Below are 57,671 nucleotides of genomic sequence, written 5' to 3' on the forward strand. Positions count from 1 at the left end.
CATCTGAAGATCAAATTGCGATTGCACCGGGGTATTTACAGAAAGAATGGACCGATAACGGCCGTCGTTACTTCCATTATAAAATGGATTCACCAATGGTGGCTTTCTATTCATTCCTTTCTGCCCGTCATGACGTAAAACGAGATGAACATAAAGGTGTGAATATTGAGGTTTATCATGACCCAAAACATGCTTGGAATGTCGATTTGATGGTTCAGAGCGTTAAAGATTCACTGGATTACTTTGAATCTCAGTTTGGTCCGTATCAGCACAAACAAATGCGCATCATCGAGTTCCCAGGATATCGCTCTTTTGCTCAAAGTTTCGCGAATACTGTTCCGTATTCTGAGGTCATTGGCTTTACTGCTGATTTGCGTGACCCTGAAGATATTGACTATGTTTATTATGTTACCGCTCATGAAGTAGCACACCAATGGTGGGGACACCAACTTGGCGCCGCAGACGTTCAGGGAAGTGCTATTTTGTCTGAGAGCCTGTCTCAGTACAGTGCCATTATGGTACTGAAGAAGCGCTATGGTGAAACACAAATTCGCAAGTTTCTTAAATATGAATTAGATCGTTATCTACGTGGTCGTAGCGGTGAATTGCTAGAAGAAATGCCCTTTATGCGCAGTGAAAATCAGCAATACATACATTATCGCAAAGGCTCTGTGGTCATGATGTCAATTCTAGACCGTCTGGGTGAGGAGCGGGTGAATACAGCACTTAAACAGCTCATGTCAGAATTCCGATTTAAGTCTGACCCTTATCCTACAACATTGGATTTACAGCGAGTACTCAATGCGCAAGCGAGCCCTGATGAGCAAGCTTTCATTGCCGATATCTTTGAGCAGATTACGTTGTATGACTTAAAAATGGACGCCGTTGAAGTTACCCCATCAGAGGATGGTTATGAGGTGACACTGACTATTAGTGGCGCGAAGTATGCCGCAGATGGACAGGGGCTGGAAACTGAGCAGGCACTTGACGAATGGGTAGATGTGGCTTTATTCACGAGCGATCCAGCTAAATTGACCGATGCCGAACAAGTGCTGTACAACGCAAAGCACAAAGTAAAAAGCGGTGAGACAGTGATTACGATCACGGTCGATGAGATGCCGCTTTATGCGGGTGTCGATCCGTTTGTGAAACTTATTGACCGTGACAGCGGAGATAATATTAAACGCTTGTAAATGTTAGGTGCACTGGCTTTGTTAGGCAAAGCCAGTGCAAATAAGTGAGTAAGTCCGCAGTTTCAGCCAGAAGTATGTCTATGTTTTCTTTTTTTCGCGTGTATCAAATATATCGTCTGCGCTCGGCGGCTATCCCAAGAGCAATAAAGGCAGCGATATAAGCAACACCGCGATATTCGTAAGCGACGAAATTAAATATGTGATGCAGCAATGGGGCACCGTATATGGTTAGCGCGCCATAGCCAAAAGCGCAAAGCAGTACAAACAGGGCACTGCGTATAATGAAATGTAGGTTACTTAAACTGCGTTTAAACTGGCGATTAATGATATCGCCGTATACCACTAAAAGCGTGGCCATCAGCATTAAACTCATTTCAATGTAATAATCAGCCAGGAATTGGCTAATGGGAATAGTCACCGACGACAACATTCTACTTCTCTTCTTCTTACAGCGATAAAACCTGCCGCAAGCTTAGCATTGTCAAAAAACGTTAGCTAACCAAAGCAATAAAAAGCGAGATAAGGCATCAAACGTTCAAAATCAGGCCCGCCGAAGTGCATACCGCTCAGCGAGCTCGTTTTTTATTACTTTCGTTGGGGGCTTTTGGTCGCAATATCTACTATGCGAGTAGCAATGCTCGAGATGGTGGTATTTTCATTCATGGCCTGCTTTTGGAGTCTACGATACGCGTTATTTTCGCTTAACCCGAATTGCTCCATTATGACCAGCTTTGCTCGTCCAATCAGTTTTTGTTCCTGTATTGCGCGTTTAGCCTCGTCGAGCTCTCGCCCCATGTCCTCTATGTGTTGCGCCTGTGAGCGAAGTAAATCATAAAAAGAACGATGGGCAGATAAGGTTTTAGTTTGCTCGTTAAGTGTCAGCGCACTTGTATTGTCCTCTTTCGTGTCCTCTGCTAGGCCCGGCATGCTGGGGTCGAACAACAGCGTGAGGGGAGAGCCATCGGTGGCGTGTTCATCATTAAAGCGCTTGAGTAACTGTTGGTGATTGGCCATTTCATTTTTTGCATTTTCTACCTTCGTGTTGGCCTGTTGCGCTAAGGCTTCAGTAAGTGCTACCTCGATAGTTTGCATTGCATCAATGCGACGTGTTGCAACATCAAACCATACTTCTGATATTTCACCAGAGATAGGGCTACCGTCACCTAGTTGTGCAATCATATTTCTAAGTTGGGCTATATCTATTGCGGCTGGGCTTTTATTGAGTGCGTCCAATGCGTCTTTATGCGCTTTGCAACTGAATTCACAAAAAATACTGAAGTGATGTTCCTGCGCATGTTGGAGGGCAGCAAGCTTTTCACACAGGCGCACATCAAAATGGGTTTCTGCGAAACCAATGGCGCCCCACGCTCGCTCTTGGCCGGCATATTCCTTGGCCTGCATGAAATTAAACAAAGCCACCAACAAACGGGTAATGGTAGGGTCGCTCGCAATATCTGCTGCTTCAAAAATAACGGTAAGCAGACTTGCGACAAGGCGGCTGTAAGCGCGTGTGGATTCTAATGGGGTTAACTGATGGTTGTTTACCTGCTCTCGCAGCCGCGGTAGATAGTCGGTAGCTTGCATGGCAAGGGTAATACTGCTTAACAAACGAGGATTACCTGTGGCGATTTCGTCAGCAAGATATAGAGATTTTAAATGACTTTTTAGCGTTGACTCTGCGCGCTCGCTTGCACTGACATACTGGTCGCGCTCAGCAAAGTAGCGCTCACCCTTTGAAGCAAGAAATATATTACTGGCTCCACGTTCTTTTTGTAATTCATGAATAAGTTCTCGAACGGCGATAACAATACGACAGTTGCTTGAGAGCTGCTCTAGCACCGTAATTTCTGCATGCTTGGCGGCCAGCAAAAAGCGTTTAGTTGCATCACTACAAAGTGCAATGGTCTGTTCTGGTTCTTGAAGCATTAGAGGCCCTGCTTATTTTGATATAAGCACTTCGCTTTTCTTTTATGTGTTTTGATTGCGAAGCTTTGCTTTACATGTAGAGGGTTAAGCAACACTTATGCCTTGTTTATAGAAACGTAACGATGGAAATTGATATAACAGTGAAATTCACTAAGTAGTTGGTATTATTTGTTTTTTATCCATTGCACTAGGGCTGTAGGGTGAAAAAGCCGATTGAACGTCTGACTAAATGAGGGAGGGCTAGCAGGGTTGCATTATTATGGTGCAACCCTGCTGTTGTGCTTGTAGCAGGCGTCGTTCAGTTAGCTTCGCACTACGCGAAGAAACCAACCTACAAACAGTGAAATTAAGAAGCCGAAGAAGGTAATCATTGTAGTTATGGTAAGCATTTGCCCAGAAAAGTCAGCATTCTCGCCAGTGTGCTCGCTAACTAGCATTCCTGAAGCCTTAAAAATAAACAGTGCAGCGACAGAAAAGAGCAAAATAACCGCCGTAGACATAATCGTGGCTTTCCAATAAGCCTTTGGCGACACCCAATGAATGGCGCCTGCTACAAGTACGCACAAAATAGTAAGAATATAAGGTACCAATTTAACTCCTCGTTGATAAAGGCTTAAGCCTTACATCGATGCCACGTCATCAAGCACGCTTACCTTAAAGTAACGTTTGATATTCAAAAGAGAAGCGCACAGACGGGCATGTTCAATAAAATACTGTAATACGATGCCATGTAAGCAGTACTTTGTCAGCACAGACTGACAAATAAACCAGATACCGCGTTTGTAAAGCGAGCACATCACTGCAGTTGCTAAAACACAAAGTCACCATTTACAAAGCTTGACTGCATAGTGCAACGCACAGAGGTGTTTTTATTCTGGTAACAATCTATTAAAAGATTTTAAGCTACAATGGTGATAGAATCGCCGAAAATTTCTCCTACCTACTTGGTGTTCTGCTTCAACGCGGTGTACGCCACGGTGGGTTGTTGTGTTTAACATCTTAGCTTCTGAGAGAACATGTTCGATTTAATTACCAGTAAAGACAGCAACGTTAAAAACGACGTGCTATCAGGTATCACCGTGGCGCTTGCCTTGGTCCCTGAAGCCGTAGCATTTGCATTTGTAGCCGGCGTAGAACCCATGATAGGCCTTTATGCGGCTTTCATGATGGGCTTGATCACTTCTGCTATTGGTGGCCGTCCAGGAATGATTTCTGGTGCTACCGGCGCCATGGCCGTTGTAATGGTGGCTTTGGTTGCCCAACACGGGGTTCAGTATCTATTTGCTGCGGTTATTCTGGCGGGTTTGCTGCAAATAATGTGCGGTATCTTCAAGCTAGGGAAATTTATCCGGCTGGTGCCATACCCGGTGATGCTGGGCTTTGTAAATGGTTTGGCAATCGTAATTTTCTTGGCGCAATTAGGCCAGTTCAAAGTCACTAATGCAGCGGGTGAATTACAATGGATGGAAGGTACACTGCTGTATTGGATGCTAGGGCTTGTGGCATTAACCATGGCCATTATCTACTTGTTACCCAAGCTAACTAAGGCCGTGCCGGCGTCGCTGGTGGCAATTATTACGGTAACCCTGCTAGTGCACGGACTTGACCTGGAAGCACGCACGGTAATCGACTTCGTTCGCGACTTGCTACCTGCTGACCAGCGCGATAGTGCAACGCTAGCGGGCGAACTTCCTAGCTTTGCTATTCCTATGGTGCCGTTCACCTGGGAGACTTTCATGATCATCTTACCTACCTCAGTGATTCTTTGTTTAGTTGGCCTAATTGAATCCCTTCTTACTCTTTCGCTAATTGATGAAATGACAGATACCCGCGGGCGCGGTAATAAAGAGTGTGTTGGCCAAGGTGTTGCAAATACCGTAAACGGTTTCTTCGGTGGTATGGGCGGTTGTGCCATGATTGGTCAAAGTATGATTAACATTAACTCTGGTGGCCGTGGCCGCTTGTCAGGTATTACCGCGGCGGTTGTTTTATTAGGCTTTATTTTATTTGCAGCTCCACTAATTGAAATGATCCCTCTTGCTGCCCTTGTCGGCGTTATGTTTGTGGTGGTTATCGCTACTTTTGAGTGGGCGTCATTCAGAATTATTCGCGGCGTAAACAAAGAAGATGCCTTTGTACTATTCCTGGTAACAGGCGTTACCGTTATCGCCGACCTGGCTATTGCCGTTGTTGTTGGTGTTATCGTTTCAGCCCTTGTGTTTGCATGGAAACATGCTCGTCATATCGAAGCGAAGTCGCACGTTGATAACGACGGTTGGAAAGTCTATGAATTAGACGGTCCACTATTCTTCGGCTCGGTATCGCATTTCAAAGATTTATTTGATATTGCCAATGACCCACAAGATGTGGTGATCGACTTTAAAGAGTCACGTATTTGGGATTCATCAGGTATCGATGCACTAGATACTCTTGCTGACAAATACGAAGAGCAGGGTAAAAAGCTACACATTCGTCATATCAGCGATGAATGTCGTTCATTGCTTCGCAAGGCAGATAAGTTTGTTGAAATTAACGTAGTTGAAGACCCTCGCTACCGTGTAGCGACAGATAAACTGGCCTAAGGTATTTGGTAACCTCAATGCACCAAGTAAACACAGTTTTGCGTTTGTTTGGTGCAGTACAGAAGTCTGAATATTACTCGTTTTTCTGTAAATTAAATAAAAACAATTGCTTACGGTTTTGGCACTGAACTTGGATAGCTATTAACGTAAAGTGTGTTTTGGTGATTTGTGTCAATCGCTGAAAATTGTGTGATTTATAACACTCCGTAAAATGTGTTAGCCGACCTAAACCGTCGGCAAAATAGGCAACGAAGCCCGCATCAACGAAAGTTGAAGCGGGCTTTTTTTTGTCCCGAAAAAAGGGGAATACCATGACTTCATTGGACTCAAAAACGCAAATTGTCGTCGTAGGCAACGGCATGGTGGGGCATCATTTTGTTGAGCAGCTTCACCAAAGCGATGCCAATGTAGAAATAACCGTTTTATGCGGCGAGTCTCGCCTCGCGTACGACCGCGTTTATCTGTCATCTTTTTTTAGTGGCGCGAGTGCTGATGACTTAGCGCTTACTACACCCGCTCAGTACGCCGAATGGGGCGTAAACGTAGTCACCAATGCCTTGGTAACCGATATAGACCGTGACAATAATAAAGTGACGACGTCGGAAGGGCAGGTGTTTAGCTACGACAAGCTGGTGCTAGCCACGGGCTCGTACCCATTTGTGCCACCCATCCCTGGCAACGACCAAGAGCATTGTTTGGTTTATCGCACCATAGACGATCTACTTGCCATTGAAGCGTCAGCAGCGGTGAGCAAAGTAGGTGTAGTTGTTGGTGGTGGGCTTTTAGGCTTAGAAGCCGCTAACGCACTAAAACAAGCCGGTCTAGACACCCACGTGGTAGAGTTTGCCCCGCAGCTTATGGCGGTGCAGCTAGACCAAGCTGGTGGTAACGTTCTTAAAGATAAAATCGAAGCATTGGGCGTAACGGTTCACACCCAAAAGGCCACCCAAACTATTGAGGCCGGTGATACCTGCCGCTATAAAATGGTGTTTGCTGACGGCACTGCACTAGAAACCGACATGATTCTTTTCTCTGCTGGTATTCGACCTTCCGATCAGCTTGGCAGAAAGTCGGCACTAACACTGGGTGAGCGCGGCGGTATTGTCATTGATAACCATTGCGTAACGTCTGATCCAAACATTTACGCTGTGGGTGAATGTGCGCTGTGGGATAACAAAATCTTTGGCCTTGTTGCACCTGGTTATACCATGGCGCGCACGGCCGTAAGTCATATAACCGGCGGCGATGCCGAGTTCGCTGGCGCAGATATGAGTACCAAACTCAAGCTAATGGGTGTGGAAGTGGGCTCAATTGGCGATGCGCATGAACGCACAGACGGAGCGCTTAGCTACACCTACTTAAATCAGCCCGAGGGCGTGTATAAAAAGCTGGTGGTAGATAGCGAGCAAAAGCATGTACTTGGTGCGGTCCTTGTAGGTGATACTGGTGACTACGACACGCTCCTACAGTATGCGCTTAATAATATCGAATTACCTGAACACCCAGAAAGCCTGATCCTACCATCATCTGATGCGGCACCAGCGTTAGGTGCCGATGCACTACCAGACACCGCGTCTATTTGTTCATGCCTAAATGTGACAAAGGGCGATATTGTTTCAGCCATTGAAGGCGGCTGTTGTAGCGTTGGCGATGTAAAAGGCGAAACCAAAGCCAGCACAGGGTGTGGAGGTTGTGCTGCCTTACTTAAAAATGTTGTGGATAGCGAACTTGAAAAGCGCGGTGTGGAAGTATCAAAAGCCATTTGTGAGCACTTCAACCATACCCGACAAGAACTCTTTCACATTGTTAAGGTAAACGGCATTCGCACCTTTGACGAGCTACTAGAACAGCATGGTGAAGGTCTAGGGTGTGAAATTTGTAAGCCCGCTGTCGGCTCAATTTTAGCCTCGGTGTATAACGACTACATTCTTAAGTCTTCACATCTTCCACTACAAGACACCAACGATATCTACCTTGGCAACATGCAAAAAGATGGCACGTATTCCGTTGTACCGCGTGTACCGGGCGGGGAAATTACGCCAGAAAAATTGATTCTGCTCGGCGAAGTAGCAAAAGAATACAACCTGTACACCAAGATCACAGGTGGCCAGCGCATTGATTTATTTGGAGCGCGCGTAGAGCACTTACCTGATATCTGGGAAAAACTGGTCGCTGGTGGTTTTGAAACCGGCCACGCCTACGCGAAGGCACTGCGTACTGTTAAATCCTGTGTGGGCAGCACCTGGTGCCGCTACGGTGTTCAGGATTCTGTTGGCACTGCCATTGATTTAGAGAATCGTTACAAAGGCTTACGTGCACCGCACAAAATTAAATTTGCGGTTTCGGGGTGTACCCGTGAGTGCGCAGAAGCCCAAAGCAAAGACATTGGCGTTATTGCTACCGAGCAAGGTTGGAACCTGTATGTTTGCGGGAATGGCGGCATGAAGCCGCGACATGCAGACCTGTTTGCCACCGACCTAGATACCGAAACCCTTATAAAGTACATCGACCGCGTGCTGATGTTTTACGTCAAAACGGCTGATCGCCTACAGCGCACATCGGTGTGGATGGACAACTTAGAAGGTGGGTTAGCTTACTTGCAAGACGTTGTAATAAACGATGCTCTTGGCATTAATGATGAGCTTGAAGCACAGATGGATACGGTGGTTGATGCTTATCAGTGCGAATGGAAAACCACCATTGAAAACCCTGAGTCGCGCAAGCGTTTCCGTCAATTTGTAAACAGCGATGCTAGCGACACCAATATTCAGTTCGTTTCAGAGCGAGGCCAGGTTCGCCCAGCTACGGAAGCTGAAAAAGTAGCAGGTAAAGATCAGTTCATTCCTGTCTCTATGGTGTAGCCATTGGCTTATCAACCTTGTTAGGAGAATCAAATTATGTCAGCAGCGCAAAATGTAATGGCGTCAGAACCACAACAAGTGCAATGGCACTATGTTTGTGAGACGAACGACTTAGTGACAAACAGTGGGGTTTGCGCCCTTGTCGACTCACAGCAAGTGGCAATTTTCAGTTTGAAGATAAACGGCGAAACCCAGGTTTTCGCCATTAGTAACTACGACCCTATTGGTAAAGCAAACGTACTCTATCGCGGGCTTCTAGGGTCGATAGGCGGTGCGCCTGTTGTCGCTTCGCCTTTATACAAAGAGCATTACTTTCTAAAAACCGGGCTGTGTAAAGAACACGACGATGTTTCCGTCACGGCTTACGCTGTGAAGGTAGAGGGCGAAAAGGTTTTTGTCGGCGTTTAAGAAAACTGCCTTTACTTGAACGCCCACATGAAAAAGCCTTCTAGCCAAATGCATTCAAAAGCTGTGAAATCGAAAAAGGTAATGAAATGAATATGCCTACACGACAACCCGACATGATGTCTGAACAATTAAGACAAACAACATGCCCATACTGCGGCGTAGGGTGTGGTGTAGATATCAGTTGCAACGTAAGCAAGCGTGCCACAACCCTGGACACTGTTAAAGGCACGCCAGAGCATCCCGCCAATTTTGGAAGATTGTGTGTTAAAGGAACAAACCTGCTTGAAACAAACGACTTAAACGGACGTTTGCTTCACCCAACCATGGCAGGTCAATCGGTGGATTGGGACACGGCCACCGATGTAATTGCGGATAAGATCACCTCTACCATTGCGCAGTATGGCGCGGATGCCGTTGCTTTTTATGTATCAGGGCAGCTTCTTACCGAAGACTATTACATTGCCAACAAGTTTATGAAAGGTTATATCGGCAGTGCCAATATTGATACGAATTCACGCCTATGTATGTCATCAGCCGTTGCCGCCTACAAGCGCGCGTTCGGGGAAGACGTGGTGCCATGCGATTATTCCGATCTGGAATGTACAGATTTATTGGTAATTACGGGAAGTAATACGGCCTGGGCGCACCCAGTGCTTTTTCAACGCATTCAGCGAGCAAAGCTGAAAAACCCTGATATGAAGGTCATTGTTGTTGACCCGCGCAAAACCGAAACCTGTACCATTGCCGATTTACACCTTCCATTAAAGCCAGGTAGCGACGTGGCGCTATTTAACGGCTTACTCAGCTATGCAAACGCACAAGGTCGAATAGACAAATCCGCCGTTGAGGCCTATGCCGAGGGGCTTGATGAAACGCTCAGTAGTGCAAATGCTTTAACGTTAGACGACGTTGCTAAAGTATGCGACCTGGACATTAACAGCATTAAGGCCTTCTTTGATGCCTTCTGCAAAGCCTCTAGCGCAATTACTTTTTATTCTATGGGCGTAAACCAGTCTTCTGCTGGTGTGGATAAAGCCCAAGCTATTATCAACTGTCACTTAGCTATGGATTTAATTGCTAAAGACGGTTGTGGCCCGTTTTCAATTACTGGCCAGCCCAATGCCATGGGAGGGCGTGAAGTCGGTGGGTTAGCCAATATGCTAGCTGCACATATGGACCTTGAAAACCCTGAGCATATCAGCGCTGTTAAAACCTATTGGAATGCCCCTGTTATGCCTAAAGGGCAGGGGCTTAAAGCTGTCGATTTGTTTAATGCAATTGAGAGTGGAAAGGTAAAATTCGTTTGGATAATGGGGACGAACCCTGTTGTCAGTATGCCAAATCGAGGTCAAGTTGAGCGCGCACTTTCAAAATGTGACATGGTTGTAGTGTCTGATATTGTTGAGTCCAACGATACACTTAACTACGCGCACATAGCCCTCCCTGCCACCGGTTGGTCGGAAAAAGACGGCACAGTGACTAACTCAGAGCGCCGTATTTCACGTCAGCGCGGTATATTGCCTCCACCAGGTAGTGCAAAACACGACTGGCAAATCATGTGCGAAGTGGCGGGTAAAATGGGCTTTGGCGAGGCATTTAATTTTACCCATCCGTCACAAATATTCGTTGAATACGCTGGGCTAACCGGCTATCAAAATAACGGTAAGCGTCAGTTAGACCTGTCACCTTTACAAGCGTTAAGTGAAGCTCAGTACAATGGGCTATCGCCTTTGCAGTGGCCTTTTCAAACAGTTACAAAAGCTGAGAATACGGCCAATGCTAATTTTAAAACTAACCCTAGCCTTACCAGTAAACGTCCTTTTGAAGACAAACGATTTTCAACCCCTAGCGGCAAAGCTAAACTTATTCCCGTAGCTTACAAAGCGCCATTGCAGGTGACATCAGACGCTTATCCTTTTATTGTGAACAGCGGGCGAGCGCGAGATCAGTGGCATACCATGACGCGCACGGGTAAAGCGGCAAAGTTACTTGCTCATATGCCAAGTGCTAACGTGCATATTAACCCTAAAGACGCTGCTGCAATGGGCGTTGAAAACGGAGATCTTGTTTCTCTTTCAAGTGCAGTATCTAAAGACGCCCCTGTTATCTATCCGGTAAGAATAGATGCGGACATGCGAAAAAAAGAAGTATTCATTCCCATTCACTGGTCGGCGCAATGGGGGTCGCACAGTAAACTAGGCGCACTTTACGCCAGCGCGGTAGACCCTATTTCAGGGCAACCTGAGTTAAAACACGCGGCGGTTGCTATTGCGCCAGTTACTTTTACTACCTACGGTAAGCTCTTTGTTTCATCAGTAAACCCATCAGTACATAATTCAGAACTTAGTTCTTCATATGAAGACGCGCTAAAGCATGTATGTGACTACTGGAATACAACACCGCTTGAAAGCACAGAGGTGTCTTCACCTGTAAATAACTCGGATGCAGCATTATCAGTATTGAATGTTGCTTCGAACAAAGGCCGTCGAGAGTTTGTACAATCATTAATACCTCTTCTACCGCAAAACGCGGTGCTATTGCAGTTTCATCATCATACATACTCAGTATGCCTTGCGCTTGTCGATGACACTCTCTGTTTCGCTGCGTTTTTAGGCGATAAGCCGGAAAATACGACAAAAGCTTTGGCAGCACCACACCCAGAAAGTACGTGGTCAGTACCTAACGCATGGCTTGCCAGCCTCTTAAATACACCTATTTCGGTAGAGACTCAGCGCAACTTATTGCGAGGCCAAGTCGACGACGTATTTTTAAATGGTGACGTGGTTTGTAGCTGCTTTGAAGTACGAGAAAAGACCATAACAGATGCCATCAACGGCGGTTGTTCTACAGTAGCTAGCCTAGGAGAGCAGTTAAAGTGCGGTACCAACTGCGGCTCGTGCAAGCCCGCCTTGTCTCAGCTTATAGACAAGCATTTAGTCATTGAAACCCAATCTGTATAGGAGCGTTAAATTATGTCAATTGCATCTAGTTGGTCGTTACCGTTTTTGCGCACCTTATTTAAACCGCAGAAGTCTTTTCTTAATCTGTTTACTCGCAATGCTATTTCGGCGAGAACCTCGACTAAAACCACAAACCAGCGCTCTGCGAATGCTAAAACTTCATCTGAGCATTCGTACCTAGATAAGTGGTTGAAGTCAGCAACTAGACACAATGAATGTCGTAAAAAGGGACACGTGTATATCGTAGGTGCTGGCCCTGGCGATGCCGAGTTACTTACACTGAAAGCGCTTCGTCTATTACAACAAGCCGATGTCGTGCTTTTCGATGCTTTAGTAAGTGAAGATATTCTTGCGCTAATTCCCTCTAAAGTGGTGAAAGAGTATGTAGGGAAGCGCTGCAAAAAGCACAGCTTTACTCAGGATGCTATTTGCAAACGCGTCGTTGAATTGGCAAGTGAAGGGCATACTGTCGTGCGGTTAAAAGGTGGTGATCCCGCCCTATTTGCAAGAACTTGCGAAGAAACTGATGCGCTAACAAAAGCCCACATCCCTTTTGCTATTGTTCCTGGTATTACGGCGGCATCGGGTGTGTCTGCCTATACGGGGATCCCATTAACAGACAGGCGCTGCGCTCAGTCGGTAAGCTTTATGACCGCACATTTTAAAGACGCGAACCAATGGCCTGAAATGGCGACTATGGCACAAAATGTGTTGAAGCAAACCATGGTAGTTTATATGGGGCTTAGCCGACTAGAAGGGTTATGCAAAGGCTTGGTTCACAATAAAGTGCCGAACTCATGGCCCGTAGCGGCAATTGAAAATGCTACGTCTCCCGAACAGCGCGTAATTACTGGCGTGCTTGCCGATATTTATAGCAAAGTTAACGCTGCAAATTTGACAGGGCCTACGTTACTTATATTTGGAAAAGTGGTAGAGTCTCGCCAACAAGTAAACACTCTTCTACTACATTCATCCGAGCATGCAGCAACCATTTAGCGACTACATAAAAATTATTGGTAAGGGCCAAAAAGGAGGGCGTAGCCTCACCCGCGATGAAGCTTACCATGCCATGAAAATGGTGTTGGCCAACGAAGTGACGGGCGATCAACGCGGTGCATTTCTCATGCTGCTTCGTACCCGTGAAGAAACGCCAGAAGAAGTTATTGGCTTTGTCGATGCGTGCAGAGAGCTGATAGAGCCAGAGGTAAAAACACTCACTCCTACAATAGATATTGGCTGCTACGCCGGAAAACGTCGCCAGTTACCGTGGTACTTATTGGCTGTAGCGGTACTGGCCAACAATGGTTATTCCGTTATGCTTCACGGTGCCCATGAACCGGGGTCGGGGCGCCTTTACGCTAGTATAGCGCTGCCTAAATTAGGCCTTCCTGAGGTGAACAGCATCAGTGACGCAAAGCAGCAGCTGGCAGAAAAGGGCGTTACCTATCTCGACTTGTCTTATTTACTGCCTGCTCTCGATACGATTATTAAACTTCGCGAGGTCTTTGGCCTGCGTTCATGCGCAAACACGCTTGCAAGGTTGCTGAACCCCACCGCAGCGCGATATTGTGTACAAGGGGTTTACCATATGCACCTTGACCATAAACACTGCCGCGTTAATGAAAATTATCCTTCTATCGATGCGCTTTGTTTTCGTGGGGATGGAGGAGACCCTGAAGTAAACGGTGAGCGAGAGACCGAACTTTTCATTACCCGAAATGGTAAGACTGAAGAAGTGATTATGCCTGTGGTAGCAGATAAGTGGGCGCTTAAAGACAAAGACATGAATATAGACGATATGCTTGATGTTTGGGCGGGTAACGCAAGTAGCCTCTACGGTGAGCAGGCTATCTTAAGCACACTTGCCAGCTATTTAGTATTTCTACAACGCTGTGATGTTGCAGATGCCTTATCGCTAGCACGACAGCTTTGGGCACAGCGAGATAAAACGGCAACACCATTTTCATAGGCAATCGCCTACGCGAACGGGTATGACGTAATTATATCTAAACACTTCTGGTAAGACCTTCGCGCATTTTTCTGGGCACTACATTGACATATTCACAGTGATGCATGTTAATGAACGTAACACGTCACTGCTCACCCTACATTTATGTGGCAATTATTTAGGTGTCTTCTTTTTTTAAGTATCTCCTTCGCAGGGTTGACGAAAGAAGCAACCCTGTTACAAGATGGCGATGATATTGCGTCAAAGGTTACCTTTGTGTTTACTGCTGATATGCCCAATATTAGCGATCCCATCACAGGTCGATATGCGAATTTACACACGTTATTAGATGAAGTTCGAGGGCAGTACAGCCCCGTATTTTTCATTTTTGGCGGAGGGTCAATAGGGCCTAGCGCAATGTCTTCTTTTGATCGTGGATCGCATATCATCGATTTACTCAATACCATTGAACCCGATGTAATGGGAGTAACAAAGCGAGAGTTCAGCTTCTATGAGAATGAACTTTCTCTTCGCTCGTTCGAAGCCGCCTTTCCTATCGTAGCAAGTAATGTGGCCACCAAGCGCCAAGGTAATGCTCTAGAAGGGCTGTATAAATCTATTGTGGTAGAAAAACAGGGTGCATCGGTCGGTATTATCTCCGTGTTACATGAAAGAGTTATTGAGGAGTATCAGCTAACCGATATTGCTATCGACTCTCCACTGCAAACTATTTATCAAGAAGCAAAATCATTACGACGCAATGGAGCACAGTTCGTGCTTTTGCACTATTCGTATCCATTCGCATTTGTGAATAATTTGCTAGACCAGGGTGTGATAGACGCAGCATTTATATCTGATAGTCGGCTTGATGCAGTATTGCTTGAAAGTCATGCACGGCATGAAAATAGTATGGCACTCACCCAGCAAGGCTCAGCCCTTGTCGCCACCTTCGAAAAAAAGGTGATGTGGGAAAATACGCATACTAAAGAACACGATTTATCACGCTTTTTGCCTAATGAAACGGTTATTTCTCAGGTGGCCGATTATGAAGCCAGACTTCAACGCCTTTTAAATATAAAAATAGGAGAATGGAAGTCGAATACGTCAACCATGCGTAATCAAGTCAGACGCGGTGAAAATGGGTTTGCGAACTTTATTGTTGATACATTAAGGACACATACAAAAGCAGATGTTGCGCTATTAAACGGCGGGAGTATCAGAGGCGATAAACGATACACAGCCGGTGAGCCAATCACACGGCAAGATATTATAGTAGAAATGCCATTCAGAGCACATGCCGTTACGTTGGGGGTAAGTGGTGAGCAATTGATGATAGCGCTAGAAGAAGGGCTTGCGCAGTATGAACATACTAAGGGTGGGTTTCCCCATGTTTCTGGTATGTCGTACACCTTTGACTCTACCGCCAAACCTTTTGAGCGAGTGCGCGACGTCTTCATCGGTGCAAAACGTCTTCAAAAAGACAAGCTGTATACAATCGCCACGAGCGACTTTTTAGCAAACGGCGGTGATGGGTATTATTCCCTAAAAAATGCTGAGCAGCGTTTTCCCGTAAACACCCGGCCTCCTCAAATTGCTGAGCTTGTAATGCAAGCGGTAGGAAACCAATTTACTGTTAAAGCAACGACAGACGGACGAATACGCGATGTCTCAAAGTGAGCCAATGACAGCGCACAAAAACAACAAGACGTTGTACCTTTTCATCACTGCTCAGACCGTAGTGGTAGGCTCGTTTCTTTTCGTTTTACTGGCATCGTTATTGCGGTTGAACGATACGCGCCTAGTTCTCGATGAAATATCATCCTCTTCTATTCCCGCGCTTTCGCAGGCCACGTCGATAACCAGAGATGTACAGCATCTTATCTCTTTGACGTCTCGTCTTACCACCTCGGAAAATAACGCCTCTCGTCTTATTATTAAAAATCGCATTGACGATACGATAAAAGGGTTAGACACCACAAAACTGAAGTTAGATCAGGGCGGGCGCTATCTCGCCACGCAGTTGAGTGTTCTGATGCTCGAGATTGAAGAGCTTAACGAACTTGTAGAGTTGCGCATAAACACTGAAAAAGAGGTAAATACAAACCAAGCACTTCTTTTCGCTTATTTTAACGACTTTTTTGCACATACGGTTTTTAAGGGGGAAAACGCCAAGTACGCACAATTAACCGTACCATTACTTTTGCAAATAGCCCAAATTAATCAACAGGTAAAATTGTTCAGGTTGAGACAGCTAGAAAGTAGCATCGAAAGAAATATAGCCTTGCTAAAAACGCAGCCATTTTTCGACGACAACCATCGTCAATTCATAACGACAATGCGTGAAATTGTGCTTGGAAGCGATGGAATGGTTGAAAAACAAGCCAGCGCCATGCGTATTCGCGGGCGTTCAATAGGGAGAGGGAGTTTTGTAGAGAATTTGGCTGAGGATATAGCCTCAAGTATCGAGTTTAAAGCAACGTTAGTGACCGAAGAAACCTATGACCATGCTATAACGGCTAATAGACATGTTACCAATCAGGTTTGGTTGTCGCTGGGGCTTTCGATTATCGCGTTATTTGTTTGTTGTGCCATCATTTGGTTTATTTACAAAAAGATAATTCTCAGATTAATCACACTGACAACGCTGGTAGAGAGAGGGAGCCACAAGCTAGATACCTTTAAAGGGCAGGATGAAATTTCACGGCTTGCAAGCACGTTTGCAATGTACATGGAAAAAGTAGAGGCGCAAGAAAAGAGATTGATTCAGTTATCGTTGAGTGATCCGCTTACGGGTATACCTAATCGTCGAGCGTTTGAACGAGAAGCTGAAAAAGGAATAGCGCTGGCAAAAAGGCAAACTTGGCCGCTGACATTGGTTTTGCTCGATGTTGATAATTTTAAACTGTACAACGATTACTACGGACACACTCAAGGAGACTCATGTCTTAAATCAGTGGCTAAAAAACTTAAAAGCGTTGTATCGCGTGACACCGACTTTTGTGCGCGCTACGGGGGGGAAGAGTTTGTTGTATTGCTGCAAAATACCAATGCAGAAGGCGCTAAGGTTAAAGCTGAAGAGATCCGGCAAGCAATAGAATCACTCGGCCTCGCGCACAGTAAAAGTGATGTCTCGCCTTTCGTCACTGCCAGCTTAGGCGCCGCAACATTCTTTTTGGAGCATTATGATAATGTGTCGCTCAGTAGTTTGTTGGATTGCGCAGATGAAGCGCTCTATCACGCCAAACGTTCGGGAAGAAATCGCTGCAGTTATTCAGTTTCATCAATACCGAAAGCCTGATCCGCGGCATTAATCAACGCGACGACTTTCTGATTTAACTAATATTTTTTGAAACCTCTGCTATCTTTATTCTCAAAAGTAAAAAAGTATTCTATACGCGAAGGTTATTTGCTCAAGCGGTTGCATCAGGAGTGCAAGATGTTTTTCAAAGATAAAGAAATGATTGCTGAAAACGAAAGGTTAAAAAAAGAGTTAGCCGCTTATCAGACAGTTCAAGAAGAGCTGAGAGAAGAGATGCTGTTCTTTGAACTGGCAGCCGATGGACGTATCCGCGGTTTGAACGACCTGTGCTCCCAAGCGTTAGGTTATAAAGAAAACGATGTAAATGGTAAAACGTTAGATAGCTTAATGCCGCCAAGTGCACTAAAAAAGTCTGACGTACAAGACATGTTGGGAGCAATAAAAACCCATCGTCATTGGCACGGCGCTGTAAGCTTTTTAAATGCAAAAGGCGAAGAAGTATGGGTACGTGGTATTTTGCAGCCTGTAGATGACACTTTTGGCAACGTTAATTACATTTCTTTTTACATGGCAGAACAAACAAGGAACATAACCTACAGCAATGAATTAAGGGATATGATTTCTGCCCTGCATCGCTCTTCTGCCGTAATCGAATTTAATTTGGATGGTACTATCATTAAAGCCAATGATAATTTCCTTAAAGGCATGGGTTATTCGCAAGAGCAAATTGTGGGTAAACATCACCGTATATTCTGTACCAGTGAAGAAGCGAACTCTGAAAAATATCAACAGTTTTGGCGTGACCTAGCGCAAGGTAAACTTGAATCAGGTCGGTTTAAGCGAGTAGATAGCCGCGGCAATGATGTGTGGTTAGAAGCTTCTTACAATCCCATCCGCAATGAAGACGGCGTACTTTACAAGGTAGTAAAATTTGCAACGGTTATTACCGAGCAAATGGAGAGAGAGTTTGCTATTTCTGAAGCGGCGAATGTTGCGTTTAACATTTCGCAAGAAACCGGTGAACAAGCCAGAAAGGGAAACGAGGTGCTTGACGCTACCGTAAACGCAATGAACGAACTCACCACTCAAATGGGTAACGCGAGTGCAGGTATCAAGGACCTTGATGAGCAGTCGCAGAAAGTAGCAGACTTGGTGAAAAGCATCAGTGGAATAGCCGACCAGACTAATTTGCTTGCCTTAAATGCAGCAATAGAAGCAGCGCGTGCAGGTGATCAAGGTCGAGGTTTCGCGGTCGTTGCTGATGAAGTACGCCAACTTGCGTCGAGAACGAGTAGTGCAACTGAAGAAATTGTTAACGTGGTAGTAGAAAACAGAAAGCTAACTGAGAATGCAGTGCAACTTATTGAAGCAGGGCAAGAAAAAGCCAGAGAAGCGCTAGAGTATTCGACTGAGTCCGGTAGGGCGATGAATGAAATTCAAAAAGGTGCAAACGAGGTAGTTAACGCCATTGGGCAGTTTACCAAACGGCTGTAAATACCTAAATCGACGATATCTCGAAGGGGGCGCTACGCACCACAGTTGAACAGCCCCCCCTTTTTTGGTGCACATTAAGACATGCTTAACATAACCATTTCTTTGCCGTAAAACGATAACCTTATGAATTAAAAGGTTTTTGTTTTTTTGGCACAAAGGGTGCTAACTACAATGTATAGTGGGCGCTCCTGCGTACCACTCACCCATTGCAAGACATATGAAATGGTGATGCTTGGAGAGCGTAAGGAAACACAAAAATCTCCAATTCTTCCAATAGGTGCATAATAATAAAAAATTGTGGTTTTATGAGCTATCGCTTTTTATAAACCTCCTTAAAGATGAGGTATGTGAGTGGGATAAACCTACTTGCAACTAACAACTTGTGCGTTTGTAATTACTCCGATGTTACAAACACGGCAACGAAGCCCACTAGCGCAGACACTTTGTGTCAACGCCAGTGGGTTTTTTTTTGGCTACGAGGAACACGTATGACTGGATTAAAAAGAACATCAATATTAAAACGCCTACAGGTGGTGAGTAAGAGTGTGTGTGCGGCGTTAGTGGTTTCGGTTGCAACGTTTTCAACGTCGGCAATGGCACAACAACAAACCGTTGGCTGGCCTGAAAAAGAAGAATTAAAGTTTGGTTTTATAAAACTGACAGATATGGCGCCGCTTGCTGTAGCGTACGAAAAAGGTTTTTTCGAAGACGAAGGGTTATACGTCACATTAGAAGCGCAAGCTAACTGGAAAGTGCTGCTAGACAGGGTTATTGATGGTCAGCTAGATGGTGCTCACATGCTTGCAGGTCAACCACTTGGCGCGACAATTGGCTTTGGTACGGAATCTCATGTAGTTACCGCGTTTAGTATGGATCTAAATGGTAATGGCATTACAGTCTCGAACGAAATTTGGGACAAAATGAAGGCGCACATTCCACAAGAAAATGGCAAGCCTGTGCATCCCATTAAGGCTGATTACCTAAAGCCGGTTGTTGATGAATACCGCAACGCCGGGAAACCTTTCAATATGGGCATGGTATTTCCTGTATCTACTCACAACTACGAGCTGCGCTATTGGCTAGCAGCAGGTGGCATTCACCCAGGGTACTACGCGCCTCACAAGGGGGATACTGCAGGTCAAATCGATGCACAAGCACTATTGTCTGTAACGCCACCACCACAAATGCCAGCGACCATGGAAGCGGGCACTATTTATGGCTATTGCGTAGGTGAGCCATGGAACCAGCAAGCGGTATTTAAAGGTATTGGTGTACCTGTGATCACCGATTATGAAATCTGGAAAAACAACCCAGAAAAAGTATTTGGCGTAAGCCAAGGCTGGGCTGAAAAGTACCCTAATACTCACATTCGTGTGGTTAAAGCATTAATTCGTGCAGCAATGTGGCTGGATGAAAATGACAATGCTAACCGCCCTGAAGCAGTAAAAATTCTTGCCAAGAGCAACTACGTTGGCGCAGACGAAGATGTACTGGCTAACAGCATGACAGGGACTTTTGAGTACGAAAAAGGCGACAAGCGTGAAGTACCAGATTTCAACGTATTCTTCCGCTACAACGCCACTTACCCGTATTACAGTGATGCAATTTGGTACCTTACTCAAATGCGTCGTTGGGGCCAAATTTCTGAAGCTAAATCTGACGATTGGTACAAGGAAACCGCGAAAAAAGTATACAAGCCAGAGGTTTATGCTCAGGCGGCAAAAGCGCTAATAGCAGAGGGTAAAGCAAAAGCATCTGATTTCCCTGAGTTTGGAACGGAAACGGGTTATAAACCTCCTCAGAGTGAATTTATTGACGGTGTGACGTTTGATGGAAGCAAACCGAACGCTTACTTAGAGCAGTTCGACATTGGTCTTAAAGGCGACACTGTACTGTAAGTGTCTTGTAGAACAGCCCCGCCGTTGCCTTTGTGAAGGCGGGGCACTTACACAGCGCATTAGCGCATACAAAGAGTCAGGAGCAAGCAATGAGCAAGATGACAACCATTCTTCGCCTTCCATCATCGCCGTCAAACGCCAACTCTGTGTTGAGCCGTTTATATCAATCCATGCCTGCGTTGCTGTTGCCCGTTATCGGCTTGCTAATGTTCTTGGCCATTTGGAATGGCGTTGCAAAGAGTATCGACACGTCGTTAGGGCAGTTTCCAGGGCCTGCACAGGTTTTTGAGCAAGCAGGTGCCTTATTGGATGAGCACGTTGCTCAGCGTGAGAAAGCGGACGCTTTCTATCAACGTCAAGAAGAAAGAAATGCAGCGCGTGTAGCGCAAGACCCTACATACCAGCCTAAAATTAGAGAGTTTACAGGGGCGCCTACTTTCTTCGACCAAATATGGACAAGCCTCTACACTGTCATGGTTGGCTTTTTTATCGCGTCAGTAGTGGCAGTGCCTGTGGGTATTTTATGTGGTTTAAGCAAATCGGCATACACAGCGATAAACCCGCTTATTCAGTTATTTAAGCCAGTTTCACCGCTAGCATGGTTGCCGTTAGTTACTATGGTGGTTAGTGCGCTTTATGTCAGTGACGACCCAGCTTTTTCTAAGTCCTTTGTAACGTCTGCCTTTACCGTTTCACTTTGCTGCTTGTGGCCAACGCTAATAAATACCGCGGTGGGCGTATCAAACATTGAAAAAGACCTCATCAATGTGAGTAAAGTGCTGCGTCTTACCCCTTTTGCACACCTGACCAAGATAGTACTGCCGTCTTCTATTCCCATGATTTTTACCGGACTTAGATTGTCCCTTGGTATTGGCTGGATGGTACTCATCGCTGCCGAAATGCTTGCTCAAAACCCTGGTTTAGGAAAATTTGTATGGGACGAATTTCAAAACGGAAGTTCAGAGTCATTAGCCAGGATCATGGTTGCAGTGCTTACTATTGGGGCAATTGGTTTTGTTCTTGACCGCTTAATGCTATCAATTCAGCGCGCGGTTAGCTGGGATAAGTCGAGCGTATTACGCTAATTTTGAGGAGAAATTTATGCACACTAAACACTTAGAGTTAGAGCAGGTAGGTATCGACTTCCCAACACCGAAAGGGCCATTTACTGCGCTTCAAGATGTAAATCTTAAAATTAGCAAAGGTGAATTTGTATCACTAATTGGTCACTCGGGTTGCGGTAAATCGACGGTTTTGAACATCATTGCCGGCTTGCACCAAGCAACTACAGGCGGTGTTATTTTAGATGGTGCTGAAGTAAAACAGCCTGGGCCAGAGCGCGCCGTAGTGTTTCAAAACCACTCTTTGCTGCCTTGGCTTACGGTATATAAAAATGTAGAGCTGGCCGTGAAATCGACCATGCGGGGCAAGAGTAAAAGCGAGATGCGTGACTGGATAATGCATAACTTAGAGCTTGTACACATGACCCACGCTCTCGACAAACTGCCTAGTGAAATTTCAGGTGGTATGAAGCAGCGAGTGGGCATTGCGCGCGCGCTGGCTATGGAACCTAAAGTACTATTGATGGACGAACCGTTCGGTGCACTAGACGCGTTAACGCGCGCTCACCTTCAAGACTCACTAATGGAAATTCATGCTGATTTGGGTAATACCGTCATCATGATAACGCATGATGTGGATGAGGCCGTTTTACTATCTGATCGCATTGTTATGATGAACAATGGTCCTGCAGCCACCATCGGCGAAATCTTGGATATTGAATTGCCGCGTCCACGAGACAGGTTGGCACTTGCAGACAATAAACAATACAACCACTACCGACATGAGGTATTAACCTTCCTTTACGATAAGCAGAAAAAGGTTGAAACCGTTACTTCACGTACTAACAACGGAACATCAAAATCCAGCGGGGTGACATCTGAAAAAAAAGACGCTAAAAAATCAGATGCTGCCTAGCAATATCGACATCTGATAAGGGCGGTAGCTTCACCGCCCACAACCCATGAATTTTACTTACTAACCGGCATTTTTATGCTGGCTGGGTAAGTGTTGACTGATAAAAATCAAAACCGATAGGGAACACGCATGAACACGTTACAAAAATTAAGCATGAATGTGCTAGCGGCATCTGTTATGGCTGTGTTGGGCGGCAGCGCGATGGCTGTCGATATCCACGCTGCTCTTAGTGATTCAAAAGCATGGGCAGACTTGAACCTGCGTTACGAGTCTGTTGATCAAGACAATGCATTAGAAGATGCTAGCGCACTGACTTTACGCACGCGTTTAGGGTTTAGTTCGGGCAGCGTTAATGGATTTTCGTTTACTGCCGAGGTTGAAGATAGCCGCATTGTACTTGGGCAAGATGAGTTTACCGTAGGGCCTACGGGCTTTAATGTAGGTGAATACTCGGTGATTGCCGACCCTGAAACAACGGAGGTTGACCAGGCTTTTATTCAATATAAAACGGATAAGTTCACTGCCAAAGTAGGTCGGCAAGTGATTACGCTAGACGATCACAGATTTGTTGGCCACGTTGGCTGGAGACAAGACCGTCAGACCTTCGACGCCGTAAGTGCTAAATATGCGGCAACCGACAATCTAGCGCTTTTCTACAGCTATTTGTACAAGCGCAATCGTATCTTTGCAGAAGCTGCTGATCTTGATTCAAAAGACCACATCCTTCACGCAACCTACACATCTAAGATAGGTAAATTTGTGGCCTATGCTTATTTGTTAGAAGTTGATAATGATACTGACAACGCACTAGATACGTATGGTGTAAGCTACGATGGTAAAATGAAAGGCGATAACGTTAGTTGGGCTTACGGGGGGGAATTTGCAACTCAGTCGAGCGAAGCCGGTGCGGGTGAAACTGCCACCGACTTTGATGCGTCTTATCTTAATGCATATTTAGCTGCCACATTCTCTGGCGTAACGGCTAAAGTGGATTACGAAATTTTAGGCTCAGACGATGGCATGTACGGATTTGCAACGCCCCTTGCTACTCTGCACAAATTTAACGGTTGGACCGATCAGTTTTTGGGTACGCCTGCCCAGGGGTTGAAAGACCTTAAGTTTTCACTTTCTGGAGGCTTAGCGGGGGGGAAATGGCTATTGGCTTATCATGACTTTTCTGCAGACGATAGCAGCAATGGCGTTGACGATTTAGGTAGCGAGATTAACGTTCAATACACTAAGAAATTTGCTGGTAAGTATAATTTCGGTATCAAGTACGGCACCTATGATGCGGGCGATGTAAAAGTAGATGCTAACCGCTTTTGGATGTGGGTTGGTACCCGCTTTTAATCGCAGGGTGAATCGATTTTTATATACAACATAGCGAAATAGCTACATCAAGTTTGGGTTGGCTAAGTCATTATTGACTTAGCCAACCTTTTTCAACGGCTATATCTAGCTGCTGCAATACGTAGTCCCACAGCGCTGGTGCGCAAGATTTTAGATGGGCATTACGCTTTTCAATCTTCTCTCTTGCAATTGAATGGCGTTTCCAGCTTCCCCCATTGTCTTTCATGTTTTGAAAAACAGGTAGCACTCGGTCCATTGCTTTAGCAAACTCTGCATCGGCGGTTTCGGCCGCTTCAAACTCAAGCCATAACTCAAGCATTTCATTATCCAGTGGACTGGGCAACAAGCCAAAAATGCGCTTTGCGGCAGCAATCTCTTTCTCAGCTTGCGCGTCGTGATCACTTTGATGATTGAAAGCAAACATATCGCCAGCGTCAATTTCCACGATATCGTGAATAAGGATCATGCGAGTGACGCGGGTAATGTCGATAGGTTTAACCGCATATTCGCTCAGCATATTTGCCATCAGCGCAACATGCCAGCTGTGCTCAGCGGAGTTTTCTTGACGGTAATTGTCAGCAGGAAGAGTAATTTGTCGCTTCACTGCCTTTAATTTATCAAGTTCACAAATAAACTCAGCTAAGTCACACACAGAATGCATTGAGCGTCTCCTTAGGTGTTATGGAATAGGACAAAAAAGGGCGCTTTCGCGCCCTTAGTAAGCTCGTAACGGCTTAATTACTTTTGCTCAGACAACCACACAATCAAATCAACAATGTCGTCGTACGACATATCACGAGTGAATGTTGGCTGGTATTTACCGTTAATAATAAAGCTAGGCACACCATTCAGGTACTCGCGGTAGTCATCGATTTGTTGTTGGTTCTTTCGAACCATGCTGTTTACACCGAAGCTATTCGCTAGTTTATCAAACTCTTCACCTTCTACGCCGTTTACCACGAAGATATTGCGAAGATCTTTTAACCCTGTAATAGACGCACGCTGTTTGTGGATATAGTTAAATATTGCGCCATTCATTGCTTCTTCTTGCTTTAAAGAGCGTGCGATAAGCATCGCTTTTGTGGCATCGTTTTGCGTATCTGGGCCAGCAAAGCGCATGAAATTCACATGAACTTTGGTGAATTTCGTGCCGTCGCTCTTCTTTTCTTTAATTTGAGCAACAATAGGCTCAAATTGGAAACAGTGCGGGCACCAGTAAGAGAAGTACTCAGTAATTACGGGCTTATCCGTTGCCTCTCTGTCGAGAACGGTGTAGTGAGTACCTTCTTTCCACTTGCTATTTGATTCCTGTGCGCACGCAGTAAGCGGCATTAGCACTGCCATTACAAAGAACACGGCAAACTTTTTCATGCAATCTATTCCTATTTCTTATAAAAATAATATCGGGTAAAAGGTTATCACACGCGTTAGTGCTTAACTAGACTGTGTTCATGTTGAAACCGTGCTAACGCGATAAGTGAGCTAAAAAATACAATGAAACGCGCGTAAATATCTACTTGCGCTTCATCACCACGTTAAAAGTACCAATATCCGACTGAATATAAAATGAATCGCAAAATAGGGCAGTGAAGTCTTGTCTAGAATGTGCCTCTAAAAGCCAAGTTTTAGCGCAGGCTCTTGAAGAGAAGACAGTTGTTCCTTCAACGCTAAAATTTGTCCTTCCCAATACTTGTCTTCGGCAAACCATGGAAAAGCTCTCGGGAAAGCAGGGTCTTGCCAGCGCCGTGATAACCAGGCCATGTAGTGAACCATACGCATTGCTCGAAGTGGTTCTATCAATATAAGCTGCTTGGAATCAAAAGGCTGGAATTCTTCGTATGCTTCCACAAGCGTATCGAGTTGAATGAGTTGCTGTTGTCTGTCGCCACTTAACATCATCCATAAATCTTGAACAGCGGGCCCCATTCTACAATCGTCTAAATCGACAAACGTTGGACCGTCCCTCCATAAAATGTTTCCCGGATGGCAATCACCGTGCAATCGAATAGGGTTCATTGTCTTATAGGCGTTTTCAGTGGCCTTTATTACGGGGTCTAAAATGGCGAAAAAGGCGGTTTTGAGGTGGTCTGGTAATAAACGACTGGTTTCAAGAGTCTGCCGGGGCTCATGCAGATAACTTGGCGTGTCGATGTGTGGGCGCGAAGAGAACGCGCTAGCCTTCGAAACGCTATGAATTCGACCAATAAAACGTCCCATCCACTCTAACTGATCTAAATTATCGTTCTCAAATTGCCTTCCTCCTACTGATGGGAATAAGGTAAAACGGTAATCAGTTCCGTTAACGTTGTGATGATGTAGCGTTTGACCGTTAAGCGCAATGGGCGCTGCAAGCGGTATTTCAGACTCAGCAAGTTCGTTAGCAAAAGCGTGTTCTTCGAGAATTTGTGCATCAGACCAACGACCGGGTCGATAGAATTTTACTACGTAGCGCTGATTATCTTCGGCCAAGAATTGATAAACGCGATTCTCATAGCTGTTTAAGGCTAGTAAGCCACTTTGCAGAAAAATGCCCTGAGATTCCAGGGCATCCAAAATTGTGTCAGGGCTTAGCCCTGAGAAAGAAAAATCTGTCATCGATAGAGGAATTTAGTCGGTTCATCAACAGTAACCACCTCACCGTCTATGGTTGTGCTCACGCTGATTAAGATATCGGTAACCGTATCTTCCAGATTATAGGCGTCTGTTGCAACAGAAATTGGTGTACTGTACACCTCACCACCCCCAACAGTTACCGTTTGTTCACCAATGTATTCGTATTCCGGTAAACCTTTTATCGCAATGCTATAGGTGTGGGTTTGTTGTGTTTTATTGAGCACCTTGATGGTGTAAACATTTTCAATTAGTCCTTCGTTTGTCTCGCGATAAAGCGAATTACGATCTCTAATAATGTCGACTTCCGTTGGGCTTCGCATCCATATATTTGCGAACAATAAACCAGTCATTACAATGAGAACGACAAAGTAACCGACGAGCTTGGGTCTTATAATATGTGTTTTGCCGCCTGACAATTCTTCTTCAGACGTAAAGCTAATCAGCCCCTTGGGATACCCCATTTTGTCCATTACGCCGTTACACGCGTCGACGCAGGCGCCGCAGTTTATGCATTCATACTGCAAACCGTTGCGAATATCGATACCCGTAGGGCAAACTTGTACACATAGGTTACAGTCTATACAGTCGCCTAAGCCTTTTTCTTGAACTTGTTCATGGCTGAGCTTACGGGGACGTGGACCACGCTTTTCACCGCGTTTTGCATTGTAAGATACGGTGAATGTGTCTTTATCGAACATGGCAGACTGAAAGCGTGCGTAGGGGCATATATGGGTACACATTATTTCCCGCATATACCCGGCATTGCCGTAGGTGCAAACGGCAAAGAAAATAACTGAAAACGCAGCCCAAAAACTGGTGTTAAACGTAAAAAATTCAATAAAAAGCTGGTCTATCGGTGTGAAATAGCCCACGAACGTCAGTGCAGTAAGTAGTGCTACTGCTACCCAAGCGGTGTGTTTAGCCGTCTTTCTGATAAATTTGTCAAAATCCATTTTCCGATTATCAAGGGCGATACGTTTGTTTCTGGTGCCTTCGCACTTTTCCTCAAACCAAGTGTAAATATAAACCCATGTAGTTTGAGGACACATGAAACCACACCAAACCCGCCCTGCAAATGTCGTAACGAAGAAAAGGGCGAATGCAGAAACGATGAATATATAAGCGAGAAGCGTAAGGTCTTGAGGCCACAGTGTCAGAGAAAATATCGTAAACCGCTGCTCACCAATATCGAGCAATACTGCCTGTTGTCCGTTAAATTGAAGCCAAGGAATTATGGCGAACAGCCCCAAGAAAAATAACCCAAAAAGGCGTCGAAAAGACTCTAACGGCCCTTTAACCGCGCGCACATAAATTCGGCTTCTAGAGTCTCTGCGCTTCCCTTCAACGGTGCCTTTGGGCTTGTGTACTTTTACCGGAGTAACATTTTTTACCGGTATTTGTTCATTCATATTTTAACCTTAGCTGACATCATGAACTGCGACTGCAGTATATCAATTCATCATCCCGCTTTTTTAATGTAGATCAATCTTTGTGACATGATCTAACTTTTTAAACTTTCAGTCAATACTGAAAGTTCAGAAAGATCTTCCGGCTGTGTGCAGTTTCCTTGTCAGCATGTTTGTCTCTTATACTGATGCCTACCTGTGAGAGTAGAGAGTGCAGAATCTGTCAGAAATGTGATAAGTGGTATACTTGTACGAGACAGTAATCTATGATGTTTGTTTAATGTACAGTTGTGTGATGCTCGGTTTCGTTCATCACAAGGCAAAACCTATCGTTGTCGAGTTTGTTGAGAAGTCATGTTACGTTTTTTTATCATCGCCGCAGAAATTATTGTTTTAGTTATGATTTTGCGCTCCCCTTTCGTTCAATATTTATTTGCCGATGTGCAGGCGTCTATCTCTAATTGGCTTATTCACGTAACCACTATCCCTGAACGAAGAGAATTAAAAAGCCTGCGAGACAAAATAAATATCCAGCTTAGTCCATTAAAACCTTACCAACAAAGCTATGTTGAGCAGATTACCCAAAGCAAGGCTGGGTTGAATCAGTTTTACGTCGATTACTGTAAGACTGAGGAAATCAATCCTAATTTTTCGGGAACTAAACGACTGCAAATTTGCCAAATAATAGAACAGTCGCCGTTTATGAATTAAATGTTGTCGAAAGTAAAGGTTTGCTTCAGAGGCGGGCTAGGTAAGTTTGTCGAGATTGAGCGTTGCTCGCGAACAGCGAAAATACGGTAATAAACAAGTAGGAGTCTTCTATGCGTTTGATAAATACTTTTTCATGCTTTGGCATTGCCGCAAGTCTTTCAGGTTTATTAATTGCGACACCTGTTAGTGCTGCTGAAGTCGAGGTTGTGTGGGAAAAGCCAGAGTCTTATGCGGATCTGAGGCCTGCAAATGAATCGAGAAAGCGATTTCGTGAACGGGTAATGACTCAGTTAGCGTCACACATTGAAACCTTGGCTGAGACGATGCCAAGCGAGCAAACCCTGTCTATCACGGTAACAAATTTAGACCTTGCAGGTCAGGTTTGGCCCAGCCAGTTTGTTGGTTTCGGCACCGGCGGGGGGGATGTGCGCTTAATTCAACGCATCGATATTCCGCGCATGTCGCTTAACTATAAGTTGACTGATGAAAGCGGCAATATTTTACAAGAAGCGCATGACGTAAAAATAAAAGATATGGATTTTCTAGACTCAAATATGAGACGCACAGGGAGAGACTCGCTTTCCTATGAGAAAGCAATGCTTGATGAGTGGTTTGCCGATACTTTCTCCACAAACGTTGCGGCAAGCGGTTAGTTTTAAATATAAGAAAAAGGGGCGTTTATTTCTAGTAAACGCCCCTTTTTTAATGGTTACGTTAGCGCCGCTTACAAATAGTCGAACTCACTGCCGCTAATAGCTAGCGTGCTTTCAGGGCCGGCCATATAAGCGACTTTGTGCGCATCGCGTCGCGGCAAAATACGCTCAATGTAAAAATCGCGTGTTTTAACTTTTGATGCGGCTAATACAGCGTTGTCACTATTTTGCGCCGCGTCTGCCATGCTATACCACAACACGCCTAGCAACGAGTAGGCACTGTATGCGAGGTAATCACACGCTGCCGATGCCGCTGTTGTAGGGTCCATCCCCAGACAATCTGCTGATGATGCTCGCCAGTCGTCAAGAAGACCCTGCGCTAGACCTTGTGCTTCATTATCTTGAATTTTATGAACCAGTTCATTGAAAGCATTATAGGTTGCTTCCATCATCTGGCCGCCATCTCGGGTTAGCTTTCGGCCAATCAAATCAAGTGCCTGAATGCCGTTGGTGCCTTCATAAAGCATCGCAATACGAACATCACGCATAAGCTGCTCCATGCCCCACTCACGTATGAAGCCGTGGCCGCCGAAGACTTGCACACCAATACTGGTGGTTTCAAGGCCCATATCAGTCATGAAGGCTTTACAAATAGGCGTTAGAAACTGCAATATTTTCTCTGCATTTTCCTTGTCTTCCCCTTCGCTAAGCTTTTCTACATCCATAAATTTAGCGTAAAGAAGTGAAAGCGCACGACACCCTTCAATTAATGATTTTTGCGTGAGCAACATGCGTGCAACGTCTGGCTGAAAAACGATGGGATCAGCTTTGCCTTCAGGATTTTGAATGCCTTGAGGGGCGCGAGATTGCAAACGCTCTCGCGCATAGGTTAATGCGCCTTGGTATGACGCTTCAGCCGCCCCAAGGCCCTGCATGCCTACTTGGAAACGCGCATCGTTCATCATTGTAAACATACACGCCAGCCCTTGGTTCTCCTCGCCAACTAACCAGCCAGTGGCACCGTCAAAGTTCATTACGCAAGTTGGACTAGCCTTAATCCCCATTTTATGTTCAATGCTGCCCACAGAAAGGCTATTTGCCTCACCAGGTTCGTTGCTTGCGTCTGGCAGAAACTTAGGCACAAGGAACAGGCTAATGCCTTTAACGCCTTTTGGTGCGTCTGGAAGGCGAGCTAGTACTAGGTGAATAACGTTCGAGCTCCAATCGTGATCACCCGCAGTAATAAAAATCTTGTTGCCGGTTATTTTGTAGCTACCGTCACCTTGAGGTTCAGCTTTAGTGCTAAGTAAACTTAAATCTGTTCCGGCATGAGGTTCGGTCAGGTTCATCGTGCCTGTCCACTCGCCGCTTATTAGTTTGGCAAGGTAGATATCTTTCAATGCTTTGCTGGCATGCTTAGTTACCGCCAATGTCGCGCTTTCTGTAAGCATGGTGGTTAAACGCCAGCTTAAGTTCGCCGCGTTTAGCATTTCGTGAACAGGAACCGCCATCGTGTAGGGCAAATCTTGTCCTTCATACTCAGCGGTGCCTAGCATCGCATTCCAGCCGTTAGCGACATATTCTTGGTAAGCTTCAGCAAACCCTTTCGGCGTTGTAATCTTTCCATCTTTAAGGGTACAGCCCTCTTCATCGCCTTCACGATTTAGGGGGGCAACAACGTCCAGCGCAAACTTTGCACCTTGAGAAATAATTTCATTCGCTAATTCACTATCGAAATCACTAATTCCAAGTTTTTCGTAGTGGGCATCAAGTCCAAGCCAATCTTTTAAAAGAAACTGAAAATCAGCAGTGGGTGCATGGTATAGAGGCATGGATGACTCCTTTTTCAAACAAGTGTTTTAATTGTGCTTATTATAGCCACAAAAAGCATAGTGAGAGTAGTGCGTTAAAGGAAAGTTAATAATAAATCTCGCTTATATGTATGCAAAAAGCCAACTTGCAATTCTAGTTTCCACTGGCATGCTATCGTCACAAACAAAAATACTTTCAATAAGCAGAAACGGTAATGTCAGAAGATCACGCTATAGAAAATGAAGTTAGCCATTCAGCACCTGAAATCACTCCACCTGTTTGTATTGTAACGGGAGGGAGTATGGGGATAGGACTTGCTGTTTGTGAATTATTCGCAGCACATGGCTATACCGTCATAAATTTGGACATTCGAGATTTTGAACGCAAGCCTAAATGTGCAATTTGGAAGCCATGCGATGTCAGCGACGTGCCAACGGTCAGTGCGACAATAGACGAAATCATAAAAACCTATGAGCGGGTTGATGCGCTGGTATGTAACGCGGGAATGCATGTGTCTGCCACTATTGAAGACACCGACGAAGCATTATTAGACCGCGTGTTAAGTCTCAACGTGAAAGGCGCTTACGCCTCAATAAAAGCGTGTTTACCGGTAATGAAGCGCCAGCGTGGCGGCGCCATAGTGGTAATGGGCTCTGATCAGTCTTTTGTTGGCAAGCGAAATTCTTTTGCTTATGGTTTGACGAAATCGGCACTTGCGTCCATCGCCAAAACCACCGCACTTGACTACGCTTCATACAACATTCGAGTAAATGCAGTGTGCCCAGGTACAATCGAGACACCGCTGTTTCACAAGGCAATCGATAGTTATGTTTCGCGCTCTAAAGTAGATAAAGCGGTGGTGGTTGCAGAAGAAGCGGCCGCGCAACCCTTAGGAAGGTTAGGGCAGCCAAAGGACGTTGCTGAACTTACGTATTTCTTGTGCAGCGATAGTGCGTCTTTTATAACGGGTAGTTTGCACGCAGTTGATGGTGGCTACACTGCACAATAAGGGAAATTCTCATCAATGGGTTTTGATCTGAATAATGTGAATAAACAGCGTACGTGGGTAGACCCTCATGTCCATTTTTTTGCCTTAGATAAAGGCGCTTACGCTTGGCTTAAGCCTAATAACCCCCCCTTTTGGGCTGATAAAACGGATATTGCACGAAATCATTATGAAGTGGATCTCACGCGTGCCGCGGGCCCTAACTTAAGCGGGTTTGTGCATGTTGAAGCGGGCTTTGACAACACAAAGCCATGGCGCGAAATTGAATTTTTAGAAGGTCATTGTCGCCTGCCTTTTCGCAGCGTAGCTTGTATAGATTTATCGTCAAAATATGCTGAGAGCCACATTAACAAACTTGCTGGTTACTCGTCCGTGGTTGGCCTACGTGATATTTTGGATGATAACGCAACCACGATGCTCAACAACCCAAAGGTGCAGTGGTTGCTTGGGTTTATGGCAAAAAAAGGTCTGAGCTTTGATGCGCAGTTTGATCTTGCTGACACTGCTGTAGTAAACGCTCTTCTGAAAGTATTAGAACGCTATCCATCATTGAGGGTAATCGTTGATCACAGCGCGGTTGCACCGTTAACCATTGAAAGTTTAGCGTTTAAACGCTGGACAAAAAATATTGCAAGTTTAACAGAGACAGAGCAAGTCGCATTTAAGTTCTCAGGGTTAGAAATGCAGGACAGGCAGTGGTGTAAGCGCAGAGCTCAGCAAGTTTTAAGCGCATTATTAGCAAACGCTTCTCGTGATAAAGTTATGTTGGCCAGCAACTATCCCCTATGTACATGGCGAATGCCGTATCAATGCCTCTGGAAAGTGTATCACGAATTAACGTGTCCACTGAGTGAACACGAAAAAATGTGGTTGTTTGAGAATACCGCGAAAAATTGGTATCGCCTGACTTAACTGATAGGCAAAAGTCAGGCGACGAGACGTCAGTTATTTTAATGCCGTTACCGTCATGTTAGGTGACCGATAAACCACTTCATCATTGAGTTCTATGCCCAGCCCTGGTGTGTCTGGCGCTTCAATAAAGCCATTTACAGGCTGTGGATCTTGAATACACAGTTCTCTATTCCAGTCTTTAATCGCATAGGTGTGGTGCTCATGAATGAGGAAATTCGGGATTGCCGTTTCTAAGTGTAGACTAGCAGCAGTCGCCACTGGGCCGCCACACACGTGTGCCTGAATACGAACGTCGTAAATATCTGCATAATCACACACTTTTTTCGCTTCAGTGAAGCCTCCGCAAAGTCCAACGTCAGGTTGTAGTACGTCTATCGATTGATCTTCAAGATATGGGCGCACGTCCCAGCGATGATATAAACGTTCTCCACCAGCAATAGGAACATTCACGTTTTTGGCCACTTTGTCATGCAGTTTTGAATTTAAGTAGTTCACCGGCTCTTCATAATACAAACAGCCAATTTCTTCTACGATGCTGCCTAACTGAATAGCGGTAGATGCACCAAGTAAACTATGACATTCAAAGATAATGTCGCCATCATCACCCATCGTGTCGCGAATTGCTTGTAAGCGTGCTTTGAACAGTTTGAGTTCGGGCTTGGTAAATAGCTTTGTACGATCAAAGTGCGTATTACCGTCTTTGTCATACACGATGGGGTCAACCTTTACTGCGTCATAACCCTCTTTGAGCGCTTTTTCTGTGGCCCTCGCATAGTCGGCAGGATCGTTAAGCTTAGTGACTTCTTTATCCCAATCAAACTGTAGCTGACTAGCATAACTGCGTAGTTTACCATTTGTCTTACCGCCCAACAGTTCATAAACGGGAAGGCCAAGTGCTTTACCTTTAATATCCCAAAGCGCTGTGTCAATTGCACTCATTGCTGCATAGATAACAGGACCTCCACCTAAGCCCCAAAAACCCTCGCGCAGCATGCGCGACCACAGTAGTTCAGTATGGAAGGGGTTAAAGCCAATGAGCATGGCCTCTGCAATTTCTTTTATCATATGGGCAGCGGCGCTGTGGCCCCAATCATAAGCCAAGCCGGCTTCACCTACACCGGTGATCCCCTCGTCAGTATACACGCGCACAAAAACAGGGTTCCATTGAGGTCTTTTGGGACATTCAATATCAAATATTTCTACTTTAGTAACTTTCATATACGTTATTCTTTCTTTTGGTGTGGGCCTACCGCACTATCGAGGCCTATTGATGTCTATATGCTTTTGACGAACCTTTATTTATTCGCAAAAAGTAGGGTCAAGTTTATACGCTTTTCGCAGCATAGCCGGCCATGCTTTTTGACCACCCGTTTCGCCACTATGAACAACTTTTGCCTGCTGATAAATGTTATCAATGATAGATTGTGGGATCTCAATGACATCTTCATTTGACTGCATAAGCGCAAGCTGAATTTCACACGCGCGCTGTAAATCGTAAAAACGCATAAAAGCATCGCCAACGGTAGGCCCAATTGTCAGCCCGCCATGATTAGGCAATAGCATGTGGTTAGTGTCGCCTAAATCCTCTTGAAGCCTTTTTTTCTCACTGTCGTCAACAGCCAGCCCCTCATAATTGTGGTACGACAATGAGGGCAAGGAAAATAACGAATATTGGCTCCACGGTCTAAGCCCCCCCTTTACCGAAGCTACTGCGATGGTTGCCAATGTATGTAGATGAATAACGCACTGAGCGTCGTCTCTAACTTCGTGTATGGCACTGTGGATTGTAAATCCTGCTGGATTTATATCGAAAGGGGTATCGTCAAGGATCTTGCCCTTGAGATCGACCTTTACAAGGTTTGATGCCGTTACCTCGTCGAAAGCCAGGCCGAAAGCGTTAACCAGATAGTGCTCAGTTCCTGGTACTTTAGCTGAAATGTGGGTATAAATTAGGTCGCCCCAACGCATATCTGACACCAAGCGGTAGCAGGCTGCTAGGTCTACGCGGGTTTGCCATTCGCTCTCAGAGACCTGGTCTTTGAGGCTTTTTTTGGGCAGTGAGAACAAGTCGCTTCTCCTTTACTGTGTATCTCATGAATGTACCAACACCAACGGCGTTGAACAACGCTTCAATAGTACTTAGCTGCAACCAGATTGTTATTTCTTAGCGTCAAAGGAAATAAAACTGTCGCGAAGTAAAATGAGATCATCTTTAAAACGCAAATCCTGATGGTCAATTAAAAACGGATCGACTTTTTCTATCGCGCTCACTTCAATCGTTGCCCACGGAGGTGGTTCGAATACATCGGGAAGCGTGTCAATGCCTGCATCGAGGTCACACCCAAATAATAGTAGGCCATTGTTCGTTTTAGCTAAGTAGGTTTCGACAGAAACGTTAAAACCGGTTTCTTCCCATGTTTCTCGGTGTGCGGTACAGGCGGTGGAATTATCATCGGAGAAACCGCCACCCGGAAAATCCAATTTTCCAGTTAGGCGATGGCGAATCAAAACAACCTTTTCTTGCGATTTAATGATGCAGGCTGCGCCTTTTGCAGTCGCTATTTCTTGTGCATGGTGAGCGTCGATTTCCGTTTCTAGCGTTGGTGACATTCGACAAGCAGGCTCGTTTGGTGCCAGCGGCGTGCACCCTAAAAGCGTTAAAAGCGCGAAAATAGGTGACAAGCGAAATAAGAATGAAGTCAATTTAGGTAAAATACTCTTAGCAAATAAAAATAAAGACCAAGTTACGTTGCCTTGGTCAAGTCGGTCTTAGCGTGAATTTGACGTTGACTGTCGCTGACGAAAAAGTCGCAAGTCAACGCAAATAATTAATCTCTCTTTCACTAAAGAAAATGATGATTTTACGCATTTTTATCACCGCCCAAACTATAGCATGCGGTGGGCACGGTTACTTCTACCTTAAGGAAAAGTTGTATGTTATCCAAGTTTTCATTACCACCTTTATTTTTAGGCGTAGTAATGCTTTTAGGAGTATTGGTTTACATTAATATTCCACATACACAGGCTGATGGAAAGAATGAGGCCCGTGCCACACCAGTAAAAACATCCAAAGCGGAACCCCAAGCATTCCCCATTACTATTGAGTCACTCGGTACGGCAATAGCCAATGAGTCGGTCAATCTTACATCTCAGGTTACCGACAAAGTTATTTCGGTCAATTTTAATGACGGCGACGCGGTTGAAAAGGGCGCCATTCTAGTGCAGCTCAACAATTTTGAAGAAATGGCAAGAATAGAAGAGTTGAAAGCCAATATTCAAGAAGCGAAGCGTCAGTTTTCGCGAATTGCGAACTTAAGGCAGAGCAATGCAACGTCTGAGCAATTGCTTGACGAACAGAAAGCACGCGTAAAAGCACTCGAAGCGCAATTGGATGTGGCGCAAGCTCAGTTAGACGATTTGCAGATAAAGGCGCCATTTAGTGGCCTGTTGGGCAACAGAGAAATTAGTGTGGGTTCACTTGTCCAACCCGGAAGTACAATTACGACGCTTGACGACATAAGCGTTATTAAGGTCGATTTTAATATTGCCGAAAATCACCTCGGCAGTGTCGCAAAAGGTCAAAAGGTTTCTGCCACCTCTGTTGCCTACCCGGGTACAAACTTTGAAGGTCAAATAAGCAATATTGACACGAGACTTGATCCTGTTAGTCGTTCAATAAGCGCGCGAGCTACTATTGCAAACCCTGACGGTAAATTGCGTCCCGGTATGCTGTTAACTGTTGTGGTGGAGAAGCGTGTTTTAAATGCGCTAGTGTTGCCTGAAAAGTCGCTGGTGCCGGTACAAGACAAGCAATTTGTTTACGTTGTAAAAAATGACATAGCGCATCAGGTAGAGGTAATTACAGGTGAGCGTCGTCCTGGCTTAGTGCAAATTATTGAGGGGCTAGAAAGCGGTGACGAGGTGATCACAGAGGGCACGCTTAGAGTGCGTGACCAGTCTCCCGTCAATGTGTTAAATCGATAGGGAACCGCTTCTATGTTGCTTTCAGACGTATCAGTAAAAAGGCCGGTATTTGCTACAGTAATGAACTTACTGTTAGTCATTTTTGGTGTTGTCGCGGTATCGATGCTTTCCCTGCGAGAATATCCTGATATCGATCCGCCCATCGTATCGGTGTCTACAACCTATACCGGTGCTTCAGCAAATATCGTGGAGACACGAATAACGCAGCTACTCGAAGACAGGATTTCAGGGATTGAAGGAATAAAAAATGTCACTTCAACCTCTCGTAATGGACGTTCTGACATTACCATTGAATTTAAATTATCGCGCAATATTGATGCTGCTGCCAACGATGTTCGAGAAAGAGTTAGTCGGGCGCTAAATAATTTACCCGATCAAGCAGACCCCCCTGAAGTTTCAAAAGCGAATTCTGATGAAAGTGCCGTTGTTTGGTACAACTTGAGAAGTACCAATCTCAATACGATGGAGTTAACAGATTATGCTGAACGGTTTTTGATTGACCGTCTTTCTATTGTTGATGGTGTTGCCAGAGTTCAAATTGGCGGTGGCCGGCGCTATGCCATGAAGGTATTTTTAGACAGGAATGCGATGGCAGCGCGGGGAATAACGGTTAGCGATGTTGAGCGAGTTATACGCGCTGAAAACGTTGAACTACCTGCGGGCGAAGTTGAATCCTTAGACCGAAATTTTGAGGTACGGGTTGCACGTACGTTTTTAACGCCCACAGATTTTGCTGCGCTAACCGTTGCCGTTGGTGACAATGGCTATCTAGTTCGCCTTGGTGAAATAGCGAATGTCGAGTTAACCGCGGAAGATGACGAGACTGAATTTCGGGGTGACGGCGTTAATATGATAGGGCTGGGGATCATTAAACAGTCTAAAGCTAATACATTAGATGTGGCCAGAGCCGCCAAAGCGCAAATTGAAAAAATAGAAGCGTCATTACCAGACAATATATTTATCGTACCAAGCTACGACTCATCAGTGTTTATAGAAGCATCTATTGACGAAGTATACGAAACGTTAGCTATCGCGATGATGATGGTAGTGATTGTTATCTATGTATTTTTAGGTAATGTTCGTGCAACCCTTATTCCGGCAGTGACTGTACCGGTATCAATTGTCGCTGCTTTTATCGTTATGTACGCCCTTGGCTTTTCTATCAACCTTCTTACGTTGCTCGCAATGGTACTCGCTATCGGGTTGGTAGTGGACGATGCAATCGTGGTACTAGAGAATATTTATCGTCGCATTGAAATGGGAGAGCCTCCCATGCTGGCGGCATATCGGGGGGCAAGAGAAGTTGGCTTTGCCGTTATTGCGACGACACTCGTGCTGATTTCTGTTTTTGTGCCTCTTGTTTTCCTTGAAGGCAATATTGGGCGCTTGTTCACCGAATTCGCGCTAGCAATTGCGGCAGCCGTTGCATTTTCGAGTTTCACGGCGTTGACTTTATCGCCAATGATGGCGTCTAAAATTCTTAAAAAGCGCAACCGGTCATCCGGATTTGGCAATTGGGTAGACAAACGCTTCTCTGCGCTTGAGGTGCGTTACTTCAATAGTTTGGGCAAAGCGCTCCATCAGCCTCTTTTAATGGTCGTTATGTTGACCATGGCAATTATTGCGGTAGTTCAACTATCCGACCGTGTACCCAGTGAGTTTGTACCAAAAGAAGATAGGGGCAACTTTTTCATTCTTATGAATGCACAAGAGGGGGCAAGTTTCGAAAGCAATGCTAAAAATTTGAAACAACTTGAAGATATACTGATGCCCTATCGTCAAAGCGGTAAAATAAACAGGCTTTTAGTTAGAACCCCTGGCTTTGGAGGGAACGCTGGTATTGCCATTGTCGGGGCTGCAGATTGGGATGAACGAGACTTTAGCACTTTTGCTTTGATGGACGAAATAAGTGCAAAGCTCAGCAACGTACCTGATGTCCGCGCGTTTGCGATAATGCGAAGCGGTATATCCGGGGGAGGCTTTGGCAGACCAGTTCAATTTGTTCTGCAAGGCGATACTTATGAGAACCTTGTTAAGTGGCGCGACATTGTCATTGAAAAAGCATCAGGTAATCCGGGGCTGCTACGCATAGATTCAGACTATAAAGAAACGTCTCCGCAACTGCTGGTTAATATAAATCGCGACCGTGCGGCAGACCTCGGCGTCTCAATTAGCGACATTGGAGGAACACTAGAAGTTATGCTTGGGCAACGCCGCGTGTCGACTTTCCTCGATAGAGGAGAAGAGTACGACGTTATCTTAGAAGGAATAGAGAACGATTTTAGAAGCCCCAATAGCATAGAAAACCTGTATGTACGCTCTGCGCGCACTGGCCAGCTAATTCCTATGGATAATCTCCTTACTTTTGAAGAACAGGCCACGTCCGCTCAGTTAAATCGCTACAACAGAATGCGCTCGATCACGATATCGGCGAATTTGGCAGAGGGCTACACGCTAGGACAGGCATTGGCGTATTTGGAGCAGATCGTCAAGACAGATTTACCTGACAACGTGTCGATAGATTACAAGGGAGAATCTCAGCTTTATCAAGAAGCGGGTAATTCATTTGTGTATGTTTTTCTACTTGCGTTAGCGGTGACATATCTCATTTTGGCAGCACAATTTGAAAGTTGGATCCACCCCTTAGTTATAATGCTTACTGTCCCTTTAGCGTTGGTTGGCGCTTACATTGGACTGTATTTTTCTAACATGACAATAAACATCTACAGCCAGATAGGGTTAGTTATGCTAATTGGACTGGCGGCTAAAAATGGCATTTTGATTGTCGAGTTTGCCAATCAACTTCGTGACACAGGGCTTGCGTTCGAAGAGGCTTTAAAGCGTGCCGCATCGCAGCGTTTAAGACCCATAGTGATGACTGGCTTCACCACTGTGTTCAGTGCACTTCCACTGGTCTTGGCGTCAGGCCCAGGCGCTGAGAGCCGCATGGTGATTGGTATGGTAATTTTTTCTGGCGTGCTTGTGTCTGCGTTCATGACATTGTACGTTGTGCCGGCGGCGTATAGCTGGTTAGCAAGAAACACGGGGTCGCCGCTTCGAAGAACGCAACAAATTGCAAACCTTGAACGCGAAATTCCTTATAAAAAAGGTGAGCCATAAGTGAAATTTTGCTTATTTGTTGAGCTGAATTCCCGTTGAATGGCCCTGCTGGGTGTTTTGAAAAGGTATGATTAGCGATACCTGTATATTGCTAATCATTCCTTTGATAAAAAGCTGTTGCAAACCTAGTATATTGAAATAAATAGTAATTTTTCACTTTTCTGCCATCTCCCAATTATCATGATTTTTTCATTTCAAGAAAATTAGTATGCATTAGACAATGGTATAGTTGTCACGCTTACTGCTTCCTCTACACTTCGCGCCGAATTTGGTATGCGGCATAAGTCATTAATTTCTAATGTTAAAAAAATTGATGGCAAATTGGCGATAATGGCATTTGTGACTAATACTTACAGCGTCGTAAAACGATGGGCTACACGGCACTAAAGTCGTAAGAAAGCCTTGGAGTTCGTTTTTTATATAACGTGTCGTTGAGCGACGGTGATTATTAATCACAATAGAATTTAGAGGAAACACTCATGAAGAAATGGATACTTGCAGCAGCATTGTGTTGCAACGTAGCTTTTGCTGAGGTAGCAGTCATCGTTCACCCTAGCAACACAGATAATCTGGATAAAGACAGTATTAGCCGGTTGTTTTTAAACAAAGCTAAAGCATTTCCTAGTGGAACCCAAGCCAAACCTCTCGCATTATCTGAAGGTGAGGCGGCAACAGAAGAATTCAACGGAAAGGTGTTGAATAAAACTGCGTCTCAGTTAACAGCATTTTGGTCAAAACTCGTGTTTACCGGAAAAGGTCAGCCACCTGAGTCAATGGGAAGCGACGCGGATGTCGTTGCTGCCGTTGCAAGCAATCCCAATGCAATTGGTTTTATCGATGCAAGCGCTGTGAATGACAGTGTGCGCGTGGTTGCGACTTTCTAAACTCCCATTATTCAAAGATTTTAAGGAACACGTATGAAAACCAAAATAGCACTCTTATCTTTGGCGAGCGCGTTGGCACTACCTGCTTTCGCAGATATCCAAGTAAACGGTTTTGCAAACTTAATTGGTGGCATGACGTTAGACGACGATGAATCTGTATACGGTTATGACAGTGATTTTGATTTTGAGCCGGCCAGTGTATTTGGTCTGCAGGTCCGTGGTGAAGTTAGCGACAAGCTTTCAGCAACGGCGCAGCTTGTAGGTCGTGGTAGCGAAGACTACGAAGTAGATTTCGAATGGGCGTACATGACATACGCGCTCAACAATAACGTTAACATCAGCGCTGGCCGCCTTCGTATGCCGTTATTTAAATATTCTGCATCACTTGATATTGGTTACTCTTATCATTGGTTAACGCCACCTGACTCAGTATACGGCATAGATTTCAATAACATTGACGGTGTTCGTGTCGACTATACAAATTATTCTGGAGACTGGGAATACGGCAGCCAGTTAACAATGGGTAAAGTAAAAGCAGACACCACAATCTCTGGAACACCTGCATTGCTTGAGCTTGAAAACGTTGTAGCCTTATCGTTTGAAGCAACTCGTGATTGGTTCAGTGCAAGAACCTTGTTTGCACGCGGCAAAACCACTGCAACTAATGAAGAGTTCGATACGTTTATCGGCGGTATGGCACAATTTGGTGCAGTCATCCCTGCTGCAGTAACGTCTGCATCTGGTTTTAGCGTTGATGGTGATACCGGAACGTTCTTTGAAATTGCCATGGACATCGACAAGTACGATTGGTTTGTGGGCGCTGAATATACGCATACCCAAGTTGATAATGCCGTAATAGCAGACAATGATGCTTGGTATGTTACTGCTGGTATGCGCTTCGGTAAGTTTACTCCGCATATTACCTACGAAGTTGAGGAAGCCGACAACGCAAACCAACTAGGTCTTGTAAGTGCATTGCCATCAACAATCACAACAGGTGATGCAGCAACCGACGCAACTTGGGCAGCTATTTACCAAGGCGCTGCAGGCATTGCTGCGCAACAAAAACTTGAAGTGTCAGCTGTAACTGTTGGATTGCGTTATGATGTTGAGCCAGGGTTTGCCGTTAAAACTGACGTAACATGGTATTCCGATGACTTGAACGGCGCTAACGATGCTACGTTGTTGAAAGTTGGTGTTAACTACACGTTCTAATACAACCAAATAAGGCTTCGGTTTAACTGCCGAGGCCTTTATTTTTATTAAAGATTTTCGTTATTTGGTAGATACATTACAATAAGACGGTATTTCAGAGCATTCTGAATGCAGTTACGCGAACAAAAAACAGTGAGATAGCCGATGAATTTCTTAAAAAAAATGCCCATTGCGACAAAGATATTTTTAATCCCAGGGATCGCAGCGCTTAGTTTTGTTATCTATCTACTCATCACTGTTTACACTGCCCTGAATAACGGCGCAACGCTCGAGAGGGTACAAGAAGTTCAGTTTCCAGCGCTTCAGCTATCTGCATCTACGCTCGTGGACATGCAAAAAGTAAGAGACACGCTTTCAAGCGCCGTTACAACCGGTGACCAAGATACGCTGACGGTAGCTAAAGAACTTGCAGAAGAAGCCAAAAATGGGCTGTCGAAAATATCATCAATAAGCCCGGAGTTCAGAGCGGAAATTTCGAGCATTTCATCGGGTTTTGATGATTATTTTAAGGTGGCATTCGACGTGTCGCAGTCCATGGTAGATGGCACCGCTGATTTCAGCAGACTAGGTGAATTATCTGCACAAATGAATAGCTCTTACGATGGCGTTATTGCATCGATGTCACGCTTTAGAGACGCTCAACAAGCAGCATTCGAAGAAGCATTCGAGAATACCGACAGTGCTAACACCTCGTTAATTAGTACAGGTGTCATCTTAGCCATTGTTGTTACCGTGCTGTTGTTTGCCACCGCAGTGCCCATAGTTCGCGGTATCAAGCAAAGCATTGACGATGTTGTTCGTTCGCTTAAAGATATTGCACAGGAAAATGGCGACCTCACGGTAAGGATAGAGACAAAAAGCGAAGATGAAATTGGTGAGTTGGTGTATTGGTTTAACCAGTTTATGGACAAGCTACAAGGCGTTGTTCGCGATGTCGTAGAAGCAAGTTTGCCACTGTCTAATCTTGCGCAAAACTTGCGTGGTGTGACTGAAGAGACACAGCGTACTATTGATGTACAGCAAACTTCTGCAACTAACGCGAAGCGCGCGGTAGACACTATGAGTGGCTCTGTAGATGGCGTGGCACATAGCGCTGCACAAGCGGCGAGTGACGCTAACGAAGCTACGTCTGCTGCCAGCGAAGGTCGCCAAATTGTTCAGCAGACGGTTACTAGCATCCAACAGCTTGCGGACAATGTGCGTGAAACCGCTGACGTAATCGCAAGACTTGAAGCGGATTCAAATAAAGTGGGTTCCGTGCTTGATGTAATTAAGGGTATCGCTGAACAGACTAACTTGTTAGCGCTTAACGCGGCCATTGAGGCAGCGCGGGCTGGCGAACAGGGCAGGGGATTTGCGGTTGTTGCCGATGAGGTGAGAACGCTAGCGTCTCGAACACAACAGTCAACGGAAGAAATTCAAAGCACCATTGAGCAACTTCAAAACGCAGCACACTCTGCGGTTGAGGTTATGGCTCGTGGTACAGAGCAAGCGTCAAACAGTGTAGAAACTGCAAACAAGGCGGGAAGTAGCCTAGAAACGATTACTAGTACTATCGGACGCATAAACCAAATGAACGAACAAATTGCTCACAACACTGAAGATCAGCGCACGGTAGCAGTTGATATTGTACGTCACGTTGATGAGATCCACGAGCGTACCGAGCAAACCGCAAACCGTTCGGGCGAACTGGGTACAATGTGTAACGAGCTGGCTGATCTGGCGCAGCACTTAGAATCCATAGCCAAGCAATTCAGAGTATAAGCGCTAGCTCTTCTTCAAAAAATGTTAAAAGCCTCCTACTGGAGGCTTTTTTGTGTCACCTTGATGTAGAACCACTACACCTGCACTACCACGCCGCGATCACGAACATGCTAACTCTCGCTGAAGGGGTAATGATCAATGCGGATTGGTATTATTAATAAACGGTAGACATAAAAAAATCCCCAGCAAGTGCTGGGGATTTTTAATTCGAAGCAATACTTCAATTATTCGTCTAAGAAGCTACGTAGCTGCTCAGAGCGGCTAGGGTGGCGAAGTTTACGAAGGGCCTTCGCTTCAATCTGACGAATACGCTCACGCGTTACGTCAAACTGCTTGCCTACTTCTTCTAGCGTGTGGTCGGTGTTCATATCGATACCAAAACGCATGCGAAGTACTTTAGCTTCACGGGCGGTCAAGCCTGCTAATACTTCCTGCGTTGCATCCTTCAAGCTACCGCCTGTTGCTGAATCGAGGGGCTGAATAATCGTGCTGTCCTCGATAAAGTCGCCAAGATGTGAATCTTCATCATCACCGATAGGCGTTTCCATCGAGATTGGCTCTTTAGCAATTTTAAGTACCTTACGAATTTTGTCTTCAGGCATTAGCATGCGCTCTGACAATTCTTCAGGTGTAGGCTCACGGCCCATTTCCTGAAGCATTTGGCGAGAGATACGGTTAAGCTTGTTGATTGTCTCAATCATGTGAACAGGGATACGGATAGTACGCGCCTGGTCAGCAATTGAACGAGTGATTGCCTGACGGATCCACCACGTTGCATAAGTTGAGAACTTATAGCCGCGACGGTATTCGAACTTATCAACCGCCTTCATTAGACCAATGTTACCTTCTTGAATAAGGTCGAGGAATTGAAGACCACGGTTGGTGTACTTTTTAGCAATTGAGATAACAAGACGTAAGTTAGCTTCAACCATTTCTTTCTTCGCTCGGCGTGCTTTTGCTTCACCGATTGACATGCGACGGTTGATGTCTTTAATGTCTGCAATTACTAAACCAGTTTCTTGTTCAACCTGGTTCATCTTGCTAATGCAACGCTCAATTTCTTCCTGGTTTACAGCAAGGTCTGCAGCGTAAGGTGCACTTGATTTAACCGCCTCATGAAGCCAAGCACTAGAGGTTTCGTTACCAGCGAAGGCCTTGATGAAGTCTTTCTTCGGCATTTTTGCGTTAACAACGCAGAACTTCATCACTAGACGCTCTTGAATACGCACCTTGTCCATCATTTCACGCATGTTTCTAACCATGCGATCGAACTGTTTTGGAACTAAGCGGAATTCTTTAAATACATCGCTTAATGCATTAATTTGCGCGCGCGAGTCGGCGTGAGCACGGCCTTTCTTCTCGATAACTTCACGAGTTTTCAGGTATTGTTCACGAAGCTCTGCGAAACGTTCGCGTGCCAATTCAGGGTCTACACCGCTGTCATCTTCATCGCTATCTTCGTCATCTTCATCGTCGTCTTCATCATCTAACTCTTCTTCAGATAATTCAGAACCAACGTGAGTTGCCGTTGGGGCAAGGTCTTGCTCATCATTAGGATCGACAAAGCCAGAGATGATGTCGCTCAAGCGAATCTCTTCAGCTTCGTAAAGATCCCACTGATCTAATAGATACGTGATGGCTTCTGGGTATTCTGCAACTGAACACTGTACTTGATTGATCCCATCTTCAATTCGCTTAGCGATTTCAATTTCGCCTTCACGAGTAAGAAGTTCAACCGTACCCATTTCACGCATGTACATGCGAACCGGGTCAGTCGTACGGCCAATTTCACTTTCTACAGTCGCGAGTGCTTGTGCTGCTGCTTCGGCAGCATCTTCATCAGCATTCGCTTCTTGCATGAGAAGTTCATCTGCATCAGGAGCTGATTCAGAGACTTGAATTCCCATGTCGTTAATCATGCGGATTATGTCTTCGATTTGATCAGAATCGACAATATCTTGCGGCAGGTGGTCGTTAACTTCTGCAAAGGTTAAGTAACCTTGCTCTTTACCTTTTGCAATCAGGAGTTTAATCTGAGACTGCTTGCTTTGCGCCATATAACCTACACTTCTCACATTCAATAAGTTTGCAATAGAAAAAGACAACATACGTAAATGTATGTTCCCCGTTCTGCTGTAGTTTTGCTTTGTATCACGGCCGTTAATGCTAAATGCCACGCTGGTCTTAACCATTATTTCGCGATGCACATCTGCTCGGGTTCGGTTCTGCCCGTTATGTTCGGCTATATCTTTGCTATTCGTGCTGCTCTATTTTTGTTCGCGTCAATGCGAATAAGACACGTTTAATCTGTGCCCGCAGCGAATTAGTCAGTATAGCAGAATATGCAGTGGTTTTACCAGATTGATGGCCGATTTTTTAGCCAGTAATATTTGCAAAAGCATAAGCCCCAACTTTGAAGGTTTAGGGGACTAAGTTACATCACAACAGGTTAACTTTTCTGCCTTTCCCTCATAAGCAGGTTCAATTCCTGTTTTTCCGCTTGTGTCAGCGGCTGAACCCGCGAGCGTGAAATTAAGGTTTCAATGCGGCTATCGAAATGCCCGTCCAGTAAGCGAGCGAAGCTGTCGTTATAAACCCGTTCAGCGTCCTCGTCTTTAACCAAGTGTTCTTGTAACAATAATTTCGCGATAGTAGAAGAATGGGGATGGTCGCGGAAATTTTCAACAAGCTGCGCGGTTTTTGCTTGTGGGTGACTTACACAATAGCGATGCACGTCGCGTAATAAATCCATGCCAGCAGCATTGCTGCCCGCGAAAATATCAATTTGTACATCTTCGCATAGTGTGGCTAATTCAGGTTTATCAAGTAGCAAGCGTATTAGCATGCGAAGGGGTGATAGTTTAGGCTTGTTTACTTGATTGCGATTCGGTGAATACGCTTGCTTCGAACCTTGATTGGCTTTGGTGATATCTTGCTGAAGTTTAAATCGATCGAATTCGCCGGTGTGCTTGGCTAATTCTTCCAACAACATTTGCTTTTGATCATCACCTAATGTGCTTTCAATAAGCGGCATTGCCGCTTTTTTAAGAGCAATTTTACCTTCTGGTGTACCGACATTATGCGTTTTTAACAAGTTTTCAAAAAAGAAGCGGGATAACGGCATAGCGTTATCTAATAATTCCATAAACGCATCTTTACCCACCTGACGCACCATAGTGTCGGGGTCTTCGCCATCGGGTAGAAATAAAAACGAAATTCGCACGCCGTCTTTTAGTGCGGGTAAGGCGTTTTCTAAGGCGCGCCAAGCCGCTTCACGGCCTGCGCGGTCACCGTCATAACAGCACACAATATGAGATGTGGCGCGAACCAGCATTTGAATATGTTCAGGCGTGGTAGCCGTGCCTAGCGCGGCAGTTGCAATATTAATATCGAACTGACTGAGCGCCACCACGTCCATGTAGCCCTCTACAACAACGACGGTATCTAAAGTTCGATTATTCTGACGTGCTGAGTAAAACCCAAAGAGTTCACTACCCTTATGGAAGATGCGGGTTTCTGGCGAGTTTAGATATTTTGGTCCGCCGTCATCTAATACCCGGCCGCCGAAACCTACTACACGACCCCGTTTGTCTCTAATAGGAAACATAATGCGGTCGCGAAAGAAGTCGTAGGTACGTCCTTGGTCGTTTTTATTGACCAGCTTTAAATCGACCAGTTGCTTGATGCGCTGTGGATCTTTGCCAAAGGTATTGAGCAGCGCGTCCCAACTATCTGGAGCGTAGCCAATTTCCCATTGTTTAACGATATCGCCGCTCAGTCCACGGTTCTTTAAATAGTCGATAGCTTTCTTACTATTACCGTTTTGACGTAACTGATGCTGGAAAAAACGAGCAACTTGCTCCATGACTGCGTAATCGTCTTGCTGTTGCTGCTTTTTCTCTTCGCTCATAGCAGGGCGACTGCCCTTTTCACGGGGCACTTCAAGTCCGTGATAGCGAGCAAGTTCCTCAATCGCTTCGACAAATTCTAAGCGGTCGAACTCCATAATAAACGAGATAGCATTGCCATGTGCACCACAGCCGAAGCAGTGATAAAACTGTTTGTCTTGACTAACCGTGAAAGATGGCGACTTTTCGTTGTGAAAAGGGCAGCATGCTTGATAGTTTTTACCTGCTTTTTTAAGTTTAACTCGGCTATCTACCACTTCTACCACATCGGTACGTGACAGCAGGTCGTCTATAAAATCGCGAGGTATCTTTCCAGCCATGAGGGTACTTTCAACAAGGGTTAGTTAAAAAAAGAATGAGAAACGCATGCGAAGTAATTACGCTTAAAACGACAAGTTACGACGCTGTGTAAACAGTAGAATACTGTAACAGGGAAGTGTAAAAATGAGAATAAGGAAGGTGTGGCATTACACACCTTCTATACGCTTCACTCTAAACCAAGTGCCATGCTTAAGCGTTCAAACGTGCCTTAATTTTCGCGCTTAATGCGCCCATGTCGGTGCGACCTTGAACCTTAGGTTTCAATGCACCCATTACTTTACCCATATCCTGCATACCCGATGCGCCGGTTGCTGTCATGGTTTCGTCGATAAGCGCATTTAGTTCATCGTCGGTCAAAGGCTGAGGTAAGAAGTCTTCAATGTACGTAATTTCTTCACGCTCTTTGCTGGCAAGGTCGTCGCGGTTTGCTGCGTCGTATTGTGCTGCGGCATCTTGGCGCTGCTTAACCATTTTGGTTAGCACCGCTAAGATTGCGCTATCGTCTAGCGTAATTTGTTCATCGATTTCTTTTTGTTTAATGGCAGCCATTGCCATACGAATAGTACCAAGACGTACTTTTTCTTTCGCGCGCATCGCATCTTTTTGCGCTGCTTTTAAATCATCAATTAGTGCCATGATGTTTCCTGATTTTTATTAGTTATACCAATCCGCATAGATCATTGCCCACTGAGAAAGTAATGATCTATGAGGAATAGTATTATGAAGCCCCAGGTTGAAAATCAAATGCAACCATTCGAATAGGAAAAAACCGCTCTGTTTTTCACGCCTCTCAAAAATAGAGGCCCAGAAACGCGAAAGGTGCTGCAATTGCAACACCTTTCAGACTCGTTACTTAACCCTATATTAGTAGAGTTTTACGCGACGTGCGTTTTCACGAGCTAGCTTCTTAAGATGACGCTTTTTAGCGGCAGCTTTCTTGCGCTTGCGTTCCCAAGTTGGCTTTTCGAAGAATTCACGACGACGAACTTCAGAAAGAACACCTGCTTTTTCACAAGAACGCTTAAAACGACGCAGCGCCACATCAAACGGCTCGTTTTCTCTAACTTTAACGATAGGCATTAAACACTCACCTCAAAACTTTTACTGTGTAAATCCGGGTAAAATTGTGCGCTAAAAAGGCCACCCGGGTTAAAAATGGTGCGAAATTCTAATCATATCTACAGAGAAAGTAAAGGATGAATTGCCAAAAAATAGCCAATATTGTGCATTTACCGTTCATTTACCCGTTCACTGGCATTCCATGAATGCAGGAATAAAGGTAAACTCTGCGCTCGTTAAGCACCGCGTTGTTTAACTCGGTATATATAAGCGCCCTTTTCAGAATGTTTTCTTGCTCATTTCCCTTTCGAAAAACGAAAGTGACCAAAAGAAACGAGCCAATGATCCTGAACAGGGTAGTGTTATGATCGCGGCGGGATCATAAAGATGATCGCACTAGATCGCCAGAATTATTTTCTCAGTTTTTGGAATTCGCTTAGTCATTGTGGCTCTCAACAAGTGTGTGAAAACCTGTTGTGATAAAAAGACGACAGTCATTTTAGAAACTAAGCATTGAAGTTAGTAGTAAAAGGGTTACTCCCCATGCGTATTTTAGGAATAGAAACATCTTGTGACGAAACTGGCATTGCCGTTTACGACGACGAAAAAGGGTTGTTGTCGCACGAACTATATAGTCAAGTAAAGCTGCACGCTGACTACGGTGGTGTTGTGCCTGAACTTGCGTCACGTGATCACGTGAGAAAGATCATTCCTTTAATTGAAAAGGCTATGGAAGACGCTAACACCGAGCCATCACAGATCGACGGCGTTGCTTTTACCCAAGGTCCGGGTCTAGTAGGGGCATTATTAGTTGGATCGTCGGTCGGGCGCTCATTAGCCTATGCGTGGAACGTACCTGCGGTGGGGGTTCATCATATGGAAGGGCATTTATTAGCGCCCATGCTTGAAGATGATGCGCCGGAGTTTCCTTTTGTTGCCTTGTTGGTATCGGGTGGTCACTCAATGCTGGTTAAAGTTGAAGGCATTGGTCAATACGAAGTACTTGGCGAATCTATTGATGATGCGGCAGGCGAGGCCTTTGATAAAACGGCGAAATTGTTGGGTCTTGATTACCCGGGCGGCCCACTATTAGCTAAGCTGGCTGAAAAGGGAGAAGCGGGACACTATAAATTTCCGCGTCCGATGACCGACAGGCCCGGGCTTGATTTCAGTTTTAGCGGTCTTAAAACCTTTGCGGCTAACACCATTCGCGATGCAGATCTCACAGGTGAAGATGCTGAACAAATAAAAGCGAACATTGCTTACGCATTTCAAGAGGCCGTGGTTGATACGCTGATCATAAAGTGTAAGCGAGCGTTAAAACAAACTGGTATGAAGCGTTTGGTGATTGCCGGAGGCGTAAGTGCAAATACAATGCTACGCAGTGAGATGAAAACCCTGATGCAAACGCTAAACGGCGAGGTGTTTTATCCCAGCTTAGCGTATTGTACGGACAACGGTGCCATGATTGCGTATGCGGGTATGCAGCGTTTGAAAGCAGGTGAAACGTTGGCCTTGTCTTCGCAGGCCAAACCGCGCTGGCCTCTTGATACGCTATCATCGATTTAGGTGTTTACTTGTAGTGTGGCAAGACACGGTAAAATACGGTGAATGGTACTTTGCCACTGCATGTTCATTAGGTAGATATTGAGCATAGCAAGCAGATAGAACCAAGATTTTAAAGGTTAAAGGCAATGGGAACGTCTTCCATTGCCTTTTGTTTTAATAAAATTAACACTCAGTAAGGACATAAGAAGGCATGCGCGTAACAACCAACGGAGCAAGACAAAAGGCACAATTATTACATGTTGTGATGTCGCTATTGATTTTCCTTTTTTCTACAGTGTTATCCGCGCCCAATGCATTTGCTTCGAGCAAAGTTCCGTTAAACGAATCAGCTAAATCACTGAGTCAAGACGGGCAGGACCAGTATGTCGTGCTTATCTCACTTGATGGGTTTCGTCACGACTATATCGAGTTACACAATGCACAACACTTAGGGGCCATTGCGAAAAAGGGGGTAAGGGCCTCGTCTATGACACCCGTTTATCCCTCAAATACCTTTCCTAACCATATTTCATTGGTCACCGGATTACTGCCAAAGCATCACGGTATTGTAAACAATCGCTTTTACGACAAATCTCGACCAACTAAAGACGGCTACGCGCAGTATCGATTGGGTTATGGAAAAATGGACAGTACCTGGTTAACGGCTACACCGCTTTGGAACTTGGTGGAATATCATGGCATGAAGGCTGCCACTTTCTTTTGGCCTGAATCGGATGCTCGTATATCAGGTATGTCACCGAGTTACTTTTATCACTACTCGAAATATGCTGATTACCAGATGCGTATTGATCAGATTGTTAATTGGTTGAAATTACCCGAGGTGTCGCGCCCTCGCTTTATTGCTGGTTACTTTTCACTTACTGATACTGTGGGTCATGATGAAGGGCCTTTGGCAGATAGAACGAATGATGCGGTACAGGAAGTGGATGCGCTTATCGGTCAATTATATGAGCGCATTAATGCACTAGATTTACCGGTAAACCTAGTCGTTGTATCGGATCACGGCATGACACCCATTGACGAAAACAAGCTTATTGACGTGGAGTCATTATCAATTCCTGAAAGCTTTGTTATTGAAAACGAAGGGGCCCAGGTTCATCTTTACGCCAGAGAAGGCGTAACTGATAAAGCAATTGCCAACGAGGCAACGCGTCTGACAAATATTGCTACAAACCGCTATGTTGTATTGAATGAAAAACAGCGTGCTGAGCGCCACATGGAAGTAGATGATAGAACCGGCGATATTATTATCGAAATAGCGCCGCCGGGCCGCTTTAAAAATGCCAACAGTATGCATGTAAGCAAAGGTGGGCATGGCTACATCAATACGTTGCCAGATATGGGAGCGACGTTTGTTGCAGTGGGGCCTGCGTTTAAAAGAAATATCACCTTACCGGTATTCAGCAACTTAGAGGTTTATCCCGCGCTTGCAAAGATACTTGGCATCTCGCCGATTACGCCCATCGACGGTAAGCTGAATGTGTTAGAACAAGCACTTACTCTTTAACTTTTCCTTTATCCCATACTTTACTTTCATTACCTGCTAGAAGGCGGGTAATGTTGTCTTTATGACGCAAAATGATAAGCAGCGAAAGCATTGCGACGGGAACGGTGTACAAAGGCTTGATTAAAAATGTGAATACAGGTGCAAGAGACACTGCTATAAGTGCACCTAGCGAGGAATAACCAGAAAGAAAAACCACCACTATCCAGCACATGACAAGCAGTGCTGCTAAATCGAGCCCAATTGGCAACATCGCTCCAAAGGCGGTCGCCACTGCCTTACCGCCCTTAAAGCCAAAATATAACGGAAATATGTGCCCTAAACAGGCTGAAATAGCAATGATGCCCAGGGGTATGGGGTCAATGCTTAAAAAATAGCTGCCGTATACGGGAATAGTGCCTTTCAAAATATCCATGACGAGCACAAGTAGCGCTGGTATACGACCGCCCAGACGATATACATTCGTAGCGCCGGGGTTCTTAGAGCCTGCAGTTCTAGGGTCCGGCAAACCAAATAACCGGCTTATAACAACCGCGCTTGAAAGTGAACCGAAAAGATAAGCAACGGCAATCATTAGGAGGGTAAGCGATATCATTGTTTCATTCTAATTATAAGACCGTTTGTACGACAATTACCTGTTGTTTTGCGGCAAGTCTCATGGGCGTATCAGGCAGGCGCTTGTCGCATTAAATTATAAAACCTTGGTTGCTCCAAGTTGTCATACAGCGGTATAGTTGTGCCACACAACGATAAGCTACTCCATCCAAACGCGATATACCACCGTTTAGCAAATTTTAATGCGTTTCGGCGCAGTAGTAAGACCAGTATCAGGTTATTGGGCTGGTCAGCAACATTACAAGATGAAGAAATCCATGGGAAAAATTTATATAACAGGGCTAGAGGTAGACACCCTGATTGGTGTTTACGATTGGGAGCGAGTAAAAACCACCCAATTGCTTCTTGATGTAACACTTGAAACTGATTTAAGCGCGGCGATGCAAAGCGACGATGTAGCTGACACTGTAGATTACGCTAAAGTAGCTGAATGCATTGTGCAAGTAGGCAAAGAAAGCACGTTCGAGCTACTTGAAGCCTTTGGTAGCAGAGTCATGGATACCGTGCTTGCCAATTTTTCGGTTACTGCTTTGACCCTCAAAATTGTCAAGCCAAATATTCTTCCTAATGCGCAAACAGTAGCTGTTGAAATGTATAAAGAGCGCACTTAATGTCTGAACATATCATTTTAATCAGCATTGGCTCTAACATAGAGCGAGAACACTATACCAGACAGTCACTTATCGCGTTAAAACAGCATTTTAATTCAGTAGCTGTCTCATCTGTTTATGAAAGCGAGGCCGTTGGTTTTAAAGGTAGCGCGTTCTACAACGCGGTAGCAAGCGCCAAAACAACGAAAAGTGTTGAAGAGGTCTGCGCAATCCTCAAAGCAATAGAAAAAGATAATGGCAGGGTTCACACCGATAAGAAATTTTGTGCCAGAACATTGGATCTCGATTTGCTGACCTACGACAACATTATCACCACATCACCTGTGGTGTTGCCCCGTGAAGAGATTTGCTTCAACGCTTTTGTGCTTTGGCCGCTAGCTGAGCTTGTGCCTCACCATATTCATCCAGAAACACAAACAACATATGCTCAAATGTGGCAAAACTTCGATAAACACAAACAGCAACTATGGCCAATTGACTTTACTTGGAGCTAAACAAAGGAATGACAATTTTTGAAATTATTATTCTAGCGATTATTCAGGGTATTACTGAATTTCTTCCTATCAGTAGCTCTGGGCACTTATTGTTGCCCGCCGAACTGTTTGGGTGGGTAAGTCAGGGCTTAGCTTTTGACGTAGCGGTTCATGTGGGAAGTCTGCTTGCGGTTATGATCTATTTTCGTCAAGAAATAGGTCAGATGACAGTGGCATGGCTAACGCAGGGGTTTAGCAAACAGCAATCTACCAATAGTAAACTCGCATGGTACGTTATTGTTGGAACTATTCCAGCTGTTGTAATTGGCTTTTTAATGAAAGGCTGGATAGAAGACAATGCACGCACAGCATTAGTAATAGCGGGTACCACGATTATTTTTGGTTTATTGCTATGGTACGCCGATACCACTGCAAAACGGGAGCAAGAGCTAGAAAGGCTAACGCTAAAGCAAGCCATTTATATTGGGCTAGCGCAAGTGTTGGCATTAATTCCGGGCACATCGCGCTCAGGTATAACCATGACAGCTGGCCTCATGTTAGGACTGACGCGTGAAGCATGCGCACGGTTTTCCTTCCTCTTATCTATTCCAGTTATTTTAGGGGCGGGATTGTTAGCAACACTTGACCTACTAAACGCGAACGAAGCGGTAGACTGGTATGCGCTACTCTATGGCGCGGCGTTTTCATTTGTAAGCGCCTACCTTTGCATTTATTTGTTTCTAAGCTGGATATCGCGAATAGGTATGCTGCCTTTTGTTATTTATCGTTTAGTATTGGGCGTAGTGCTCCTTTGGTTTGTGTTTGCTTAAGGAAAACACCAGGGGCGCAGATCTGCATATGAAATTTCGCACAAAGGCAGAATAGCTGTACTCAAATTTATACCTAGTTATCGTGCTACACGCTAACACAATTGTTCAACACCTCATTGGTAAGGGAAGTGAGACATGGCAGAAACAATATTTGATAAAATTATCAGCAGGGAGATTCCGGCGGATATTTTGTACGAAGATGAACTGGCGCTGGCGTTCAAAGACATAAACCCTCAGGCACCTACTCACTTTTTGGTTATTCCTAAAAAGCAAATTGCAACGGTAAACGACATTGCTGAAGAAGATCGCGAAGTGGTAGGACACTTGTCATTTGTTGCTGCCAAAATTGCCAAGGAGCACGGCTTTGCCGACCAAGGCTTTCGTACCGTGATGAATTGCAATGAATATGGCGGTCAAACGGTCTATCACATTCATCTTCACGTATTAGCAGGTAAGCCTTTGGGCTGGCCTCCTTACACGGAAAACATGAAGCAACACGTAGAGTAACGTTTTCGCTTTAAGATAAAAAATGCCGCCCTTTATTCAAAGGGCGGCATTTTTATTTACGCTGCAGCTAAATGAGATAAATAAGTGAAATCGAATGGCTTATTCAGTAAGCCCTAGCACTTTCTTACCTTGGTTAAAGTGAATATCAACAGGAATGCTTGCCGCCTCTAAGCGCGCTAGATCTGACCCAAGATCAGGCTTAATTACACCCATAGATTCAACAAGTTCTGCCACGCCTTCGTAATTACCGTCGCCTTGCAGTGTAAGAATGAGTTCAGATAGCGCTTCTACTGCGGCGCCCATTTTCTGCATATTTACGCGATACATGCCATCTTCAGTCTTCTCAAACGCGCCTTGCTGGGCGAAGAAGTTAAAGCGGATCATGTTCGCTTTTCCGTGTGCAGAGCTTGCGCCGAAACGCACAGAGCGGAAAATGCCTGCCATGAAGGTAACGTAATAATCTTCTAGCGTACCTTCTGTAATTTCGCCTTTCTCAAGTAGGCTTTGCACCATGTACAAACCTAAAATATCTGCTTTGCCTTCTTCAAGGGCAGAAGCATGTTCTTTGAGTGCGCCGCGCACGGTATCCGAACCGTCTAGGGTATTTTTAATGCCAAGGCCGTGGGCCACTTCGTGAAACATGGTGTTTGCGAAAAAGGCGTCGAACGTAATGTGTTTACGTTGCTCTGGTACAATTAACGTATCCGCAATGGGCACTAAAATAGTATCAAATTTTGCGCGCATAGCGTTTTTAAGCTGAAGTCGGCGTGTCCCTTTTTCTAGCTGCACGCGTTCGTCATTTGGCAAGTTAATGGCAATGGTTTTACTGCCGGCATTAGAATGGCCGGCATAGTAGATAACATCATAAGCGTTTAGATCTGCATCAGAACCCGGCATTTCTGCTTTATATGCCTCAGCAATCGGAAGGCCCTGCTGTAATTCAGGCAAGAAAGCCGCGTACTTGGCAAGCTTTTCACTCCAGGCTAAATCTTTAATAAGCACATAGGCTTCGAACGCTGCGCGATAGCCGTAGAGCTGGTCTTCATAGCTTTCAATAGGGCCAATAACTAACTCAACAGGGTTAGTTTTCATATCCATCCAAGCCATGTCAGAAGCTAGGTAATCGTTCGATAATAACGCTTCCGAACGCAGCTGTAAGTATTGTTTAAAACTTTCATCTTCAGCCAGTTCAGACGCTTTCTTAAGCAAGTCAGATGCCTTCATTAATTCGCTTTTAAACGCTTCAGAGTAAGGCACTGAATAGAGATTGCCCGCGTCATCGCGTTTTACCATAGAATACAACCCTTGCTTGTCGGCAAAGTCAGCCGTGGCAAATTCTTCCTTCTCCATATCGTGAGGATAAAATTCAGCGCCCGGAGTTTTGTCTGCATAACCGCTGATAAACGGTGTATCGCCGTTAAGGCGATCCCATGGTCCGTAGTTTATTGCGGCAAAGTGACGAACTTTTTCGTCGTTTATTGAAGAAAGAAAAGCATCTTTATCTTCAAAAAAGGCCTGTTTCCAAAACAGATCGTCCATAATTTTTGACGCATCTATTAGCAACGAAAGCATTTTGTGTTGATTGTCACTAAGGTGTGATAAATCACTGGTAAGATCTACACCGTGATAAATAGACAAGCGGGACTCGTCTACGAGCAAGGTTTGTGCTGTATCGGTCTCTGTCTTTGCCGTTTGAGTTGGCGTTGTATCGGCGCTTTTGCTACACGCAGTCAGCATTACTAGCCCTGCTACTGCCGCAGCAATAGGAGAGTATGTTGAAATCGTTTTTTTCATAATGATTTTTACCGTGTCGTTTAATTGTTTTTCTACAGTAGTAGGTGCGGTGATAGAAGGCTCACTATAGCTATGCTTTTGATTTAATACAAAAGTATGAAAATAATTTGTTTAATATCAATAGTGGTTTGCTACTAGTTGTCTATACTTTTAAGAAGCTCTAGTGCTTTAGCCGTTTGTGTTTATTCGTACTGAGGCTGCCTTTTTTAGTTGGTCGAAACTTAAGAGCTACTATAGTATGGTGATAGAAATACCATTATAAAACAATAAACGGTTTGTATTTTAGCGTTAAGCATAGAAGCCTATGCAAATGAACGCAGGGAATGCAACGCATGAACACTGTGTTGATTTAGCGCATTGTAATGTCAGATGCCTAAATGAATAACGGGTAACGCAACCTATTGCCTTATCAAGGCTATTTGGAACTTTCTAAGGGTAGAAATATGTCTACACAGAACGCGCTTTCAACCATCTTGGTTGAAAAAATAAATAATGACACGCTGGTCCTTCCTACACTTCCTGCTATTGCATTGAAAGTCCGTAA

General features: G+C 44.9%; 47 protein-coding genes (2 of these 47 running past the window's edge). 30 read left to right on the forward strand and 17 right to left on the reverse strand.

Features of this window, described 5'->3' with window-relative positions; translation table 11 throughout:
* Positions 1–1,193 carry the final stretch of a M1 family aminopeptidase gene (locus BK026_RS17605; protein WP_071816997.1) on the forward strand. 2,362 nt of this gene lie to the left of the window's left edge, so only the last 1,193 of its 3,555 coding nucleotides appear in the window; its start codon lies beyond the left edge, outside the window; its stop codon occupies positions 1,191–1,193.
* 103 nt (positions 1,194–1,296) lie between these two features.
* Here the strand turns inward: BK026_RS17605 and BK026_RS17610 are convergent, their stop codons facing one another.
* The 3 genes from BK026_RS17610 to BK026_RS17620 form a co-directional block, all read right to left on the reverse strand.
* Positions 1,297–1,623 (reverse strand): DUF3392 family protein, encoded by a 327-nt coding sequence (locus tag BK026_RS17610; protein ID WP_071816998.1) that lies wholly within the window; start codon positions 1,621–1,623, stop codon positions 1,297–1,299.
* A gap of 155 nt (positions 1,624–1,778) precedes the next feature.
* Positions 1,779–3,119: a nitrate regulatory protein gene (locus BK026_RS17615; protein WP_071816999.1), complete on the reverse strand. Its 1,341-nt coding sequence runs from the start codon at positions 3,117–3,119 to the stop codon at positions 1,779–1,781.
* Between the two features lie 302 nt (positions 3,120–3,421).
* On the reverse strand, positions 3,422–3,709 hold the full coding sequence (locus tag BK026_RS17620) for a hypothetical protein (protein ID WP_071817000.1): 288 nt from the start codon (positions 3,707–3,709) through the stop codon (positions 3,422–3,424).
* 426 nt (positions 3,710–4,135) lie between these two features.
* On the opposite strand from BK026_RS17620, the gene BK026_RS17625 reads away from it, so the two are divergent.
* The 13 genes from BK026_RS17625 to BK026_RS17690 all read left to right on the forward strand — a co-directional run bounded on the left by BK026_RS17625 (position 4,136) and on the right by BK026_RS17690 (position 23,856).
* A complete protein-coding gene (locus BK026_RS17625) occupies positions 4,136–5,701 on the forward strand; it encodes a SulP family inorganic anion transporter (protein WP_071817001.1) in 1,566 nt (521 codons plus the stop codon).
* A 311-nt stretch (positions 5,702–6,012) separates the two neighbouring features.
* Positions 6,013–8,562, forward strand: a complete 2,550-nt coding sequence (gene nirB / locus BK026_RS17635; RefSeq protein WP_071817002.1) for a nitrite reductase large subunit NirB — start codon at positions 6,013–6,015, stop codon at positions 8,560–8,562.
* A 36-nt stretch (positions 8,563–8,598) separates the two neighbouring features.
* Positions 8,599–8,970, forward strand: coding sequence for a nitrite reductase small subunit NirD (nirD, locus tag BK026_RS17640; RefSeq protein WP_071817003.1), 372 nt, complete (start codon positions 8,599–8,601; stop codon positions 8,968–8,970).
* Positions 8,971–9,056: 86 nt separating this feature from the next.
* Positions 9,057–11,930, forward strand: coding sequence for a nitrate reductase (locus tag BK026_RS17645; protein WP_071817004.1), 2,874 nt, complete (start codon positions 9,057–9,059; stop codon positions 11,928–11,930).
* A 12-nt stretch (positions 11,931–11,942) separates the two neighbouring features.
* Complete coding sequence (cobA, locus tag BK026_RS17650; protein ID WP_071817005.1) at positions 11,943–12,926, forward strand: uroporphyrinogen-III C-methyltransferase; 984 nt, start codon at positions 11,943–11,945, stop codon at positions 12,924–12,926.
* A complete protein-coding gene (locus tag BK026_RS17655) occupies positions 12,910–13,899 on the forward strand; it encodes a glycosyl transferase family protein (protein ID WP_071817006.1) in 990 nt (329 codons plus the stop codon). Before cobA ends, BK026_RS17655 begins: the two co-directional genes overlap by 17 nt.
* A gap of 195 nt (positions 13,900–14,094) precedes the next feature.
* The gene (locus BK026_RS17660) at positions 14,095–15,555 is read left to right on the forward strand and encodes a bifunctional UDP-sugar hydrolase/5'-nucleotidase (RefSeq protein WP_256253893.1); all 1,461 of its coding nucleotides are present in this window, start codon (positions 14,095–14,097) and stop codon (positions 15,553–15,555) included.
* Positions 15,556–15,559: 4 nt separating this feature from the next.
* Positions 15,560–17,176: a GGDEF domain-containing protein gene (locus BK026_RS17665; RefSeq protein WP_071817758.1), complete on the forward strand. Its 1,617-nt coding sequence runs from the start codon at positions 15,560–15,562 to the stop codon at positions 17,174–17,176.
* Between the two features lie 138 nt (positions 17,177–17,314).
* A complete protein-coding gene (locus tag BK026_RS17670; RefSeq protein WP_071817007.1) occupies positions 17,315–18,631 on the forward strand; it encodes a methyl-accepting chemotaxis protein in 1,317 nt (438 codons plus the stop codon).
* A 488-nt stretch (positions 18,632–19,119) separates the two neighbouring features.
* The gene (locus BK026_RS17675; RefSeq protein WP_071817008.1) at positions 19,120–20,529 is read left to right on the forward strand and encodes a CmpA/NrtA family ABC transporter substrate-binding protein; all 1,410 of its coding nucleotides are present in this window, start codon (positions 19,120–19,122) and stop codon (positions 20,527–20,529) included.
* Between the two features lie 89 nt (positions 20,530–20,618).
* Positions 20,619–21,614 carry an ABC transporter permease gene (locus tag BK026_RS17680; protein ID WP_071817009.1) on the forward strand — a complete coding sequence of 332 codons (996 nt, stop codon included), beginning with the start codon at positions 20,619–20,621 and terminating at the stop codon, positions 21,612–21,614.
* Positions 21,615–21,630: 16 nt separating this feature from the next.
* Entirely contained in the window at positions 21,631–22,506 is an 876-nt protein-coding gene (locus BK026_RS17685; protein ID WP_071817010.1) for an ABC transporter ATP-binding protein, read from the forward strand.
* Positions 22,507–22,635: 129 nt separating this feature from the next.
* Positions 22,636–23,856 (forward strand): alginate export family protein, encoded by a 1,221-nt coding sequence (locus tag BK026_RS17690; protein WP_071817011.1) that lies wholly within the window; start codon positions 22,636–22,638, stop codon positions 23,854–23,856.
* Positions 23,857–23,926: 70 nt separating this feature from the next.
* Here BK026_RS17690 and BK026_RS17695 read toward each other — a convergent pair whose 3' ends face one another.
* From BK026_RS17695 to ccoG, 4 genes are all read right to left on the reverse strand, one after another.
* A complete protein-coding gene (locus BK026_RS17695) occupies positions 23,927–24,517 on the reverse strand; it encodes an HD family hydrolase (protein WP_071817013.1) in 591 nt (196 codons plus the stop codon).
* A gap of 77 nt (positions 24,518–24,594) precedes the next feature.
* On the reverse strand, positions 24,595–25,227 hold the full coding sequence (locus BK026_RS17700; protein ID WP_071817014.1) for a thiol:disulfide interchange protein DsbA/DsbL: 633 nt from the start codon (positions 25,225–25,227) through the stop codon (positions 24,595–24,597).
* Positions 25,228–25,467: 240 nt separating this feature from the next.
* The gene (locus BK026_RS17705; protein ID WP_071817017.1) at positions 25,468–26,451 is read right to left on the reverse strand and encodes a serine/threonine protein kinase; all 984 of its coding nucleotides are present in this window, start codon (positions 26,449–26,451) and stop codon (positions 25,468–25,470) included.
* Positions 26,448–27,878, reverse strand: a complete 1,431-nt coding sequence (gene ccoG / locus BK026_RS17710) for a cytochrome c oxidase accessory protein CcoG (RefSeq protein WP_071817018.1) — start codon at positions 27,876–27,878, stop codon at positions 26,448–26,450. Before ccoG ends, BK026_RS17705 begins: the two co-directional genes overlap by 4 nt.
* A 351-nt stretch (positions 27,879–28,229) precedes the next feature.
* Here ccoG and BK026_RS17715 point away from each other — a divergent pair, with 351 nt between their 5' ends.
* Positions 28,230–28,586, forward strand: coding sequence for a hypothetical protein (locus BK026_RS17715; RefSeq protein ID WP_071817020.1), 357 nt, complete (start codon positions 28,230–28,232; stop codon positions 28,584–28,586).
* A 110-nt stretch (positions 28,587–28,696) separates the two neighbouring features.
* Positions 28,697–29,239, forward strand: coding sequence for a DUF3016 domain-containing protein (locus BK026_RS17720; RefSeq protein ID WP_071817023.1), 543 nt, complete (start codon positions 28,697–28,699; stop codon positions 29,237–29,239).
* A gap of 71 nt (positions 29,240–29,310) precedes the next feature.
* On the opposite strand, the gene BK026_RS17725 is transcribed toward BK026_RS17720, so the two are convergent.
* On the reverse strand, positions 29,311–31,071 hold the full coding sequence (locus BK026_RS17725) for an acyl-CoA dehydrogenase family protein (protein WP_071817024.1): 1,761 nt from the start codon (positions 31,069–31,071) through the stop codon (positions 29,311–29,313).
* Positions 31,072–31,265: 194 nt separating this feature from the next.
* Between BK026_RS17725 and BK026_RS17730 the strand changes: the two genes are divergently transcribed.
* Positions 31,266–32,060 (forward strand): SDR family NAD(P)-dependent oxidoreductase, encoded by a 795-nt coding sequence (locus BK026_RS17730; RefSeq protein ID WP_071817026.1) that lies wholly within the window; start codon positions 31,266–31,268, stop codon positions 32,058–32,060.
* A 15-nt stretch (positions 32,061–32,075) separates the two neighbouring features.
* The gene (locus tag BK026_RS17735; RefSeq protein ID WP_071817029.1) at positions 32,076–32,969 is read left to right on the forward strand and encodes an amidohydrolase; all 894 of its coding nucleotides are present in this window, start codon (positions 32,076–32,078) and stop codon (positions 32,967–32,969) included.
* A 33-nt stretch (positions 32,970–33,002) separates the two neighbouring features.
* On the opposite strand, the gene BK026_RS17740 is transcribed toward BK026_RS17735, so the two are convergent.
* The 3 genes from BK026_RS17740 to BK026_RS17750 form a co-directional block, all read right to left on the reverse strand.
* Complete coding sequence (locus BK026_RS17740; RefSeq protein ID WP_071817031.1) at positions 33,003–34,187, reverse strand: mandelate racemase/muconate lactonizing enzyme family protein; 1,185 nt, start codon at positions 34,185–34,187, stop codon at positions 33,003–33,005.
* A gap of 81 nt (positions 34,188–34,268) precedes the next feature.
* Positions 34,269–35,036 (reverse strand): class II aldolase/adducin family protein, encoded by a 768-nt coding sequence (locus BK026_RS17745; RefSeq protein WP_071817033.1) that lies wholly within the window; start codon positions 35,034–35,036, stop codon positions 34,269–34,271.
* Positions 35,037–35,126: 90 nt separating this feature from the next.
* The gene (locus BK026_RS17750) at positions 35,127–35,579 is read right to left on the reverse strand and encodes an NUDIX hydrolase (protein WP_083575191.1); all 453 of its coding nucleotides are present in this window, start codon (positions 35,577–35,579) and stop codon (positions 35,127–35,129) included.
* 324 nt (positions 35,580–35,903) lie between these two features.
* On the opposite strand from BK026_RS17750, the gene BK026_RS17755 reads away from it, so the two are divergent.
* From BK026_RS17755 to BK026_RS17775, 5 genes are all read left to right on the forward strand, one after another.
* On the forward strand, positions 35,904–36,953 hold the full coding sequence (locus tag BK026_RS17755; protein ID WP_071817036.1) for an efflux RND transporter periplasmic adaptor subunit: 1,050 nt from the start codon (positions 35,904–35,906) through the stop codon (positions 36,951–36,953).
* A gap of 12 nt (positions 36,954–36,965) precedes the next feature.
* The gene (locus BK026_RS17760) at positions 36,966–40,073 is read left to right on the forward strand and encodes an efflux RND transporter permease subunit (RefSeq protein ID WP_071817038.1); all 3,108 of its coding nucleotides are present in this window, start codon (positions 36,966–36,968) and stop codon (positions 40,071–40,073) included.
* Positions 40,074–40,552: 479 nt separating this feature from the next.
* Entirely contained in the window at positions 40,553–40,957 is a 405-nt protein-coding gene (locus tag BK026_RS17765; protein WP_071817040.1) for a phosphate ABC transporter substrate-binding protein, read from the forward strand.
* A 33-nt stretch (positions 40,958–40,990) separates the two neighbouring features.
* Positions 40,991–42,172 carry a topoisomerase IV gene (locus BK026_RS17770; RefSeq protein ID WP_071817042.1) on the forward strand — a complete coding sequence of 394 codons (1,182 nt, stop codon included), beginning with the start codon at positions 40,991–40,993 and terminating at the stop codon, positions 42,170–42,172.
* Between the two features lie 144 nt (positions 42,173–42,316).
* Complete coding sequence (locus BK026_RS17775) at positions 42,317–43,936, forward strand: methyl-accepting chemotaxis protein (RefSeq protein WP_071817044.1); 1,620 nt, start codon at positions 42,317–42,319, stop codon at positions 43,934–43,936.
* Between the two features lie 224 nt (positions 43,937–44,160).
* On the opposite strand, the gene rpoD is transcribed toward BK026_RS17775, so the two are convergent.
* The 4 genes from rpoD to rpsU all read right to left on the reverse strand — a co-directional run bounded on the left by rpoD (position 44,161) and on the right by rpsU (position 49,245).
* Positions 44,161–45,993 (reverse strand): RNA polymerase sigma factor RpoD, encoded by a 1,833-nt coding sequence (gene rpoD, locus BK026_RS17780; protein WP_071817759.1) that lies wholly within the window; start codon positions 45,991–45,993, stop codon positions 44,161–44,163.
* A 392-nt stretch (positions 45,994–46,385) separates the two neighbouring features.
* A complete protein-coding gene (gene dnaG, locus BK026_RS17785) occupies positions 46,386–48,164 on the reverse strand; it encodes a DNA primase (protein ID WP_071817046.1) in 1,779 nt (592 codons plus the stop codon).
* A gap of 190 nt (positions 48,165–48,354) precedes the next feature.
* Positions 48,355–48,801: a GatB/YqeY domain-containing protein gene (locus BK026_RS17790; protein WP_071817048.1), complete on the reverse strand. Its 447-nt coding sequence runs from the start codon at positions 48,799–48,801 to the stop codon at positions 48,355–48,357.
* Positions 48,802–49,029: 228 nt separating this feature from the next.
* Positions 49,030–49,245, reverse strand: a complete 216-nt coding sequence (rpsU, locus tag BK026_RS17795; protein ID WP_012517258.1) for a 30S ribosomal protein S21 — start codon at positions 49,243–49,245, stop codon at positions 49,030–49,032.
* A gap of 522 nt (positions 49,246–49,767) precedes the next feature.
* Here rpsU and tsaD point away from each other — a divergent pair.
* Both tsaD and BK026_RS17805 read left to right on the forward strand, forming a co-directional pair.
* Positions 49,768–50,793: a tRNA (adenosine(37)-N6)-threonylcarbamoyltransferase complex transferase subunit TsaD gene (gene tsaD / locus BK026_RS17800; protein WP_071817050.1), complete on the forward strand. Its 1,026-nt coding sequence runs from the start codon at positions 49,768–49,770 to the stop codon at positions 50,791–50,793.
* A 190-nt stretch (positions 50,794–50,983) separates the two neighbouring features.
* On the forward strand, positions 50,984–52,300 hold the full coding sequence (locus BK026_RS17805) for an ectonucleotide pyrophosphatase/phosphodiesterase (RefSeq protein ID WP_071817052.1): 1,317 nt from the start codon (positions 50,984–50,986) through the stop codon (positions 52,298–52,300).
* On the opposite strand, the gene plsY is transcribed toward BK026_RS17805, so the two are convergent.
* Positions 52,290–52,892 (reverse strand): glycerol-3-phosphate 1-O-acyltransferase PlsY, encoded by a 603-nt coding sequence (gene plsY, locus BK026_RS17810; RefSeq protein ID WP_071817054.1) that lies wholly within the window; start codon positions 52,890–52,892, stop codon positions 52,290–52,292. The genes BK026_RS17805 and plsY overlap by 11 nt on opposite strands.
* A gap of 277 nt (positions 52,893–53,169) precedes the next feature.
* Between plsY and folB the strand changes: the two genes are divergently transcribed.
* The 4 genes from folB to BK026_RS17830 all read left to right on the forward strand — a co-directional run bounded on the left by folB (position 53,170) and on the right by BK026_RS17830 (position 55,333).
* Positions 53,170–53,523: a dihydroneopterin aldolase gene (folB, locus tag BK026_RS17815; RefSeq protein ID WP_071817760.1), complete on the forward strand. Its 354-nt coding sequence runs from the start codon at positions 53,170–53,172 to the stop codon at positions 53,521–53,523.
* Entirely contained in the window at positions 53,523–54,017 is a 495-nt protein-coding gene (gene folK, locus BK026_RS17820) for a 2-amino-4-hydroxy-6-hydroxymethyldihydropteridine diphosphokinase (protein ID WP_071817055.1), read from the forward strand. Before folB ends, folK begins: the two co-directional genes overlap by 1 nt.
* 8 nt (positions 54,018–54,025) lie before the next feature.
* Positions 54,026–54,826, forward strand: a complete 801-nt coding sequence (locus BK026_RS17825) for an undecaprenyl-diphosphate phosphatase (protein ID WP_071817761.1) — start codon at positions 54,026–54,028, stop codon at positions 54,824–54,826.
* A gap of 135 nt (positions 54,827–54,961) precedes the next feature.
* Positions 54,962–55,333: a histidine triad nucleotide-binding protein gene (locus BK026_RS17830; RefSeq protein WP_071817057.1), complete on the forward strand. Its 372-nt coding sequence runs from the start codon at positions 54,962–54,964 to the stop codon at positions 55,331–55,333.
* A gap of 99 nt (positions 55,334–55,432) precedes the next feature.
* Here BK026_RS17830 and BK026_RS17835 read toward each other — a convergent pair whose 3' ends face one another.
* On the reverse strand, positions 55,433–57,127 hold the full coding sequence (locus BK026_RS17835) for a Zn-dependent hydrolase (protein ID WP_071817059.1): 1,695 nt from the start codon (positions 57,125–57,127) through the stop codon (positions 55,433–55,435).
* Between the two features lie 443 nt (positions 57,128–57,570).
* Here BK026_RS17835 and BK026_RS17840 point away from each other — a divergent pair, with 443 nt between their 5' ends.
* Positions 57,571–57,671, forward strand: partial view of an HDOD domain-containing protein gene (locus BK026_RS17840; protein ID WP_071817061.1) — the start only. It continues 736 nt past the right edge of the window; 101 of the gene's 837 nt are visible here — the first part of the coding sequence; the start codon lies at positions 57,571–57,573; the stop codon falls past the right edge of the window.

The organism is Alteromonas sp. V450 (assembly GCF_001885075.1).
In the GTDB taxonomy this organism is placed as follows: Bacteria; Pseudomonadota; Gammaproteobacteria; order Enterobacterales; family Alteromonadaceae; genus Alteromonas.

Coding starts and splice junctions, on each gene's coding strand:
- BK026_RS17775 (WP_071817044.1), top strand. CDS start 42,317: ATGAATTTCTTAAAAAAAATGCCCATTGCGACAAAGATATTTTTAATC.
- BK026_RS17730 (WP_071817026.1), top strand. CDS start 31,266: ATGTCAGAAGATCACGCTATAGAAAATGAAGTTAGCCATTCAGCACCT.
- BK026_RS17790 (WP_071817048.1), bottom strand. CDS start 48,801: ATGGCACTAATTGATGATTTAAAAGCAGCGCAAAAAGATGCGATGCGC.
- BK026_RS17695 (WP_071817013.1), bottom strand. CDS start 24,517: ATGCATTCTGTGTGTGACTTAGCTGAGTTTATTTGTGAACTTGATAAA.
- BK026_RS17835 (WP_071817059.1), bottom strand. CDS start 57,127: ATGAAAAAAACGATTTCAACATACTCTCCTATTGCTGCGGCAGTAGCA.
- BK026_RS17690 (WP_071817011.1), top strand. CDS start 22,636: ATGAACACGTTACAAAAATTAAGCATGAATGTGCTAGCGGCATCTGTT.
- folK (WP_071817055.1), top strand. CDS start 53,523: ATGTCTGAACATATCATTTTAATCAGCATTGGCTCTAACATAGAGCGA.
- BK026_RS17725 (WP_071817024.1), bottom strand. CDS start 31,071: ATGCCTCTATACCATGCACCCACTGCTGATTTTCAGTTTCTTTTAAAA.
- BK026_RS17680 (WP_071817009.1), top strand. CDS start 20,619: ATGAGCAAGATGACAACCATTCTTCGCCTTCCATCATCGCCGTCAAAC.
- BK026_RS17720 (WP_071817023.1), top strand. CDS start 28,697: ATGCGTTTGATAAATACTTTTTCATGCTTTGGCATTGCCGCAAGTCTT.
- plsY (WP_071817054.1), bottom strand. CDS start 52,892: ATGATATCGCTTACCCTCCTAATGATTGCCGTTGCTTATCTTTTCGGT.
- ccoG (WP_071817018.1), bottom strand. CDS start 27,878: ATGAATGAACAAATACCGGTAAAAAATGTTACTCCGGTAAAAGTACAC.
- dnaG (WP_071817046.1), bottom strand. CDS start 48,164: ATGGCTGGAAAGATACCTCGCGATTTTATAGACGACCTGCTGTCACGT.
- BK026_RS17615 (WP_071816999.1), bottom strand. CDS start 3,119: ATGCTTCAAGAACCAGAACAGACCATTGCACTTTGTAGTGATGCAACT.
- BK026_RS17705 (WP_071817017.1), bottom strand. CDS start 26,451: ATGACAGATTTTTCTTTCTCAGGGCTAAGCCCTGACACAATTTTGGAT.
- BK026_RS17735 (WP_071817029.1), top strand. CDS start 32,076: ATGGGTTTTGATCTGAATAATGTGAATAAACAGCGTACGTGGGTAGAC.
- BK026_RS17770 (WP_071817042.1), top strand. CDS start 40,991: ATGAAAACCAAAATAGCACTCTTATCTTTGGCGAGCGCGTTGGCACTA.
- nirB (WP_071817002.1), top strand. CDS start 6,013: ATGACTTCATTGGACTCAAAAACGCAAATTGTCGTCGTAGGCAACGGC.
- BK026_RS17740 (WP_071817031.1), bottom strand. CDS start 34,187: ATGAAAGTTACTAAAGTAGAAATATTTGATATTGAATGTCCCAAAAGA.
- BK026_RS17675 (WP_071817008.1), top strand. CDS start 19,120: ATGACTGGATTAAAAAGAACATCAATATTAAAACGCCTACAGGTGGTG.
- BK026_RS17670 (WP_071817007.1), top strand. CDS start 17,315: ATGTTTTTCAAAGATAAAGAAATGATTGCTGAAAACGAAAGGTTAAAA.
- BK026_RS17645 (WP_071817004.1), top strand. CDS start 9,057: ATGAATATGCCTACACGACAACCCGACATGATGTCTGAACAATTAAGA.
- tsaD (WP_071817050.1), top strand. CDS start 49,768: ATGCGTATTTTAGGAATAGAAACATCTTGTGACGAAACTGGCATTGCC.
- BK026_RS17700 (WP_071817014.1), bottom strand. CDS start 25,227: ATGAAAAAGTTTGCCGTGTTCTTTGTAATGGCAGTGCTAATGCCGCTT.
- BK026_RS17765 (WP_071817040.1), top strand. CDS start 40,553: ATGAAGAAATGGATACTTGCAGCAGCATTGTGTTGCAACGTAGCTTTT.
- rpoD (WP_071817759.1), bottom strand. CDS start 45,993: ATGGCGCAAAGCAAGCAGTCTCAGATTAAACTCCTGATTGCAAAAGGT.
- BK026_RS17750 (WP_083575191.1), bottom strand. CDS start 35,579: ATGTCACCAACGCTAGAAACGGAAATCGACGCTCACCATGCACAAGAA.
- folB (WP_071817760.1), top strand. CDS start 53,170: ATGGGAAAAATTTATATAACAGGGCTAGAGGTAGACACCCTGATTGGT.
- BK026_RS17685 (WP_071817010.1), top strand. CDS start 21,631: ATGCACACTAAACACTTAGAGTTAGAGCAGGTAGGTATCGACTTCCCA.
- BK026_RS17665 (WP_071817758.1), top strand. CDS start 15,560: ATGACAGCGCACAAAAACAACAAGACGTTGTACCTTTTCATCACTGCT.
- cobA (WP_071817005.1), top strand. CDS start 11,943: ATGTCAATTGCATCTAGTTGGTCGTTACCGTTTTTGCGCACCTTATTT.
- BK026_RS17830 (WP_071817057.1), top strand. CDS start 54,962: ATGGCAGAAACAATATTTGATAAAATTATCAGCAGGGAGATTCCGGCG.
- BK026_RS17625 (WP_071817001.1), top strand. CDS start 4,136: ATGTTCGATTTAATTACCAGTAAAGACAGCAACGTTAAAAACGACGTG.
- BK026_RS17755 (WP_071817036.1), top strand. CDS start 35,904: ATGTTATCCAAGTTTTCATTACCACCTTTATTTTTAGGCGTAGTAATG.
- BK026_RS17610 (WP_071816998.1), bottom strand. CDS start 1,623: ATGTTGTCGTCGGTGACTATTCCCATTAGCCAATTCCTGGCTGATTAT.
- BK026_RS17715 (WP_071817020.1), top strand. CDS start 28,230: ATGTTACGTTTTTTTATCATCGCCGCAGAAATTATTGTTTTAGTTATG.
- BK026_RS17825 (WP_071817761.1), top strand. CDS start 54,026: ATGACAATTTTTGAAATTATTATTCTAGCGATTATTCAGGGTATTACT.
- BK026_RS17805 (WP_071817052.1), top strand. CDS start 50,984: ATGCGCGTAACAACCAACGGAGCAAGACAAAAGGCACAATTATTACAT.
- rpsU (WP_012517258.1), bottom strand. CDS start 49,245: ATGCCTATCGTTAAAGTTAGAGAAAACGAGCCGTTTGATGTGGCGCTG.
- BK026_RS17655 (WP_071817006.1), top strand. CDS start 12,910: ATGCAGCAACCATTTAGCGACTACATAAAAATTATTGGTAAGGGCCAA.
- BK026_RS17760 (WP_071817038.1), top strand. CDS start 36,966: ATGTTGCTTTCAGACGTATCAGTAAAAAGGCCGGTATTTGCTACAGTA.
- nirD (WP_071817003.1), top strand. CDS start 8,599: ATGTCAGCAGCGCAAAATGTAATGGCGTCAGAACCACAACAAGTGCAA.